The organism is Celeribacter sp. (genome assembly GCF_048266405.1).
In the GTDB taxonomy this organism is placed as follows: Bacteria; Pseudomonadota; Alphaproteobacteria; order Rhodobacterales; family Rhodobacteraceae; genus Celeribacter.
The window spans coordinates 1-57,671 of the sequence record NZ_JBLWZO010000010.1; the positions used below are offsets into that span (position 1 = coordinate 1).

Below are 57,671 nucleotides of genomic sequence, written 5' to 3' on the forward strand. Positions count from 1 at the left end.
AGTCTCAGATCATGAATTGAAAATGATCTGTGACCGCCTCAACGCAACACCCAGAAAATGCCTCGGATGGAAGACACCTGCCGAGGTGTTCCGTGAAAAGATGATGGAAGAGATGGGGCGATCCCCCTACCTTCAAAAAGAATAGGAGTCGCAGTTCGATTATCGCTCACACTGGTGCGCGCGATCTGAAAGTTTGGCTTGAATGTCAGGCTGAGACGGCCCGCTCGAATAAGGATTTGGCCAAACAATTTGTCAAGGAATGCCGTCGTACCCAAACGATCCTGCCGGGTGTGTCTGTCATCGAACGGCTGTGTGCTGATGCGCTTGTTGCTTCCGAACGTCGAATTGAAAGCCGTATCGTAGATCGGCTCAGCAATGAGGTGAGGGAACTACTGGACGGCTTGCTGACAGAAATGGTCGATGGCACTGTCAGCCGGTTTGTTTGGCTTCGACAATACGAGGTGGGCAGTAATTCGGCAGGGGCATCCCGACTTCTGGACAGGTTGGAATGCTTGCAGGCATTGGGATTATCACCCGATATTCTGTACGACATCCCCCCACACCGGGTCACTCGATTGCGCCATCAAGGGGAACGCTATTTTGCTGATGGTCTGCGAGACATCAGCAGCGACCGGCGGCCTGCTATTCTGGCTGTTTGCGTTGTCGAATGGCACGCGGCCATCGCCGATGCGGTGGTTGAAACCCATGACCGGATTGTCGGGAAAACCTGGCGTGATGCCAAGAAAATCTGTGACGCGCGGGTCGCGGATGCGAAATCAGCCCTTCATGACACGCTACGCTCATTCAAATCTCTGGGCGCGGCTCTACTGGAAGCCAAGGGGGATGGCGCATCACTTGATGTCGCGACGGAAACAGCCTGTGGGTGGCATCAACTCGAAGGGCTTGTCGCGACTGCCGCCAAGCTGACTGACACGATGGCCGCTGATCCTCTATGCCATGTTATTCAGGGGTTTCACCGGTTTCGGCGATACGCACCGCGAATGTTGCGCGCGCTTGAGATACACGCGGCCCCGGTGGCTGAACCATTATTGAAGGCAGCAACCATCATTGAGAGCGGCCAGAATGCCCACCTTAAACCTGTTGGGTTCCTACGTCGTGGGTCGAAATGGCACCGTCATCTCAATGCCGGTGAAGAGGACAAGCATCGGCTGTGGGAGGTGGCTGTCCTGTTCCACCTGCGTGATGCCTTCCGATCTGGCGACATCTGGCTGGCCAATTCCCGCCGCTATGCCGATCTGAAGCAAGCCCTGGTTCCAATTGAAGCGGCGAAGGCAACGCCCAGATTGACCGTTCCGTTCGAGCCGGACGCATGGATTGCGGACCGTAAAGCACGGCTCGAAGACGGGCTTGCGCGCTTGGCCAAAGCCGCCAGAAACGGCGCAATCCCAGGCGGCTCCATCGAAAACGGTGTGCTCAAGATTGATCGACTGAGTTCAGCGGTTCCAAAGGAAGCAGATGAATTGGTGCTCGATCTCTATCATCGTCTTCCCTCCGCCCGCATTACCGATCTTTTGCAGGAAGTCGATGATGATATCGGCTTCACCGACGCCTTCACGCATTTGCGCATCGGCTCACCCTGCAAGGATCGCATCGGACTGTTGAACGTATTGCTGGCCGAAGGGTTGAACCTCGGTCTGAGCAAAATGGCCGAGGCGATCGACACACACAGCTTTTTCCAACTCTCACGCCTATCCAGTTGGCACATCGAAAGTGACGCCATCAATCGGGCGCTTGCCACGGTGATTTCCGCACAATCGAATTTGCCGATGTCTGCGCACTGGGGCGGCGGTGTCACGGCTTCAAGCGATGGCCAGTTCTTTCCAGCAGCACGACAAGGTGAAGCGATGAATCTGATCAATGCAAAATATGGCTCTGAGCCGGGGCTGAAAGCCTATACCCATGTGTCTGACCAGTTTGGCCCTTTCGCCACCCAGAATATTCCAGCCACGGTAAACGAGGCACCATACATCCTGGACGGGCTGCTGATGAATGACACGGGCCACAAGATCAAAGAGCAGTATGCTGACACCGGCGGCTTCACCGATCTCGTGTTTGCGGTGACATCTTTGCTATCTTATCGCTTCATTCCGCGTATCCGCGATTTACCATCCAAACGCCTCCATCTCTTCGACCCGGTTGCCGCTCCGAAGGAACTGCGCGGTTTGATCGGCGGTAAGATCAGGGAAGGCCTGATCGTCCAGAACTGGCCGGATGTTCTGCGGGCCGTGGCCACCATGGCGGCAGGCATCATGCCGCCCAGCCAACTCCTGAAGAAATTTGCAGCGTATCCGCGCCAACATGAACTTGCGCTTGCCCTGCGTGAAATCGGGCGGATCGAGCGAACGCTGTTCATCATCGAATGGTTGCTCGACGCCGACATGCAGCGCCGCGCCCAAGTTGGGCTCAACAAAGGCGAAGCACACCACGCCCTCAAAAATGCTCTGCGCATCGGGCGTCAGGGTGAAATCCGCGACCGCACCACCGAAGGGCAGCACTATCGCATGGCCGGGCTGAACCTCCTGGCTGCAATTATCATCTACTGGAATACAAAGCATCTGGGCCAGGCTGTCACCGACCGAAAACGGGCCGATCTCGACTGCTCAACAGAGCTTTTGGCGCACATCTCGCCCCTCGGATGGGCGCATATCCTCCTCACGGGCGAATACAGGTGGAAAAATCGACGATGACACGCCTTAACGTACTATTCTGCACTCAGCCGGAATCTACCCCTTGAACGGCACCCCCAGAAAGTGCCTGGGATGGCGAACGCCAACCGAAGCCTTCAGGGAAGAACTGATAAAACTGAGATAGCGGAAATCGTCGCAACGACCCTTGAGAGTCCACAAGGCATCTGGGAAAAGGTAATTGAAAATCAAAATGCTTTTGGGTTAATAACTTCCAAAAGCCTTTTCAAATTTGGGAATTTTGTTGTGCGTGGCATTTCTTTTGGCGGTTTCTCTAAAGTCCGTAGACTTAAATTTAAGCAGAGTTTCACTTTTCTGAACTGTTTGTTAGTTGCGCTGCAGCCAATGATGGTTGAGCTTGCACACGCTCAAGAGATCGTCATTGATCCAAATGGAAATGTTGGCTTTGCGCCTTCGCTCCAGCGGTCGTCGCGCCCACAAATCGTAGATATTGCGACCCCAAATTCTGGTGGTGTGTCTCTAAACCAATACGAGCGCTTTGACGTCACTTCAAAAGGCGTGGTCCTGAATAACTCACAGGGCACCGTGGCCACCCAAATAGCGGGAACGATTTCTGGTAACGCAAATCTTGTGAACGGCACGGCCGCGACCATCGTAAATGAGGTCACTTCGACAGATAGCTCTGCTCTGAATGGCTCCATCGAAGTAGGTGGTGACCGAGCCGGGGTGATTATTGCGAACCCCAATGGCATCACGTGCGGCGGATGCAATTTCATAAACGCTAGCGATGGCACATTGACCACTGGCGTGCCAATTGTTGATGGTAGCAATGTGCGTTTGGATGTAACGCAAGGCGCCGTCATGATTGGCCGAAACGGTCTTCTGGGGGGCGATAATGGCGTCTCCAATATCAATCTGATCGGACGGACCGTCGTTATCGATGGCAAAGTGACGGCCATTGATGGTATCAATGTGCAGGGCGGCGCCCAAAGCTATGACGTGACCGACCAGCGCAAGCTTTCTGTGCTAGAAGGCGCAGATGTTGACTCTGACTTTGTGGTCGACGGTTCGGAATATGGCGCTATGGAAGCTGGCCGCATTCAGATCATTGGCAATGAACGTGGCATTGGTGTGCGGACACTCGGTGCGCTTCAGTCCACAACAGAAGGTGTTCGGGTTGTTAATGAAGGTGATACAACTGTGCGTTCAGTTTTCGCACAGGGTGAAGCGGAGTTGCGGTCTAACTACGGTGACTTGACTGTAGAACGCGATGTCAGCTCAGCCGGGGCCAACACACTGCTCTACGCACGACATCACGTGAATACTACTGATCTGACAGGCCTTTACGGTCTCACCGGGGTGCAAGTCTCGTCGAAAAAGCAAGCGCTTAGTTTCTCCGGGGGCGTTCAATCCGGTGCGGATGTCTCTGTCGGAAGTGCAAAATTTTTGACTTTTTCTGCGTATGGATCAGCCAGTGGGCAGTTTACCCTTCAGGGCATGACGGGTGTCTCGATCGAAGACGCGACAATTCTTGCCAGTAAAGTGGTTATTGATGAGGGTGGAACATCTTTTACGCTGAGTGACTCAGCGATCCTCAGCTCCGAAGATTTCTCCGTCACGACAGGTGATTTCTATCTTGGTGAAAACGTTGTTGTTGATGGCCTGACGGTGGGGGATGTTTCAAATCTCATCGTCACCGCGAGCGGTGATTTCCACAACAGTGCCGATATGCGCCGCCACGATACGGCCACGATCACGTTTGATGGAAATCTCTACAATGAAATCGGGGGGGTTATCCAGGAAGACAACTTGAGTATCGCGTTCGAAGGAGAATTGCACAACTCCGGTGTATTCTATGGTGTGACGTCGCTGGATATTGATGTTGCGACACTTTTCAACAATGAAACTGGCGTGATCCTCGGAGACCAGGTCGATGTCAGTACGACAGGGCTTTTGAGCAACGCTGGTACCATCTCTTCGGATGGCGATATCCATCTTGTCTCGGATCTTTCGATAGCCAACGATGGCTATATTCAGGGTGTTCGTGCGTACCTGACGTCGCTGGAGATTTCGAATGGAGGTGGTGCCGAACTGCGCGTGCAAAACTATGGTAAGATCACTGCGAGCACGAGGTTCTTCAACCAGGGCGTAGTAGGCTCAACTACTTCTCTGGATGTTGTCACAGGTCAGTTTGACAACACTGGTCTGATGTCCGTTGAAACCGACCTTTCCGTCACTGCAAATACAATTGTGAACAACGATGTTCTGACGGCTGGGAATCTTATTGATCTGGACGCCTACGGTGATCTGACCAACATTGGCACAATTGCGAGCTACTACAACGCCTCGCTGTCTTCGAACAGCCTTGTCAGAAACATAGGCACGATTTTGGTTGACAATGCGCTGAATGTCACCGGGCAGTCGTTCGAAAACAGCGATGTTGGCGCATTGGTGCGGGCCAAGGCTGGCAATATCAATACCGCGCGGGTGAGTAATTCGGGCAGCGTTTTCTTGATCAACGAATATCGACGCCGCAACAACATTGATTACTTCGAAAATTCGGGGGTGTTTGCCTCTCTTGGTAAAATCGAGATCAAAGGTCGCGATTCCGCTTCGGAGATTATACTCACTGAGGGAAGTGCTCTGATTTCTGGATTGCAGCCTGAAGACGCTACGCAGGAATTGCTTCTGGGAGCAGGTGTGACGCTTGCTGCCGACAATTTGACGCTGGATGGGCGTATCGGATCTGGTGGGACACTGTCGATCAATGGCTCGCAAGATCTACTCGTAAGTGGTGTGCTCGAAGCGCGCCAAGCGGTGAGTCTTGTTGCAGATACGGTCACAATTACTAGCGGTGCAACGGTCCAAGCGGATGGAAATGGCAACGTCTTGGCTTCGCAAGCGTTCACGAACAATGGGGTCCTGAGTCTTGGGGGAACGCTCGGGACCGGAATGGGGACTGGCGATTTTGTGAACCACGGTTTGATCTCTGCATCTGGCACCAAGAAATTCAGGGTTTTGGGCAATTTCTTCAATACTGGCGTGTTCCAGACCTCTAGCGGAGCCTCGATTATTGCCGCGAAGATCTCGAACGACGGCTTTATCCAAACTGGAAACGGGTTGAGCCTAAACGCTCTCACTTCGGCACTTGAAGAGTACACCACATCCAAAGGTAAGCTCAAAACGCGTTGGGTGAGCACCGGAACAGGCGATGTCAATGGTATCGGAACCTATTCAGTTGCCGGATCTGCGAGCTTCGCCGGCCAAAACGTCACATTGGGATCCAATAGCTATTTGGCTGCTGAGCAATTGCGGATTTCCGCAGACAATTTCGATATGTATGGGCGCGCGGCACTGTCTGGGACGAACCTCAACGATTTGACGATCACGCAGGAGTATCGTCAATATGGTACACTCTTTTCTGAAGGTGCATTGCAAGTCTACTCCGACACATATCGTAGTTACGGTGGTAGCCTAATGGGCAGTAGCGATGCGGTCACATTGTATGTCACAGGTGCTGCAAACTTGGGTGGAAGCTTGACGGCCAAGCGGGTGACGCTCAATGCCTCTTCTATTTCATTGGGTAGTACTTCATCCGTTTTTGCCTCTGAAACGCTGCGATTGAATGCGTTGGTTGGAACAGTCAGCAACTCAGGAGAACTGGTGGCTGGAGGAGATCTGTACGTTGATTCTAATAAGTTTGATATTTCCGGCAACGTCTTTGCCAAAAATGTACATTTTGACGCCGTCACGCGTGGCTTCACGGGCGGCAATCTTTATGGCGCAGAAACTGCAGAGATTACTGTCTCAGACGGCAGCTATTCCAACTATGGGTTGGTAGAGGCAAGAGACAATCTGTCGGTCACGGCGACAAACATCTCAAACTATGCAGGCGCGAAGCTCGCTTCTACTGAAATTGACGCCCTGTCGTCCTATGGAATATCAAATTTTGGCGAATTGTTTGGTGCATCAAAAATTGCACTGACTGCAGAAACAGGCGTCACAAACCAAACTGACGCGACGATAAAAACCGTTTCGCTTGGCCTGACCGCGCACAATTTTACAAACTACGGTGCTCTGGATCTCTATGGTTTCTTTGGTGACGTCTCGAACAATACCAAGAACTACGGAACGATTTCGGCAGAAACCTATTTTGGTTTGGATACCAAGAGCTTCTATAATCAGTCAGGCGCAAACCTGACATCGGGTGACCACCTCTATATCAAAGCTTCCAATTTGATCTCAAACAGCGAAACCGCACGCTTGCAGAGCGCAGTCATTGATTTGCGCGCTGGATCGGTTTCCAATGGTGGTGAAGTTAAAGCGAGCGACGTCGTCAATGTCGCTGATTTAACCGGGTCATTTAACAACGCTGCGACCGGCACCATCTATGCAAAAACGATCGCTTTGCTCACGGGCACGAGTGTACAGAATGATGGTATCATTGGGCAGACCTACTCTAGTGGCCTGCCAAAGTCCGAGGTCCTCAACATCTCGGCCGGAACCACCATTCGCAACTATGGTGGAATGTATGCGACAGATATTCGCCTCCTGGCGCAAGACAGCATTTTGAGCTCAGGTACAATTGAGGCAAATGGCGGGTATCTGGGACTGAAGTCAAATGCGAGCTATGTCACGAACACTGGCATCTTGCGGGGGGCCAATGCGGTTGTTGAATCTGATGGAGCATTCGACAACCAATCGCTCTTCAAAGCGACCGAGACGATTTATGTCGCCGCTGGCGGAGATATTCGAAACCGCAACGTTGATACGTCTTTCGCGGATATGGGAGCTAAAGAGATTGTCCTGTACGCCGCAGGAGGGATTTCGAACGGTGGCGGTAAGCTCTTCGGCTATCAGTCTCTGGGCCTGCAGGCGGATGGTGGCGATATCAACAATACGGGTGTGATTACCGGCCCCGATATCACACTTATCGCAGAAAATGGTGGTGTGTGGTCGCCGTCGGATATTACTGCAGGCGGCAATCTCTTGGTCCAAGCTAATAGTATAGGGCTGCGCGGTGTTGTCCGTGTCACGGATCAAGTTTCTTTAAATTCCACACTCTATGACATTGAAGTTAACGAACGGATCGAAACTAAGCGTCTCTTGGTGGATGCAGCCCGTCATATCAAATCTTATGGAGCAGCTTTCCGCGGTTCGGAACTGACCCAGCTAATCGCCAGTGACATCCACCGATTCGACGGCAATGTTCTAAGCAGCAACCGAACGAGAAAACTGGATATTATTTCCGGTGCTCAGAAAGATATCTATGTGCAATTGCGTGAGGGTGACATGGGGGCTTTGGGGGCCTCTGTGTACGATCCTTCTGGGCACTCGTTCGATACTGCAAACTGGGATGTCTCAGGATCTGTGTCATTGATCGCTGACGCAGGAGACATAGTGCTGCGCGGCACAATTCGGGCAGATGGTGATGTTTACATCAAGTCTGGCCAGAATACAGTTCTGGGATCTGGAACGCTCTATGCTGGAGATATCCTTCACATTGAGGGGCGGCAGCATCTCAAGAATTACGGTGAAAATGCGACCCTCTCTGAAACGCTCGAATCCCAAATCGGCTCGACGTTATGGACAATACGGAGCGGTCTGAACAATGATCAGCGCATGTCTGTTTCCGCAGGAAATAAGGTTCAACTCATCCAAAATGACGGTTGGTTCAATACTGCGGATTGGTTCTCGGGAGATATGACTCATAGCCTCAGTGTCCAAGCCAAGTCGATTGTGGTGAACAGCAGTCATCGGCTGCTTGGTGAAAATAGCATCTATCTTTTGGCTTCGAACGACATCAAGCAGAAAGACCAAGTGATCGTTGCGAATGAAATTACCTACAGCGCCGGGCGCGATCTCTTTGTTCGTTTCAATCCGTTCTACTGGAGAAACAATAATTCTGACGCGGTAGACACGGGCGTTTGGTGGGATACCGATTCTGCCGGCTTGCGGGGACATACTCTCCTGTCCGGTCAAGGTGGCACAACTCTCTATGCAGGCCGAGATATTACTTTCCAGTCCGGAAAGGTACACACTGGCGGGAGCATGACAATTGCCGCGGGAAGAGCTTTCTTGAGTGAGCCGATCTACCTGGAAACTGGACGAACCGACCGGCCCAGTTATGTTGGTTGGGCTTTCAGTTCAAAATATCAGGGCGTTGAAAGTGGTCATGACGCCAGCAAAGTTGAAATTAGAGAGTTGCGTGCCTATCAAAACGTGATATCGGCGCGAGACGATATCACGATCCTCGCTGGTGGTTCCGCAAACTTTATCGGCACCAAGATTGAAGCTTACGACGGAAGTATCTCAATTGAAGCTCTTCAGGGCGGCGTCAACATGGTCGCAGCGCCAGGCTTCTGGTCGTACAACTACAAAAATACAACCACCAAGAAGAAGTTCTTCGGTTTCTACAAAAAGTCGACAACCTATGAGTATGATGCGGCCGAAGACATCTACAAGCGCGCGTCTCTTAGTGCAGCCAATGGTAACATAACAATTCGTGCGACAGGGGAAAATGGAGACTATGCCTCTATTCTCTCGGCGGGAACTGAATTCACGGCGCAAAACATCAATCTCTCGACGCCGAATGGCAATATCTCTGCGGGAACGTATGCCGAACGCTCGATCACTCGGCAGGAGACTCATAGTAACACGAGTATTTTCTGGGTTGTCCCCTTTGGCTCGAGCGAAAGCGTTGAAGCCAACGATATCCTGATCAATTACGGCAATGATTTCTTGGCAGATGATCTTCTGGAAATTGCTGCCCCGTCTGGCACTCTGAGTATCACCGGCGGGACAATTCATGCGCAGACCGTCAATCTGACTGCCGCCCAACTTGAGATCAATGCAGCGATCAATTCCGCGCGCCAGTCTTTCTACTCAAACCACGACAACATGATCACGATTACTACGATTCAGTCGGGGTTCGAACGTGAGACAGCGGCGCTTCCGGAAATCTATGCTCCGGAAGTCAATTTCAATGTTTCTGGCGAAATAACCATTCAGGGTTACGAAGGCGCCACTCTCAACAACCAGTTGATCAACCTCATCGGCACGAAAACTTTTGATGACGCGACACTTGGCCTGGCCTCTCCGACAGATCAGGCAAATGCTGAGGCTGAAGCGCAGGAAATCAATCAGGACTATTACCGCAGCTATGATCTACCTGGTGCATCCGATGGACAGCAATTCGCCTATCTCGACACGTTGATCCAGGATTATGGCGCGACCTATCACACGATCGAACTGCGTGATCATGAATGGTATGACAAACAGGTCCAGCTCAACCCGGCCTTTAAGGCACTGCTTCAGGCGGTGGCCAGCTATATCACGGGTGGCATCAACTTCGGGATCGAGAACGCCTTCATCAGTGCCGGCGTTGAAGCCGCAACCACCAATCTCATTGTTGGTGTGGTTGAAGGCTCGATCACTGGTGAACTGGATATGGATGATATCCTGAGCGGCGCAATGCTCGCGGGGATTTCGGCGACGATCTCCAGCTATCTGAGTGATCAGATCAATCTGGGTGCCGGACTGAGCGATCAAAGCCCATTTGCGAATGACGTGCGGGGGACGTTTGCACCCTCCGTCATTGTAGACCGCTTTGGTGACAAGGTGATCAACCAAGTCGTGAGCAACTTGGTCTACGGGCAGGATCCGTTCGAAGGCTTAGACGATGTGGGCCGCACCTTCCTGGTATCCGAGACTCTCGCGCTGGCACAGTTCGGCATCGGGGAGCTTGGCAACGGGCAAAGCACTCAGTGGGAAGGCTCCGTTGGCCATCTCATCCTGCATGGCGGCGTCAACTGTCTCGCCCTCGAAGCGATGAATGGCGATTGTGTCGCGGGGTTCTTTGCCGGGGCCAGTTCGTCCCTGCTCGCAGGGTCGAACCTTTCCGACGAGCAAATCCTCGAACTCGCGCCCCTCGTCGGGGCCTTCGCGGGGTATTTCACGTCAGGCGGAAATGCCATCAACGTCAGCTTCGGGGGAACAGTCAGCCAGTCGGCAATCGTCAACAACTACCTGACGCATGAAGATTTGGAAAATTTGCAAGCCGATCTTGAGGCTTGCCGTGCCAGCTCAGATGGTTGTGAAGACGAAGAGCGTTATGCGATTATTGAAAAATTTCGGGAAATTTCACGGCAGCGCGATCTCGAATACTACATGTGCTACACCGAATCTTGTCGGATTGAGCACATTGCTCAAATGGCCTCAGTTGATGATTTGCGGTTGGCTGTCGGTGGAGATTCGATAGTTAGCGTTGAGCTCTACTTGCATGGACAGCATGGATTGGAAGTGCCAAACTGGCTGACGAGCACTGTATCTCTAAATATTCAAAACGAGGCCCGCATCCACGCAGAATGTCCAAGCGGGGATCCTCAGTGTGTGATGCAGGTTATAAGCGACATTCGGGAGGACAAAGCTCTCTACGACCTGATAGCATCGATACCTGGCCCAGATTTAGTCATCGCGGTATATGAATGCGTTACAGGTGGGGATGCATTAGCGTGCGTGACTCTTGCCATTGAGGCAAGAACACGCCTCGATATTCCTCGCGGGCAGTTGTCTGACTATGTTGGTGACGTATTTTCTGGAACTGGAATTGATCCGGACCAGTACTATGACTACGTCAGGCGCAAACTTGATGATGATAAGCTACCGATTACTCCAGAGGACTACCGGGACTTTATTCAATTTCGGAACGGTATTAATCAACAGCATCAAACGGCGGTTAATGGTCTGGATCGGTCGTTGGATGGACAAGGTCTGATAACGCAAACAGAGGTAACACTTGTTGGAGGCAATGGCAGGCGTGCGCGAACTGACATTGTCGTAGGCGGCCAACCAGGGCAAACAGTTGACATTCCGAGTGGATATACACTTGAGGACCTTAATGGGAATCCCGTTTTAGATGGCGCAGGAAACCCAGTATCTCAAGTAACGCTAGATACAAACGGCCTAGCAAACTTTGAAGTCAAAACCGGCAATGCGTGCCTCACTTCCAACCAAAGTTGTGTATACAATATGCAAATTAGTGGGGGCGAGGTCGTAGCAGTCGGTGAAAATGCTGGCAATATCGTACCGAGCGGTACAGCTCCTTCTGCTGTGTATGTGGTAAGGGAAAATTGATGCATGGGCCAATCTGCTGTTAAGACCTCCATTCTCACCTTAACGTCGGAAGCATCGCAACGGGTGGAACTAGAGAGGTGGCGTTACTTGAAGTCGGGTACGCAGTTTGTCTTACAGCCATGCGAAGGCGTTAAAGTGACTCTGAGACCTGGATGGACTTTCAAGGGCTGGTTTGGGATTTCTCAGCCTAGCATCACTTTTGAAAGTAAAATGCTGTCCAAAGCTTATTCTTTGGTTTTAGGGAGAAGTCCAGAATGCGCGCCTATTCGATATAGATATCAGCAACTTTGGCAACGGACTGAACGCTCAGGGTATCGCCCATCGTTTTGGGAAGATTTATCCGGCACGCATGATCGAGACGAACGTGCACTAGGCGAAGTTCCTGACTACATCGTAGAGTTGATTGACGATTTTGAACAACATATTGCTCCAATGCATAGCTTTGAGAACGAGGATGCATTTTTGCATTCTCTTCCCCCAACATACAGGTATCATGGATACCCGTTACAAGATGAACTTATGTACCTCCTAGCGCGGTGTATGCTTAATGATTGCAATGCAATAGAAAGATTTACCTCTGACGATTCAATCCCGCTAGGACTAAAAGAACGTATTGCGGACGATATTTCGCTTATTCAAGCAGCGGCGCCAAAACTCATCATCACATGATCTTCTTTGTCGAACTTGGAAAGTATCCCAGCCTCACCACGTTTTCACATCCATCCTGAGCTGGATGACGGGATCACCGATATCAAAGCGGTTGTCCTGGATAAGCGGCACGCCCACGGTCCCGGAGAGCGTAAACCGCTTGTGATAATACGAAAAGCCCAACCCAAACCCAGCGGCTTTTTCGGTCACGTCACGCGCATGATCGCGGGTAATACCCAGATCCAGGAAGAGATGCGTCTGCGTCTTTTTCGCGACCTTACCTGCGGTTTCTTCCGGCAAGAAGTTCCAGATATTGGGCGTGAGATAGAGATCGTTGCGCAAATAGACCCCCATATCTCCTGTGGCGACCGATGCTTCATAACCCCGCACAGTGGAAAATGATCCCAGCGACAATTGCTCGGTGCCGTAAAGCGTGTGAGGGCTCCACTGGGCGCGCAGATCGGTGACCAGCGTGCCGGTTTGTCCAAGTGCACCCTGGCGCTGCCAGCCCGCGTTGATCTTGAAGAACTGCGCCCGGGGAATATCGGAGCCAATACCCTGCGCATCCTCGTCGGCCCCAAAGAGCGTGGTACCGAAGGTCAGGGTCGCGTCATAGGAGTTTCGCGCAGTCTCGCCAAGGCGGAGATGTTTGACGCCCAGACTGAAGGTGCTGAGATTCTGCGGTGTCAGACGCACATCATTGATGAAGCGATCTCCTTTGCGGGTGCGCAGACCAAAGCTCAGCTCTGTCGTGCGCGTCTGATCTCTAAACGCGACATAGCGGGCCTTAAGACCGGCAGTGCGCGATGTGCCATAAAGTTCTGAGAGGGCGTTCAACGGCGTCAGATATTCAGAGTAAGACAAATCGCCCTCAAAGGTCCAATAGCCATAAGGCACGGAACCGTTGATGCTGAGCGCATTGGTGTTCTCGGAACCGGAATAGCCAAAGGTCCAGGCATCATTGGCCCCGAAGAGATCATCGACTTCGAGGTCAAAGGAGAGTTTGTTGCGCCCGGTGCTTTCTGAGCCTTGGTTATCAAGCCGTGCATAACCCCGCACACGATCTTCCTGCACCCGTTGAACGATTACATATGATCCACCTGCCTCTTCCCCGGGTTGCAATTTCAAAACCGCCTCGACCGAGGCCAAACGGTTCATTTGATCAAGACCTTGTTCAAAATCTCTCAGTTGGAAGAGTTCAGCTTCAGCATTCGGGAAGGCCGTCTTGAGCTGTCGCGCGCCTCGCTTGCTCTCGATCTGTTGCTCGGCATCGATGAGCAAGATATCCTCGACCGTGCCTTCCAGCATGGAAAGGGTAAGGGACCCATCCTGTAGGTTCTGTGGCGGGATGTAAGTCTTGGAAGTGATATAGCCTTGTTCGGCATAGGCCGCGTCCAGCTCACGCATCACCGCCTGGATATCCGCCCCTTGCATACAGCGAGGGACGTATTTGCTGGTGATCGCGGCCAGCTCTTCGGGGGAAAGAAGCGTCACGCCCTCGACGGTCAGCCGGTTGATCTGGAAACAAGGCCCGCCCCGGGCCTGAGCCGGGCCCGGATCGGGCGCGCCGCCACGGCGTTCCAAAGTACCAAGCTCGTTGGTGCGCTCTTCAAGCTGCCTACGGCTCTCTTCTTCAAGGATCGGGTCCGGTACTTGCTGCGCTATGAGAGGGGTGCTGACCCCAAACGTAAGGGCGAGTGCCATACCCGCCTTGGCGATGCAGCCTCGCCCATATGCGCCCAGAACCCTCATGGATCACTGCCGGATCAGCGGCAGGTCCGCAAAGAACCCGATGGTATGGTTTGGCGCATCTGATTGGGCCCCTGGCGTGCGAACGATCTCCTGACCGTTCTCTAAATCGACGCTGCCCCCAGCCGTGAGGGTGCCGCCTGTGATCTTGACGGGTCGTTCACTGGTGACCGTGATATTGCCGGTATCAGCCACGATAGAGCCGAACTGATCTCGCAGGAACACCCAAGCCGCTTTTGAAGCCCAGAAGTTATAAAGACCTTTGGGGCGGGTGACTAATGTGGGTACAAGGGCGGCTTCGAACTCAACATCGCCTGAGATGATGTCTATGTCGCCGATGGCAAAGAAGGAACCTGCCTTGTTGTGGAACCGCTCTGTGGCCTCAATCCTGATATTCTCAGAGGCATTTAGGCGACCACCAAAATAGGCGACAGAGCCATCGCCGTCATAGGAGCAGGTCAGAACGCAGGTTTTGCGCACATAGACCTTACCAGAGCCAAGCCCGATGGTCTCAACGCGCAGGGCTTTGATTTCCAGATCGCCATCATTGGCATTGATATCGCCGCCCTGGTTGATAAGAGAGCCGCTGGCCTCGATGCTCACGCCCCCCGTGGCTGTGATGGCCGCAAGTTGATCGGTGTTCTCCAGTGTGCCGTAATCATAGGAGACGTAGGACTCACGCTTGCGCTTGATCCAAAGCGTCCACCACTGACGTTTGCCCTTGCGGGTATATTGCACCACCTCTGGGTCTACGGCCCCGTTGGGGGCGTCTACCATATTGAGCACATCCCCTTCGGCGATGAGCTTCACATCGCCATTGGCCAGGATGCGGCCACGGTTGTTCTCGATGTTCACGCCGGTGCGGATGGAGACATCACCTCCGGCTCCAAAGATCACGGCCAGGTCGTCTGCGGTGGTGTTGATCACACTACCTTTGACATTGAGCGTGACGGCTCCTGCGCTTTCCGTATCGGCACTGTCCTTGAGACCCTCGGTCATCACGCCGCCCTGGATCAGGCTCCCGGTATTGGTGAGGTGTCCTGCGGAATCTGTGCCTAAGGTCGTCAGGATGAAGCTGCCATTCTCAGCCTTGAGTTCTGTGCGCCGGGTGCCTTTGGAAAGAGCCGCCTCGTCGGCAGTGACCAGCAAATGGCCAAAGGCATTGGCCACTGTGCCTGTGGCACTGAACGCTCCCTTGGTATCAAGCTGGATGGAACCCTCAGTTGTTCCAAGCGTGCTTTCTGAAAAGCTCAGACGCTGATCGGCACTGACCAGGAGATTGCGATGCGCGGCAAAGCTGCTGCCCGCATCGACAAATGCGCCCTTGGCCTGGAGCACGATATCTCCCGTGGTGGAGGTCAGGCTGGTTGTGCCTCCTTCAGTGGTCCCAAAGCTCAAATTGCCTTCCGAGCTCAGAAACAGGTTCTGACCGCTAAACGCAAAATCAAGCCCGGTGAGGCCATCCCCAGCGGCCTCTGTCGCAGCTAAGCTGATGGGACCTGTCGAGGCCGTGAGTGTGCTGTTATCAAGCGTGATCGAACTCGCCGAGGCCGAAATCCCTGCAGGAGCTTCAATCTTGGCCCCACTGAGATCAATCCGCCCATTGGCGCTGAGAGTAAAGCCGCGGGCCGTGGCATAGCCCTCACCGGCAAAACGCACCCCTGCGCCCAGATCACTGACCTCAATGCCCACGCGATTGGCCCGCAACACGCTGGGCCGGGTGATCTCCACCAACACGGCTCCATCAGAGGTGGCTCCCGCGCCGGTGATATTGCCCCAGCTGAGGCCGGTATTGCCAGGCAGAACGGAACTTTCAAACTCTATGCTGGAATTGCCAGCGGCCAGGCGAATGCTGGCTCCTGTATTTGTGCTTTCATTTGTGATCGGGCCATCAACACGGATGGAATGAGCTATGAGATCGATTGCGTCCATCTGACCGGACAGGCCACCGCCTTTGACGGTGATGGTGCCGCCATTCACAGTCGAGAGCACATTATCCTGGAAGATTCCCGGCGCGATCTGGCGCTGTGTCGTGGAGATTTGCCCTGTGGTCAGCGCTACGCGGCCCGTGTTCACAAAGCGCCCCCCATCAATGACGATGCCATTGGGATTGGCCACGATCACATGGGCGCGTTGCCCCAGCACCTCGACAGGGCCTTCAATGCCTGTGCGAGAGGCCCCGGTTACTTCGTTGACAATCGTGCGCGCCGCTTCGGTGCGATTGTCCAGTTGCACACCAGGTTCTGACACGTTGAAGTCGGTATAGCGGTTGAGGCTTACCCCGTCTGATCCGGTCGGAGCGACCCCGACCGTCACAGAGCCATTGGCGTTCACGACGACACTCGTTGATGTCGTTCTGTCAGCAACCACTTGAGCATTCAGGTGTGCAGGAACGCCGGAAACGAGAAAACTGAGAACAAATGTGTTGGTCGCAATGAATGTCCTGAAGCGGGTTGCTTCGGCGCGGTTAGAGCGCATCTTCTCAGTTCTCTGCGGCCTTGGCTTCGGCGGCGCTTATCCAATCACGTGCGGCTTTTTGTGCCTGAGTGATCTCCTCCGGCGACAATTCTGCCTCTATCCGATCACGAAGAGCAGGGGCTTCAGGATGTGCTCGGGCTGCCGCGATATTTGCGTAGGTGTAGGCTTTGATTTTATCTTCAGCTGTGCCAAGTCCGCCCTCAAGAGCTAAGGCGACCTCGAAAAGTCCCATAGGATTACCTTGCTCCGCTGTTTTGGAAAAAAGCTCAAAGGCTTTGGTGACGTCCACATCAATGCCGTTGCCAGTCTTGTAGGTGAGTCCTAGGAAGTTTGTCGCTGCGATATGTCCCTGTGCAGAGGCTTTCTGCCAATACTCTCGCGCTCTTGCGGGGTCTTTAGCGACGCCCTTGCCGTCTCCATAGGCGGCCCCGCAATTGAACTGCGCGTTAGCCTCGCCTTGTTCTGCCGCTTTGCAGATCAGTTCCGCCCCTTGGGCATAGTCACGAAGCACGACTTGACCGTCGAGATACATCAGGCCGAGGCGGTTCTGCCCCAAAGCACTGTCTTGGGCGGCTGCCACTTTGTAGAGTTCTGCTGCCTGAGCAAGATCCGGTTCAGTACCAAGCCCCAATTCGAACATACGGCCAAGGTAGAAGGCACCGTCCGGGTTTCCGGAGTCGAAGCTAGCTTGAAATTCCTTTGCAGCGGTTTCAACATCTCCCTGCTCGAGGGCCTTAACACCATTCGGAATATCCGCTGATGCTAAGCCAGCCCAAAGAACAGATACCCCAACCACCACATACAAACGCGACACAAATTGCATTTAAGAATTCCTCCAAACCACAATGAAAGTACTTTTCCAATCGTTTACCCAAGTTCATTCGCTCTCGCAAGCCGTGTGTCAGTGACTTGCCTCCGAGGTTCCCTCATTCATATTTAGAGTCTGTGGGTTTGGTTTTCATAGCCGTGGTCGCCAAGACCAGACCGCTCAGCGAAAACGGCTCGATCGACATTGCTGGCGACCTAGCGGATTGCATCGAAGAGAAAGGTATGGAGCACGTCAGGGCTCGCCATATCACCCACAGATACAGGGCCAGATCGAGCGCCGGCATCAAACCATGCAAGATGATTGAGCCTGCCAACGCCAACCTGTCCATCAGCAAGCAATGCAAGTTGCTGTCGATCTCGCGATCATCGTTATACTACGAGCCCAAGGGCGAAAGTGAGATGAACCTCGATCTGATGCGCGTGATCGACAAGCAGTTCCTTGAGACACCGTTTTACGGGGTGCGCCAGTTGACATGGCACCTGCGGAATGAAGACCGTCTCGTGAACGAGAAAAGGATCAGACGTCTAATTCGGCTGATGGGCCTCATGCCGATCTACCAAAAGCCCAATACAAGCAAAGCCGCGAAGGGGCACAAGATCTACCCCTACCTGCTGCGCGGTCTGCGTGTGGATCGGCCCAATCAGGTCTGGTGCTCGGATATCACCTACCTGCCCATGCGGCGCGGCTTCTTGTATCTGGTCTCGATCATGGACTGGCACACACGTAAGGTGCTGGCATGGCGGATATCAAACACGCTGGAAGCAGGGTTTTGCGTCGATGCACTGAACGAAGCCATCCATAAGTTCGGCCCGCCAGAGATTATGAACACCGACAGTCATATGATGGTAACCAGTTCACGTCATTCGCCTGGACGGACCGGTTGCGCCGATCCGGCGTGCGTATCTCAATGGATGGCAAGGGGCGGTTCCTCGACAACATCTTCGTGAAACGGCTCTGGCGACCTCTGAAATACGAGTGTGTCTACCTGCATGCCTGGGAGACCGGGTCGGACGCGAAAGCAGGTGTCGGCAAGTGGGTCGAGTTCTACAACCGCAAGCGCCCACATTCCGCACTTGGCGGCCAACCACCCGCTGTGATCTATTGGCAACGAAATGAAACAACCCAACCCGATCAGCAGGTGCATAGAGTAGCTTAAACTACGCCAGATATTGTCCAAGATCTGGGGAGTAGCTCAAACTCAAAAGTACCCATGAGCAAGATTGCTGCTGAGCTTGGTATGAGCCTCCCCCTTTGAAGTGGTCCGCCCCTATAGTTAGGAAAGCTGAGGACCAGAGATGGCCATTAAGAGACCCAAGCCCGAAGAGATCGTCGTGAAGTTACGGCAGGTTGAAGTTCTGATGGGGCAAGGCATGCCTCGGATTGACGCAATCAGACAGATCAGTGTGACTGAACAAACGTATTATCGCTGGAGTGCAGGTGGATAAGAAAAGGCCCCTGTGGGGCGTTTTCCCGCCAAACAAATACGGTGGAATGGGCACGGAGCAACTCAAGGAACTGAAGCGGCTACAGAAAGAGAATGAACGCCTCCGACGTGCAGTTTCTGACCTGACGCTGGATAAGTTGATCTTGAGGGAGGCCAGAACGGGCGGATCCCCTGAGCCCCTCGCGCCGACGTACCTGCATCAATCATGTGCGTAGGAGTTCAAGGTTTCTGAACGTCGTGTGTGCCGCGTTCTGGGTCAACTCCGATCCACGCAGCGGCAGTTGCCACACGGTCGTGCTGACGAAGAACGCTTGGTCGCGGACATGATTGCGCTGACCCGCAAGTACGGTCGATATGGCTACCGTCGGATCGCGGCCTTGTTGAGAGATGCTGGCTGGCAGGTGAAGGACAAGCGTGGCCGGCATGACGGCCTGCAGAGACAGATCGTCCTGGTTCGCAGCCTTGCCGAGGTTGGCGTTGAAGCCGTGGTTGCGGATGGTCAGCGTGTAGTAGTCCGCGCCGGTCTCCTTGTTCTGCTTCTTCCAGACGCCGCCACACTCGACCAGCTTGCCGCGCGGGGAGCGGCCGAGGACGCGGTGCGTAGAGGCCATTGGGTTCGTGCTCGCGACGGGTTCGACAGTGATGTCGAGGTCGAAGGTCAGGGTCGAGATTGAGCCGACGCCCTTGGCGGTTTCGACGTCGGCGCTGGTGAATTTGATGCAGTTCGTGGTCATTGCTCTTCTCCTTGTTTGCGTTGCAATGATGGTCACCTTGCAGCTGGCCAAGGCCCGGCCACACCGAAGGCGAAGCGCAGCGGCCGCGAAGGAAACTGGGTGAACAGCCGATGGAACTGCCGGGGGCCTTGGCTCCCTTCGAAACTCACCGGAGATAAGGCATAGTCCAGACGTCAAAGTCGCATCCGCCACGAAGCCTGCTGAGCTAATGGGATGAACTGCCTTCCGACCAAACCGCAGTTATTTTGGCGGGCAGCCGCCCGCGCAGCTCCGTATCCGGGGCACGCTGCGTTTGGTAGCGAACCATCTTGCGATCCGCGACAACAATCCGACAGGCCCGCCGCTCCGACAGGCCATGCTCGGCCCGAAGATATGCGACGGCTTCACGCTTCACGGCGGGCCCTACCATTTTTTTGCGACCAAATCCCTCATCGCCGACAAGTCCAGCATCTGCTCGGCCAGCAGCTTCTTCAGCTTCGCATTCTCATCCTCAAACGCCTTCAGTCGCTTCGCCTCCAACAATGTCATGCCGCCGAACTTGGCCTTCCAGTTGTAGGAGGCGCCTTCCGACATGCCCTGCTTGCGGCACAGGTCCGCGCACTTCGCTCCTGCCTCGTGCTCGGCGAGGATGCCGATGATCTGCTCGTCCGCTTCATTGTCCATCCTCAGGTTGGGGCGGACTCTAATCGACGGTGGAGAAAAAATCCCGTGGCAGGTCAGTCTGGACGAAGCAGGAGCAGCCGTGTTTCGCAAGCGCCTGCAGCGGCATCGACTGCTAGACTTATACAACAAAGCCACTTCAGCATTACGATCCGAAGAGGCCGCCAGCGGCAAGAGTGATGCCCGAAAGAGTTTCCTTCGAGCATCTACCGTTGCGTGTCGGCGCGCACTTTCTGTCCCTCAGACTGCCTAAACCGCGCTCCTGCAAATACATTTCGAGCCACACTCTGCCCTATTCAGTGGACTGCGCTGCCTGCATGATGGTTTGAACGACAGCGTCAGGGTTCGTCATGGGCACCAGATGTCCGCCTGCGACCTGAACTACGGTTGCGCCTGCCCGTTCCGACATCTGGCGCTGAAGATCAGGGGCAATCGTCCGATCCTCCGTTGCGATAACGGACCAGGTTGGCTTTTCCTTCCATGCGGCAGCGGTCGCCGGATAGGAAAAGGCCGCGCTGTTCCCCGCGATCTGCGACTGAGCCGTAAACCGTGCATCGTCCGGATCTGCGCCGTTGGCCACGTTCTCGATCCATGCGCGTGTATCTATCAGAAAGTGGCCATCTTCGAAAAATTGTAGGGCTTCTGATGTCAGGTGGGACACAGACGCTGCCGTCAGTTCAGCTTGGGTTTCTCCCACTTTCGGCAAGAATCCAGCGACATATACCAAAGCCTCGACATCCGGGTCCATTCCGGCCTCCCCCAGAACGAACCCGCCATAGGAATGACCTACCAGGACGACAGGACCGTCCTGCATCTTTAAAGCCCGTTCCACCGCTGTGAGATCGGCCTCGAAAGACGTCAGCGGCATTTGCACGACAGTGACTTCATAGTCGTTTGCCACCAGCCCGTCATGAACGCCGCGCCATAGTCCGCCCGTCATATTCATACCATGGACCAGCACGATATTCTTGGCCTCGGCCAGAGCGGGAGTGGCTGCAAGAAGCGTAACACCGAATGACGCTGCGGCTAAGATAGTGGCGCTCGATCGATAGAGCATCGTTTGTCTCCTTTTAAAACCTCGACGCCCTCAATCTAGACCGCGCGGAACTGCCCAACTATTGTGACTATTATTCTATAGCCTATCGAGAAAGTTTAGTAATGGACCAACGCGAATTGTCGGGCCTCCTTCTGTTCCAGACCGTGGCCGAAGAGGGCAGCTTCACCGGAGCCGCCCGCAGGCTGGGCCGGTCCCAATCAGGGCTGAGCCAAGCCATCAGTAATCTCGAGACCCAGATGGGGGTGACCTTGCTCTCCCGTAGTACCCGAAGTGTCCGACCCACGGCGGCCGGTTTGGCGCTGCTCGAAACAATCGTTCCGGCATTACGCGAGATCGAGAGCCGTCTCGTGGAAGTAAAACAGACGGAAGGTGCGATTGCGGGGACGCTGCGCCTATCGGTTACGGAGTTCCCAGCTCGAACCATTCTGGTCCCGTCGCTGCCGGGATTTCTTGCCGCGCATCCCAGACTGTCGATTGACCTCGACGTAAGCGACCGGTTTGTCGATATCGTCGCTGACGGGTTCGATGCCGGCATCAGGCTTGGCACACATCTTGAACAGGACATGATCTCCGTTCCGCTTAGCTCAGACGTCCAAGCCGTTGTCGTCGGCTCCCCAAATTATTTTTCCCGGCACGGCGTCCCGGAGAGGCTTGAGGATCTCTCATCTCATATCTGTTTGAACTACCGTCAACCCAGTCACGGTGACATCTACAAGTGGCGGTTTGTCCACGATGGTCGGCAGGTTGAACTCCCACTCAGCGGCAACATCGTTACGAATGACCGGCATGTCATGACCCGTGCTGCGATTGCCGGATTGGGGCTGGCCTACGTGTTCCGACCCTACGTTTCCGAAGAATTAGCCGATGGCCAACTGATAAACTGTCTAAGCAATTTCTGCCCAATTTGGCCCGGATATAGTCTCTATTATCCAGCGCGATCTCAGAAATCTACAGCGCTTGCAGCTCTCATCCAGCATCTTAAGAAGTCCGTGGACAGGGCAGTCGACCTTGAATCAATCAAATGATCGTGGCGTCCGGCGACCTGCCAATCCTAAGAAATTTGTCATGAGCTCTCAACTCGCAAGAAGACATGACTTAGCGACTCATAACTGTACTTTGTTTGCACACGTATCGCCCACAATCAGTAGCTGCCTCTTTCTAGCCCGGGAACGCTACGCTGCTTTGCTCCATCAACCCGCGGGCGATGCGAAGCTGTGTCGCTGGATATTCGTGGCAGACCGCACTCGGGCGGGCGGCAAAGCGATCATACCACCGCGTCAACTGCGGACAGCAGGCTGGTATTGGAACATCGTAAAAACTGGCTGTATAGTGAAGCAATGCCATCGCCACGCAATCCGCTATGGTCACTGTGTCACCGGCAAGGAAATCTGTCTGTTTGATCATGCGCTCGGCAAGCTGAAGCTTCTGGATATAGCCGTCAGATCCGATCTTGATCACCTCGCGATAGGCAGATTTGTCATGCCCACCAAGGTCACTGCCGTATCGGGCCCATAGGGCAAAGGCATCTAGCGCCTCGTCGAATACGGAGACGATTTCACGGGTCCGGGCGCGCGCGGCCGCTGTAGAACCACGCATGTCGGGGACGGGATATCTGTCCTCCAGAAACTCCAAGATCGCCAGCGATTGAGTGATTTTTGTGCCAACCTCGTCCAACAGAATTGGCAACGATCCGGTTTGGGAAATCGCTGCGATTTCGGCAGGTGGCCAATCGGTGTTGCCGGTCGGTGCGTTGAATATCACCCGCTGCACATCAGAAAGCCCCTTTTCCGCAAGGTAGATATTCACGCGCTGCGGATTGGGACCAAAGAAAAAATTGTAGAGCCTCCCCGTCTTAGTCCTTATTCGCCCAGGCGACCCAACCCCGGAAGGAAAAACCGGCATAAAACAAGGCAGGGTCGCGGAATCCGGCCTCAATCAATAGAGCCTCTTCCTCGGTTACGGTCAGCAGAGTCAACTGTTTGGCCATGTTCGCTGCGGAGGCGACCACAGTGTGGGTATCCGATGCTGTGTCAATTGAAAATGCCACCGAGCGAGCCAGCCAATCCTCGGCTGCCCCCGCATCTGACTTGCAATGATGCGCAATGATCAGCGGTGCGCCGGGTTTCAGCCGAGATTTCAGTTCGCGCAGGACATGCAGGCGTTCCGGCACAGACAGAAAGTGCAAGGTCAAGAGGCATGTTGCTCCCTCGAAGGGCCAAGACGGCGCGTCTGTGACAACACCTTTCATCAACTCCACCTGAGAGCGCCGCGGCCCCAGGACATCGGCGGCCAGATCGAGCATGGGTTGCGACGGGTCCACCCCGACAAAGGACCAATTCGGGCGCGCTTCGGCAAAGGCTAGCAACTCCAGCCCGCCGCCTGCGCCCAGCACAAGGACACAGGCATTATCAGGTACTTTTTCGGACAGCAGGACCAGCGCCATGCGGTGTAGGTCGGCGTAGCCCGGAACCCGCTGCGGTGTAGCTGTGATATAGCGCTCCACGGCTGCAGGATCAGAGAAGTGATCCATGGCCATCACCCAAAGACCAACGCGCGGTGTGCAGCTGTTCCGGCAGTGACGCCATCGCCCACGGCCCAACTAACGCTATGCGGTGCGCGGGCTATATCACCTGCGGCAAAGAGACCAGACACCGAGGTCATCTTGCTATCGTCCGTGACGATCATCGGGCCCATTACCGTCTCGGTGATATTGGCGCCCAGCTGGTTTGCCAATGGGCTGGACAGAGACGATTGTGGCGCGATGTACAGCGCTTCGATCGCAACGTCCCGTCCGCCGTCCAGAGTGAGTGAGGACAGGTCGGTGCCGGATCCGTTAAGGGCGGTCACTGTCTCGGTTTCGATCCGCACATGGCGTTGTTCCAAAACGTCGAGATGCTCTTTGGCCACGGTATGCCCGTTCAGAAACAACGTGGTTGGTCCCCACTCGGTGATCAATTGCGCCTGATGGATTGACATCTCGTTTCGGTAAAGCACGCCAAGGTGCCGGTCGCTGAATTCAAACCCATGGCAATAGGGGCAGTGAAGCACGGAGTTGCCCCATCGGTCCGAAAGGCCCGGGATCTCTGGCAGCGTGTCGTGCAGCCCATGGGCTAGGATAAGCGTTGGCGAAGAGATGCGATTACCGTCGGCGAGATCAACTTCAAAGCCAGCGTCCAGTTTTCTCGCCGCCACGGCTTCGTCATTTGCAATGTCGACGGTAGGATAGGTAGCAAGCTGATTGCGGGCATCACTGAGGATATCCATCGGCGCACGCCCATCCTGGCCCAGAAACCCGTGTGAAGCTGCGGAGAACCGGTTACGCGGGCAGCCGGTATCTAGCACCAGAACGCGGCGACGAGCGCGCCCGAGATAGGTGGCAGCGGCCAGCCCTGCAAAGCCGCCGCCGACGATAATGGTGTCATATTTCATTTGGTGTGTCCTTGGTCAAAGTTGTGGTTTTCGGGCCGCGGATGGCAACGAAAGCGAAAAGAAGGCCCATGACGACGACGCCAGCCCACATTGCCTGAACCCATCCAGCAACAAACGCATCTTTGGCGGTCTGACGGAGTGTTTCGGCGTGAATGCCGCCTTCATCGGCCAGCGCCAGCGCGGTTGCGATGCCGCGGGCGGCCTGCGCTGCCAGCTCGTGCGGAACCCCGGCCAGTTGCGGCATAATCGCGGCGCTGTAGCCAGTGCTGAACACTGCCCCAAAAGTGCAACGCCAAGTGCTGTTCCGAACTCGCGCGTGACATCGTTCAACGCCGAAGCCACGCCCTGTTTGTTTGCGGGCAGAGACGATGTGATGGCCTCTGTCGCGGGGGCCATGGACAGGCCCATGCCAACGCCCATTACCACCATGCCCGGCAGAACAGACAGGTAGCCGCCGGACGCGGACACCAGCATTGCAATCAGCGCCAACCCTACACCGCCCAGTAAGACGCCAGTCGCAAGTGTAACGCGTGGCCCGACACGTTTGGCCACGAGCGGGGCCAGACCGGAAAACCCCATCATCAGAATGGCCATCGGCATCAATCCTAGGGTCGCAAGCAACCCCGACCAGCCAAGCACGGCTTGAAAGAAGGGATAGAGCACGATGAACACGCCGGTCTGCACGCCAAACCAGGTGAGCAGAGCCACTGAGCCGCTCGACAGGCTCCGCTGCCGAAAAAGACGGATGTCCAGCAGCGGCGCGGTTTGGCGCGATTCCCAAGCGACGAAGGCGATGAACGCTCCGACGCCGAGAAGCAGGCCCGCGATGGTGGTGTGTGTGGTCCAGCCATGGGTCGGGCCTTCGTGCAGGAAATAGATCAGGCCGATGACGGCGATGATAGAGATCAGCGCGCCGCCAAAATCAAAGCGGTGTTCCGATGCCTCTCGCGAGTTCGGGACGTTCCGCGATGACATCACATAAGCCACGACGACAAGCAGGACCGGCAGAGCAAAGAGCCAGCGCCACGACAGGAAATCGACCAAGAGAGCAGATAGAAACATACCAAGAATTCCACCGCCGCCGGCCACTCCGGTCCAGATGCCAATCGCCTTGGAACGTTGATCATCCGGAAAGGCGGAAGTGATGACCGACAGGGTCACTGGCATAATCATGGCCGCACCGACCCCGCTGAAAAAACGCGCACCGATCATGAACGCGGTGGTCGGTGCCAGGCCAGAGGCGATATTGGCGGCTCCAAAGATCACCAGCCCGGCCAGCAGAACCGGTTTGCGCCCCCAACGGTCACCAACCGCGCCGAGCGGCAGAAGCAGTGCCGCAAGGGTGATCGCATAGATGTTGATCATCCAGAGGACTTGCGCCTGCGACGCATCCAGATCGAGCGCGAGGGGTGGTTGCGCGACGTTAAGGCCCGTGACGGCAGCAATAACCGCCATCAAGGCGAGGCAGACCGCCATGAGAATACGGCGGCGGTGTGCCGGGTCGTGAATGGTTGCGTTGCCAGCGGTGTGTGTGTCGAGAGTGTACATTGGGCCTCGGGTGACGTATCTTTAACTGATACAAATAAGAAAGTGATTCATGTATCAATTGAAGATACAATATGTTCTGACGCTGTCAATCGATCAATTTTGCCATCCTTTTCCGGGACAGAACGGTGCGGATGGGCGGCAACCATGAACAAAGACACCCGCCTGTCAGACGTGTTGCACGTACTCTTGCACTTGAACCAAGTTGATGAGCCTGTGACCTCGGAACGCTTGGCGAAGAGCATGGGGACCAATCCGGCGGTGTTTCGGCGCACCATGGCAGGATTGCGGAATGCCGGATACGTTCAGTCGGGTCGGGGACATGGGGGGGGATGGTCATTGGCCCGCCCTTTGTCTGAAATCACCCTTCTGGACATCTACATAGCACTTGGCAAACCATCTTTGTTTGCCATTGGCATGCGGTCCCAAAACGCAGAGTGCCTTGTTGAACGCGGCGTCAACGCGGCGTTGAAGGAAACGATGGCACAGTCCGAAGCGCTGTTCCTCGAGCGCTTCGGCGCAATCACGTTGGAAAGCCTGCTGCCCGCCGGATCGGTATCGCAGGCGGTCTCTTGCCCGAAAATCACGCCTGATTGATGGGCAGCAGGCACTGGTCAAAGCCCCACCCACCCAAGTTATGCGATTACCACGGTGTGAGGCCGTCAGGCTCGACAAAGGTTCCGGTTTCATCGCCGCCAAGCGCATAGCGCACCGGCAACACGGCCCCTTCCTGCGGGGTCATGCTGCCCATGCTCGTCAGGTCAGTCTTGACGAAACCGGGGCTGACCGAGTTGACCTTGATCCCGCTGTCGCGCAATTCTTCGGCCAATTGGACAGTCAGCATGTTCAGCGCCGCTTTAGACGCGTTATAACCAATGTAGCGGGCGGCATAATAGGGTGAGGTTGGATCGCCATTCACGGCCAAAGACCCGAGCGAACTTGACAGATTAACGATGCGGCCTGCCGGGGCCTTTTTCAGCAGCGGCACCATCGCTTGGGTCACCGCCAGCGTCATAACGAAATTGGTCTCCATCACCTTTCGCACGCTGTCGATGACGGCGGTTCCCGGCGCGCCATCCGCGAAATCGAAGATCCCCGCGTTGTTCACCAATATGTCGAGACGGCCATGCCGGGTGTCGATTTTCGCAGCTGCCGCGATGATGCTGTCATGCTCGTCGAGGTCGAGGTGAAGCGTCTCCGCCTCCAGCCCGTCAGCTGCAAGATCATCGAGCGCGGCTTGTGCGCGCCCCGCGTCGCGCGCGCCCAGTATGACCCGTAGACCAGCTTGCGCAAGTTGCCGGGCGATCTCAAGTCCGATGCCCTTGTTTGCGCCTGTCACCAAGGCAATACGATCCTGTTCCATTTTAATATCCTTTCGTTTCAGTGTATTTCTGCAATATATGAAGATTTATTCAGATTTAGGATTCGCATATGAAAGCCTTGGCACCCGCAGCTATGAGGCCCAGAAAAACACCGCATCAAAGCCGCGCAAAGGTGACGGTGGACGCGATTTTCGAGGCGACCCTTCAGGTTTTGATCAGGGATGGTACGGCCCGCCTGACAACCACGCGTGTTGCCGAACGCGCGGGTGTTTCGGTGGGCACGATGTACCAGTATTTCCCCAATAAGCAGGCGCTGATCTATGCCTTGAACGCGCGCTATCTGGATGTGTTGGCCGAGCGGATAGAAGCGACCTGCCGCGATCAGCACGGCGCAGCAATCGAACGAATGATCGAGGCGTTGGTCGACACCTATTGGTGCGCCAAGACCGAGCGGGCCGACGTCACCCGAGCGCTGTACAATTCTGTGGCAGAGATGGATAACGATGCCCTGATCCAGCACTTCGCGGAACGCACCAATACCGCAACGCAAAGAATGCTGGACAGCGCGGCTGACGCGCGGTTTCAGGACCCCGAGATGACAAATCTTATGCTTGTAACGGTTATCTTCGGGACAATTCGCAACGCCTTTGAACGCAACCTTGATGCCCAAGCGGCAGCGGGTTTGCGCGATGAGCTGGTGGCGATGTGCTGTGCCTATGCCGGGCATGCGCGTATCGAACCGTAAGACGCAATGACCGCGGCGCGGTCAGCCCACCGGGCCGAAGGTTTCGTAGTGGATCTGCGCAGTTGGAACGCCCAGCCCTTCAAGGCCATCGCTGAGATCAGCGATAAACTGGGTGGGCCCGCAGATCATGTAATGTGCCTTTGATCCTGCGCCAAGCGCAAGCAAAGCTTCCGCCGTGACGCGCCCCTGTGCATCGTGGGTATTTTGCGTTTGGTCGTCTGGGTTGGGCGTAGAATAGTAGAGGCGCTGCGCTACGTTTTCCGCGCGGCGCACCAAATCCGCAACCTCTTGTCGAAAGGCATGGGTATCGCTGTTGCGCGTGCCGTGCACAAACCAGACGGGACGGGCTGCCGCCGCATCGACAACCCCGTGCAAGATGGACAGCATCGGCGTCACACCGACGCCCGCGCTGACCAGAACCAGCGGATCGCCTCCTTCAGGTGGGACAAAATCGCCTGAAGGGGCATTGGCGTCGATCATATCGCCGGGTTTCAGCACGTCGTGCAGGACCCGTGTGGCAATGCCGTGCGCCTCGCGCTTGACGCTGATCCGGTAGGTCTCCGCATCTCCTGGTCCCGAAAGCGAATAGCTCCGGCGCGTTGGCCCAGGCTGGCCAGGGACATTCAGAGCAATGGGCAGATGTTGGCCCGGCTTGAAGTCGACCAGTGGCAGCCCATCCGCCCGTGCGAGATAGACCGACGTGATTTCTTGGCTTTCCACAACTTTATCTGTTACCCGTAACCGCATTGCACCCGTATCCGGCGCATGCCATCGAAGAGCTAAAGCCTGCTGCCGCTCCACCACGCTGTCCACCGTCACAACAATCATTCGGCGCGCTTGTGGGTCCCGGCTTTGGCTGCCATCCCAGATAATCTGCGCCTGACCGCTCAGTTGCAGCAGGCCGCCGGTTGCGAAATCTACAAACAACAGGCCAACTTTTGGATCACGCACCAGATTTCCGATGGTGTTGAAAAAGTTGTTTCCCGTGTAGTCGGGTATATGCAGCTTGCCGTCGCGATCAATGTCGACAAAGCCCGGTTCGCCCCCTCGGTGCGAGGCATCAAATCCGTCGGTGTTGTGGCCCGCACCCGAAGAAAAGCCGGAACCGATGAACAATGTATCAGCGGCTGCAATCCATCGCTTTTGATCCGTGTTGAGCGAGGTTGTTACCAAGGGCGGTTCGGGGGTGTGCCGGGCCCCGTCAACGCGGTGCAACGCCCGTTCATGAATATATTGCGCGCAGTTGCCAAAGCTTTGCTGCACATCCAGAACCAGCTCGCTGGCGGTGCCGGATCGCAAACGACCATTTACCCTGTTGCGCCGCTTTGTCGCCAATTCGATCCCCAGAATGCCGACAGAAGCCCCCTGCACGACGCCCTGCACCAGCGGATCATCGGCGGCCAGCTGGCCCACCAAAGTCAGACTGCGCTCAGTATGAGCCGCGACAGGGCCGTCTTTCCCTTCAAGGATCGACACCCAAGGCTTTCCTGACGTATCGGCCCCCGCCACCACAAGAAACGGTTGGGTGGCGAAGAAATCACGGTGTTGAAGGGGCATATGATCGCGAATGAAACGGCCACCCTGTGATGCGCGCGCTGCCACCCCAGCATGGCGCTGCGCTTCGATCTCACCGGCGTGAAAGGGGCTGATCTTCTGGGCCATAGTGATGTCCGGGTTAGATAGAATCGACGCAATCAGGCGAGCGCGGGAGACCCTGCCATGCCGACGAAACTTGGTAGTGCTTCGATCCGGGAAAGCCAGGCTTGTATGTTTGGATAGGGAGAGAGGGCCACACCACCCTCCGGTGCGTGCGCGATATAACTATAGCCCGCAATGTCGGCGAGGGTGACGCGCCCCGCGGCGAGCCAGTTGCGGCTTTCAAGGTGCGCTTCCATCACCCCAAAGAGTTCATGCGCTTTGGCTTTTGCTGTTGCATGATCAATGGGCGCACCAAACAATGTGACAAGACGGGCCGAGCACGGCCCCTGATAAATCTCACCAGCCGCGACCGAGAGCCAGCGTTGAACCTCTGCCCGCTCCAGCGGGGTGCGCCCCGCCCAGTTTCCGAAATCGCCATAGCGGGACGCGAGATAGGTTAGGATGGCGTTTGAATCGCTCAGGGTCAGGTCATTGTCGTCGATTCCGGGCACCTGCCCGAAGGGGCTGATTTTCAGATATTCCAGCGCCTTATGCGCAGCATTCGCCATATCGAGTTCAACGGTCTCATACGGGACATCAAGCAGTGCCATCATCAGTTCAACCCGGTGGCAATGCCCGGATTTCGGGTTTCGATAGAGAGTGATGGGAGCGCCATTGCGGGCGTCTGCGTCGGTCATTGTGTGGTCCTCTCGTCAGTCATATGGCACGGCAATTGCCATTCAGGCAGACGTTAATAGATATCAATGAGAACAATAATGCCCTAAAACTGAAGTTCATTATTACTGAATGCGAAGCAATAAGGAGAGGCACATGGATCATCTACAGGCGCTCAGAGTCTTTGTCGCTGTGGCAAAAACCCAGAGTTTCACAGGAGGCGCACAGGCGCTTGGGCTAAGCGCCCCCTCTGCGACGCGGGCAATCAATACGCTGGAAGATGCTCTCGGGGCCCGCTTGTTTGCCAGAACCACACGGCGCGTCCGGCTGACGGAGGTTGGCCGTAGCTTTGCCGAGGAGGTGTGCGACATTCTCGCACAGCTTCAATCCGCAGAAGACGCGGTGTCCGGCGCATCGGCAACGCCCGTGGGCCGCCTTCGTATCACCTGTCCGCAAGAATTTGGGCGGATGTATGTCGCCCCCCTTGTCGCTGAATTTCTCGATGCGTATCCGGAAATCACTGCCGAGGTGCTGATGGTGGACCGGAACGTCAATCTTGTGGAGGAAGGATATGACGTGGCTCTACGGATTGGCGAGTTACCTGCATCGGGCCTCTCGGCAACTCGGGTCGGTGCGGTGCGCCGGGTTGTGTGCGGCGCGCCTGCCTACCTTGAGGCCTTTGGTCATCCGTCTGTTCCCGCGGATTTGGGGACACATCACCGTGTCGTGGGCACTGGTCCCGCCTTGCAGGAATGGCATTTTGGGCCCGATCAAAAGACGATCGTCCGCATTCATCCGCGATTGACGGTAAATAGCGTTGCCGCCGCGATTGCGATCGCGCGACAAGGATGGGGCCTGGCCCGCGTGCTGTCGTACCAGATTGCAGATGATCTGCGCAAAGGCAGCCTTGTGGCTGTATTGACAGACGACGAACCGGGCCCGATCCCGGTTCACCTGGTCCATCCTCTGGGCCGCAAGGCACCGGCCAAGCTGCGTGCGTTTCTGGAATTTTCTACAGATCGACTGCGCCAGACCGATGCATTGCGGAATGAGCAGGGGCCGTCGGTAAAAAATTGAAACCAATAGAGATAGTGACGAAGATTAAACCGGAGGAAGGGGCAGCGCATGGGCCTGCTCCATTTGATTTCGAGTTGGGTAAGACCTCGCTCTCGCATGCCACCTTACAGGTCTACTGTTTCGTCAAGTTCGCGCGCATCGGCCGTTGCGCCCACTGGATCCACAAATGCGCGGGGATGTCGGAGAGATTGTCATAAAAGCCATCACTCGCGCGCCGAACCCGCGCGGGTCCGGCCCCTGGGTGTCAATCAAAACCGGGACGGGCGTCAGCGGGCAGAAGGCTAGTATAACCGGTCCCAGCACGTTGCTCCAGCTCGGCCTTGGCCTCGCGCACCAGATCGGGATCGCAAAAGGCCTCTTTGGCGGTCATGGCCATGACTTTGGCGGCGTGGAACATACCGCGATAGGCCGAACGGCTCTTACCCTGGGCGACCATCTGCCATGTGTGAAAGGACGTGCCGATTGCATAGTTCGCACCCCAGATTTGCACCGTTGGAACGCACCAACTGACGTCGCCAACATCGGTCGATGCTGCCAGGGATTTGGGTGAATGGTCTTCGGGTAACAGAACGTCATACAGGGCTTTGTCTTCGCTCTTGGTGCAGCCGACGAATTCATAGGCGGCTTTGATACTGCCTGCATCCAGGGTAGCCTGAAACTTCGCGGCATAGGCTTTATCATCATCGTCGAACGCGGGCGGGCCGACCTGGCGCAAGACCTGTTCCATGGTCGCGGCCAGCCTGTCGTTCGGCACGATCTCGGCAACGGCGGTTAGAATGCGGGTCTGTACATGCGTTTCGGTCATCAGCGCCGCCCCCTGCGCCACCTTTTCAAGCCGGGCGATGAGATCACCAAGTCCCTGCGTCCGGGGGCTGCGTGCAACATAGCGTACCCGCGCCCTGGAGGGGACGACATTGGGCGAACAGCCACCCACATCGAGATAGGTGTAGTGCAGTCGGTCCTCGTCCGGCATGTGTTCCCGCAAGTAGTTGGCCCCGATGTTCATCAGTTCCGCCGCATCCAGGGCCGACCGGCCAAGATGTGGGCTGGCGGCGGCGTGGGACGAGCGACCATGAAAGGTGAAATCAATCCGCGAAGAGGCCAAAGAACTGCCGCGAATGATCTGGGTGATACAGCTTGGGTGCCAGGTGATCGCGATATCGACATCGCGGAAAAGCCCCGCAGCAACCATAAAGGTCTTGCCCGCGCCCCCTTCTTCGGCGGGGCATCCGTAATACCGTACACGCCCGGGCAGCTTGTGTTTGCGTAGCCAGTTGCGGATCGCGACCGCCGCCATCATGGCCCCCGCACCCAGCATATTGTGCCCGCAGCCATGACCATTTGCGTCAGGTTCGACCGGGTCTGGATGCGCGACATCGGCCTTTTGACTAAGGGACGAAAGGGCGTCGTATTCTCCCAAAAAGGCGATGATGGGGCCGCCGGTTCCGGATTCGGCAAGAATGGCGTTCGGCACCTCTCCCGCGTTCGGCTTGACCTGAAACCCGTGATGGTCCAGCTCTGCGATATGCGCGGCGGATGACTGAGTTTCTTCATAGCATGTTTCAGGCGTCGCCCAGACCCGGTCAGCCAGCGCGGCAAACCGTGTTTCAAGCGCCCCTAGCTCTGCCTCCAGCGCATGTTCGTTGATTGGCATTCTGTTCCTTTCCGGCGATCTGGGATCCGCAATTGCCAAAGCCAGGCAGCGATTGGCGGGTGGCCTTAGGCGTTGTGGCAGGCCACCGTACTTTCGTCGCCCTTATCGATAAGGCGCGGAAGCTCGGCCTTGCAGATGTCTGTCGCCATGGGACAGCGGGTGTGAAACGGACAGCCAGAGGGTGGGTTCAGCGGTGAGGGGATTTCGCCCGTCAACAGGTCATGCGAGCGCCGCGCACGCGGATGCGCCGCCGGAGCAGAGTTGATCAAAGCCTGCGTATAGGGATGCATCGGCGCCGCAAAAAGGCGTCGTTTGGGCGCGATCTCTACGATCCGGCCGAGGTACATCACCGCGACACGGTCCGCGATATGTTCAACGATCCCAAGGTCATGGGAAATGAACAGATAGGCGACCTGCATCTCCTGTTGAATGTCCTTCATTAGGTTGATCACCTGCGCCTGCACACTGACATCCAGCGCCGACACAGGTTCGTCCGCGATGATCACCGAAGGAGAAACGGCAAGCGCACGGGCGATCCCCAGCCGTTGCTTTTGACCGCCTGAAAATTCGAACGCATATTTTCCGATGGCATCGGGCCGCAACCCAACCTTGTCAAAGAGGTCTAGCACGGTCTCCCGCCGTTCAGCCCTGCTAAAGCGTCGGAAATTCTCTATCGGTTCCATCACGACGTCCGCAGCGGTCAATTTGGGATTGAGTGAGGCGCTTGGGTCTTGAAACACCATTTGCATGCGCTGCCGGGTTTGACGCAAGGCACGGCCCCGCTGTGCCGTCAGGTCGATGTCATCCAACAGAACCTGCCCCGAGGTCGGCGTCAGAAGGCGCATCAACACGCGGGCCAAGGTGGATTTGCCACAGCCTGATTCACCCACCAGGGCAAGCGTTTCCCCCCGCGCGAGATCAAAGGAGATATCATCAACGGCCTTCACCGTGCCCCTGTCCCGGCCAAACGTACCAGCACCAAGGCGGAAATGCCGCGTCAGCCCACGCGCTTCGAGAACGTTCGTCATTGTGCTTTCCCCTCTAGTGGCGGCAGGTTTTCAGCCTCGAAACAGGCGATTTGATGGGCGTCGCCCAGGGGCCGTAAATCGGGCGTTGCGGCGTGGCACCGCGACGTCGCAAAGGGACAGCGCGGCGCAAAGGAACAGCCGACAATGGGTTTGTTCAGGGCCGGCACGACCCCCTTGATTTCCGTCAACCGGTCACCAGACTGCGCACCAAGACGCGGTTTTGCGGTCATCAGGCCGCGCGTATAAGGATGCAGCGGTGTGTCAAAAAGCGTCTCTACCGGGGCCTGTTCAACAATCCGACCCGCATACATGACAGCTACGCGATCACAGGTTTCCGCCACCACACCCAGATCATGGGTTATCATGATGACCGAGGTGCCCGTTTCCTTTTGAAGGTCCGACATCAGCCGCAAAATCTGGGCCTGAATCGTGACGTCCAGCGCCGTTGTCGGTTCGTCCGCAATCAACAATCGTGGCCGACACGCGAGAGATATCGCAATCATGGCCCGTTGCCGCATACCCCCGGAAAATTGGTGCGGGTATTCGTTGAACCGACGTTCCGCATCCGGGATCCGGACAAAGTTCATCACATCAAGCGCACGTTTTCGCGCCTCGCGTTTGCTGATCCCTTCGTGCAGGATCACGGTTTCCGCGATCTGATGGCCGACCTTGTGAACAGGGTTCAGCGAGGTCATCGGCTCTTGAAAGATCATCGCGATCTTGTCGCCACGGATATCACGCAGGTCCTTGTCAGATTTGCTGAGCAGGCTTTCGCCCTGAAACACGATATCCCCCCCCACAACACGGCCAATCCGGTCCGGCAGCAGGCCCATGATGGACAAGGAGGTAACACTCTTTCCACAGCCGGACTCTCCGACAATGCCAAGTGTTTCCCCCTCAAGGACGTCAAAGCTCACGCCATCGACGGCACGGGTGACCCCGTCTTCGTTTAAGAAATGCGTTTGCAGGTTTTCAACGGAAAGCAGTTTTTCCATGATCACATCCTCCGGACCAGTTTGGGATCAAGACGGTCGCGCAGCCCGTCACCGATCAGGTTGATGGCAAGAACCGTCAACGCCAAAGCCAACCCTGGTGCAAAAATCGTCATCGGGGCCCGCGACAAATACAGGCGGCTTTCAGAGATCATATTGCCCCAGCTTGGGATCTCTGGCGGGGTGCCCGCGCCAACAAAGGACAGCGCACTTTCGATCAGAATCGCAGACGCGGCGACATAGGTGGCCTGCACGATCAGCGGCGGCACCGTCGCTGGTAGAATATGCCGCCATAGGATTTTGAACGTCCGAGCGCCCCCGGCGACCGCCGCCTCAACATAGGGTTGCCGCCGCACCGAAAGCACGACCGAGCGAACCAACCGCACCACGCGCGGGATTTCAGGGATCGTGATCGCCACGATGACCGTGCCGACACTGGCAGAGGTCAGTGACACCAACGAGATCGCCAGCAGAACCGCCGGGATCGACATCAGTGCATCCATGACGGTCATGATCGGCGTTTCCAGCCACTGAATATACCCGGCAAGCAGCCCAAGGATGACCCCAAAGGTGATGGCCAATACGGCCACCGCACAACCAACCAATAGGGACACGCGTGCGCCATAAATCGTGCGCCCTAAAATGTCGCGGCCCTGGGCATCGGTGCCAAGCCAATGCGCGGTCGAAATGGGTTTCAGCCGCTCCATCGGGTTCAGGCTTGATACGTCACCGACCAAAAGCGGAGAGGTCAGCGCAAGCACTAGGAAAATCGTTAGGATTGTCGCCCCGAATGTCAGGGTCGGATTGCGCCGAAGAAACCGTGTCAGACGCGCCGTAGCAATCGGCGCGGGCGTCGATTTATGGGTGGATACATAGGTCATGATTTACGGGTCCTCGGGTCAATCAGCCCATAGCTCAGGTCGACCATAAGATTGACGAGCACATAAACTGCGGACAGCATCAGTGTGATGCCCTGGATGATGGGGTAATCGCGCTTGGTGATGGCATCGATGACAAGCCGCCCGATGCCGGGAATGTTGAACACGGTCTCCGTGATCACCACACCGCCGATGAGCATGGAAAAACCCAGCCCAATGATCGTAACGATTGGCACCCCGGCATTCTGAAGGGCGTGGCCGTAAAGAACGGTGTTCGGCGCGACGCCCTTTGCGCGGGCCGTGCGAATGTAATCCTCGGACAGCACCTCTAGCATCGTCGCGCGGGTGATTCGGGCAATCAGCGCGATATACGTCAGGCTAAGCACAAGCGCGGGCAGGATCAGGGCGTGCAACCAGGGACCGATACCCTCTGACAGGGGGGTGTAGCCCTGTACCGGGAACCACCCCAGGCGAACCGACAGCACATAGATCAACAGATAGGCGGTAACGAACCCCGGCACAGAAAAGCCGACCACCGAAAAGATCATGACCAGGCGATCCGTGGGCCGCCCCGCCCGTGCGGCGGCAATAACGCCCAGGATGACCGCCACGACGATGGCAAACCCCATGGTCAGCAATGTCAAAGAGAGGGTCGGCCCCACCCGTTTCAAGATCATATCCAAAACCGGTTCGCCCGAGAAAATCGAAGTCCCGAAATCCCCCGACACCACCCGGCTGAACCAGTGACCAAACTGAAGCGGCAATGGGTCGTCCAGGCGCAGGGACTCGCGGATGGACTGAATTTGTTGTGCGGTCGCGTTGTCACCGGCAAGGATCGCGGCGGGATCTCCGGGGGAAAAGCGGATCATCACGAACACGAGGAAGGCAACGATCAACAAGACCGCGCCCATCGACAGCAACTTGCTAAGAATAAATTTCATGGCTGCGCTTTCGTGGCTGGGGACACCCCGGCGGGTGCCGCCAGGGTGTCGTGTGAAGGAATGGGTCGTCTTCAGGCTTTGCGAAGGTTCCAGAACGGAATGAGGTCCGGAATCTCTACCAACCCGCTGACATTGCTGCGCAGCGCGGCGGGCTGCTGCCATTGCCCGTAATTGACCTGCGGCACGAAATCCCATGCATTGGCTTGCATTTTCCGCGCGATTTGGGCCCGCTCTTCTTGCGATCCGGCCAGGGTCCATTGCGTCCGAAGGTCTTCTTGCTTTGGATCGTCAGGCCAGCCAAACCAGGCGTCGTCACCACCAGCGGCATGACCTGGGAACAGGATCGGGCTGCCGATGGTTGCGGTGTAGGTCGGGAAAATGTTCCACCCGCCCTCTTCTGGCGGCTTTTTCACCGCACGACGCGACACGATCGCGCCCCAATCGGACACGGCCAGTTCCGCATTGATCCCAGCTTTGCGCAGCCATTGGGCGGCGAACTGTGCGGCGGTGCCAATCACAGGGATATCGGTCGGTTGCATGATGATGACCGGGCGCCCGTCATACCCCGCGTCTTTGAACAGCTGCGCGGCTTTGTCGAAATCCTGCCCGTGTTCGAACCAGCCGATATTTTCATTGTTCGACATCGGGGTGTTGTTCCCGAACATGGAAGGCGTTTCGCTGGTGTACTCAGACAGGCCAAACGCCCCGGCCATGACCTCGGCCTGTTTGACAAGATACAGCATGGCTTGCCGCGCCCGGACATCGTTGAACGGCGGATGCAGGTGGTTCAGGCGATACACCCCGCAGGTGCCCGCCTCGTTCGGGACAGCCAGGTTGATATCCGCATTGGCGGCTAGATCACCGACAAAATCCAATGGGGGGTTTTCGTAAAAATCAATTTCCCCGGCGATAAGAGCATTCATCGCGGTCTGCGGGTCGCCGATGTTTTCCCAGATCACACGATCAAGGAACACCTGCTTTCCGCCCGCTGTGCCCGATGCGGCACCGGACCGCGGAACATATGTCGCGCTACGGTCATAGATATAGCGTGCGCCCATCTGGGTTTCGTCCCGGTTGAAAACAAATGGGCCGGACCCCACGATGTCCGTGATCTGTTCGTTCGGATCAACAGAGGCGTCTTGCTCCCGCATGATGAACGCACAGGAGCTGGTCTTGGCCAGCGTTTCCAGCGTCAGGCCAAAGAAATCGCTTAGGACCAATTCAAAGGTCTTGTCGTCTAGGGGCCGTAGCGTTTTGACCCGTGGCCACAGCAATTGACCGGCCACGTCCCGCGCACAGAACCGGGTTAGAGAGGCAACGCAATCCGCCGCCCGAACCGGTGTTCCATCCGAGAACATCAAACCGTCACGCAGTTTGAAAGTATAGCTTAGCTTGTCGTCGGACACCGTGAACGTATCGACCATCTGCGGCTGGACGTTGCCGTTTGCATCGGTGCCGAACAACGTGTCGTACACCATAGAGCCGTGGTAGGACGTGATATAGGCCGTAGTCCAAAAGGGATCGAAAGAGCGCAGGTCGGCATGCATGACCGCCCGCAGCGTCTTGTCCGCCGAGGGCGATGTTTGGGCCCGCAACAGGGCCGGCGTCGCGAGGGCCATGGCGGCGCTCGACATGAAAATACGTCTGTTCAGGTTCATTTGTCTCTCCGTTGGAATTTGGGTTTATGACGCGCGATGTTCCGCTTGCGTTTCTTGGTGAGAGGGCGACCAAAGTTCGCCCGTCTGTTCGTCAATTAGGTCCGTCTTGCTGCCCTCCTGTTGTCAGAGCACACCGGCCATACCGTCGCGGCGCGGATCGGCGGCGGCGGTCATTACGCCGGTGTCTGGGTTGATCTGAATGGCCTGCATTCCGCCCACGGCCATGGACCAGGCGTCACCAAAGGGCGTGGCGTCATGCCCTTTGGCCCGTAGCCCGGAAATAACCGCGTCCTGGCCACGTGTTTCGACCTGCACAGCCCGCCCATCCCAGGCGCGGACGCGAGGAAGCGAAATGGCGGTCTGAAGCGGAAAGCCAAAGTCAAAGAGATTGGCATAGACCTGCGGCTGAGTCTGAAGGATGCCGTAGCCCCCCGGCGTGCCAAGCGCGAGCACCGGACGACCATCGCGCAGCGCGATCGAAGGCGACATGCACATCGGCAGGCTGGCCCCCGGCGCGGCCCGGTTGGGCGACCCCGGCGCGGCATCCGCCCAGAACAGGAAATTGTTCAGGGTGACCCCCGTGCCCGGCACGATAACGCCACTGCCAAAGGCGCTGCCCAGGCTTTGGGTGATGCAGACAAGGTTGCCTTCGCGGTCAGCGACGGAAAAGGAGGTGGTATGCGCCGGGCTTGGGTCCGCGAAACTTGTCGCATCCCAATGCTCTGTCGCCCCGGTTAACCCAGCCCCCGCCGCAAGTTGGGCTGACAGTTCGTCAATCGCCCGTGAGTGGAACATTCGCACCAGGCCGTCGGCATTCGGTCGATTGGCATCGATCCTTTGGCCCGCCGCCAACCGGATCGCCCGCAGCACAGGGTCGAAATGCCCTGCGCTTCCGTAGGGGTGGTCGGACAGTCCGACTCGCTCTAGCATCTTCAGCGTCAGCAGGAATTGGAACCCCTCGCAGGGCGGCGGAGGGACGTTCACCGACAGACCCAGGTAATCCGCGCTCAGTGGCTTGCGCCAACAAGTTTCTACCTCCGCGATATCCGTCGCGGTCAAGGTGCCGCCCAATCCCTGTACGGTCGCGGCGATCTGATCACCAAGCGGGCCGTGATACAGATGATCTGGTCCCTCCTCACCGATCCGGCGCAGGGTCTGCGCAAGTTCCGGCAACCGCAAAACATCCCCGACGCGCGGCTCTCCTGCATGACCAAAGACCTGGGCAAAACCGGACCCAATCGCGGACCAGCCCGACACCTCATGCCGTGCATGTCGGATTTCGGCGGCGGCGAATTCGGTGAGGGCCACGCCTCTTTCTGCCAGGGTGATTGCTGGCGCAAAGAGGTCCCGCAAGGGTCGCGTGCCCAATTCGTCGTTCAGCATCGCCCAGCCCATCAAGGTTCCGGGCAAACCGACGGACATCGCGCCCCGCGCCGCATCGGTACGTTCGCTATACTGATCGGGATCGTAGGACATCGGCAGCCGCGGCACAAAGTCGAGCACCCGTACCTCACCGCGTCGGGCATCCCACATCACGGCATTTCCCATGCCTGCAAGGCCCGACATAAACGGTTCTGCGACCGTCAGCGTCGCCGCCGTCGCAATCGCGGCATCAAAGGCGTTCCCGCCATTCTGCAAGACCGACAGACCCGCCTGCGTCGCCAAAGGGTTGGCAGAGGCCACGGCACCAAATACCGACATCCGACTGCGTTGAGGGAGCATTGCTTGCATCATGCCACCCCTCTCCCCGCCTGCCAGTCACAAGCGATGGACAGCAGCGTGGCCTCCCTGTCCGGCAGTCCCAGAAATTCCAGACCGACCGGAAGCCGGGTTTCCCCCGGCAGGGCGGGAATGGTCAGGGCCGGGAACCCGCTACAGGCGCTTAGGCATACGTTCTCAGACCCCTCCTGGGTCGTGCCCAACCGGGCGGGCAGCCTGCGCATGGTCGGATAAACAATCGCGGTCAGGTCATGCATGCGAAATTGGCTGTGCAACCAGTGCCGCAGCTCATTGCGCAGACCAATCGCCGTGCGGTGCCCCTCGGCATTGGTGGCGGCCAACAGCCTGCGCCGCAGCACCTTGGCAAGGTCAGAACCCGGCGGCATCTGAGCAAGAATGTCATCCAACCTCCGGATCGACACGCCATCCCGGCGCCCCAGATAATCAGCAATCGCGGCGGCAAACTCGAAATCCGCAGTGCTGGCCGCATTGGTCAGCGCGGATCGCCCAGTGCCATCCAGATCAACAAGCTCTGCGCCTTGACGGCGCATCTGTTCCAGCGCCGCATAACAGGTGGCAGACACCTGGGCCGTTCCAGCCTCATTCCCAAAGAACGTGCGCAGAACGCCAAACCGCGCCCGCCTTAGAACCCCCTGCTCGATCTTGCCGGAACAGGTGTCGCCGGACCGTCCGCGCAGCGCGTCCATCACCAGGGCAATATCCATCGGATCCCGTGCGATTGGCCCCGCGACATCTTGGGTTGGACACAGGGGAACAATCCCCGTCATATCGATCGTGCCCTGCGTAGGCCGCAGCCCATATAGACCGTGAAAGGCGGCGGGGATCCGGATTGACCCAGCGGTATCGGTCCCGATCGCGGCGGCAACATACCCCGCGGCGACGGCGCTGGCCGATCCGCCACTGGATCCTCCGGCGACATACCTGGGGTCCCGCGCATTGCGAACGGCCCCATGCAATGCGGACACCGAGGTGATACCAGTTGCCCATTCGTGCATGGTTGCTTTGCCCAAGATGACCGCCCCAGCATCCCGCAGATGCTGAACGCACAGGGCATCGCGCAACGCAACGTTCCCCTGCATCAGCGGGGATCCGGCGGTCGTCGCCATGCCCGCAACGTCGATATTGTCCTTTATCAGAACCGGCACGCCGGTCAGCAAACCCGCGCCCTTCGACGCATCCGCAGCGTGCGCCTCGGCCAGGGCCAGTGGGTTCAGGGCAGCAACCGCATTCGGACCATCGTGCAACCGATCCTGCGCCTCGATCCGGGCGATGGCCTTGGTCACCAGGGAGGTCGCCGTTTCGACACCGTCCACGAGGTCCCGTCGCAGACTGCGAACCGTATCATCGCCATTGGCAAGACCGGTCGTGGTTGGGTGATCAGCGTATTTCGGGATCATCTGCACGACCTCACAGGACATGGCCGGGGCGCGTCCCGGTGTGACAACCATCCGCCCAGACCCGCCGCCCATTGACATAGACAGACCGGATTCCCGACGCGGATTGCACCGGGTTCTCATAGGTCGCCGTGTCGCAAACCGTGGTTTCGTCAAACAGCACGAGGTCCGCGAAATTGCCGACGGCGATTTCACCGCGTCGATCCAAACCGAACCGCCGAGCCGGGAGCGCGGTCATTTTCCGCACGGCGGTTTCAAGCGAGAAAAGCCCCGCGTCGCGGGCATAGCGCCCCAGGACACGCGGGAAGGTGCCCCAAACACGGGGATGTGGATGTTTGCCAAAGGCCACACCGTCGGAACACACCATCGTCAATTCGTGCGACAGGATGCGGCGGACCTCTGCCTCATCCATCAAAAAGAACACCCCAAGCGCCGGAACCAACCGATCAACGGCCCCATCCCGATCCGTGCCCCATTCTTTTGCGATGTCGTCCAGATCACGCCCGGACATCTCTGGATGTGGCGTAGATTCGGTGACGATCACCTTGCTCGCCTGGCGGTGACGACCAGAATTCAGCATCGTGGCGCTGGCGACATAGGGCGTGGTGTCCAACCCGACATCCTGTTGCGCCCGCGCCGCATCGATCATTGGCAGGGTGATTTCGGATTTCCCATGATTGGCAAGCCCCGCGCATTTGTGGTGGGAAACATGGACGCCGCATCCACAGGTGGACCCGATGGTCAGGGTTTCTTTCAACGCTTCGACAACCCGGTCGCCTTCGTCCCGCATGTGGGTCACGTACAGCTTGCCGTGCTGTGGCAGGACAGAGGCCACACCGATCAATTCCTCGGTCGTGGAATGGCGGGCGCTTGGGTAAAACGGCCCGGTGGACAGGCCAAGCCCGCCTTCGGACAATGCCTGATCCAACTGTGCGCACATCGCGTGGATTTCGTCGCGGGTCGCCGCCCGGTCCAGGTCAGACATGGCATTCAACCGAAGACTGCTGTGCCCGATTAGGCTGGCGGTGTTGACCGAAGGCGGTTCCGCCATCAGCCGATCACGATAGGCGGCATAGGTGGCGAACCGGGGCAACGCATCGCTGACAATCGCCCCAAGCGGCATGGGCAAAGGACCCGAAACACAAAGCGGCGCAATCGAAAACCCGCAGTTGCCGTTAATCACCGTGGTGCAGCCCTGACTCACCGCGTGATCCAGCGTCGGATCGGTTAGGACGGCTTCGTCATAATGCACATGCGGATCGATGAAACCGGGGGCAAGGATCATCCCCTCGCAGTCCACGTCGACACCGCCCCGCCAATCAGAAAGGTCGCCAATGGCCACTATCTGATCATCCGTCACGGCAACGGCGCCCAGCCGACGTGGATCGCCTGTTCCGTCCACGATCATAGCGTCCCGAAAGAGAATGTCCGCCTTCATCATATCGTCCTTTAATTCAATGCATCGGAGTATTGGCGCTCAAGCCCTCAAGAGAAACACTAATCATTTGCTACTATCATCGTATTTATCTATAGGTTGGACATGCGCCCGATCACCCTTCAACGACTTGATGTCTTCCGTGCCGTGTACGAACAGGGCAGCATCAGCGCCGCCGCGCGGGAGCTGAAGCTGACGCAGCCTACGGTCAGCAAGCACCTCAGAGATTTCGAATCCGCCATCGGGATCACGCTCTTTGCACTCGACAAGGGGCGGTTGCATCCGACCGTGGATGGCGATGCGCTTTTTGTTGAATGCCGCCACATCAAAGACAGCCTTATCCGCCTTGAGGGTCGAATCGATTCCCTGCGCCACGGGTCCCTGCGCACGCTTGAGGTTCAGGTCATCGCGCCCCTGATGCACGATTGCCTGCCTCGGGCGATCAAGGTGGCCCGCGACGAAGTTCCCGGTCTGAAGCTCGCCATCGACGTGGCCAACGCAGAGGAACAATTCCGGGCCATGCGGGCCGGGCGCATCGACCTTGGCCTTGTCGCCGGGCCGCTTCCGCCCCTTGATTTCCACGTAGAGCGGCTTGGAACCGGGCGGCTGTTGCTGTTGATGCCCGAAAACCATCCGCTGACCCAAAACAAAGAGATCACGCGCACGCAGGCCCAGGCCGCCTGTGGCAGTATCCGCCTTAGCACAGCGGGCACCATCGGTGGCCTTGTGATGGAAAATATCGGCTATTCGACGCCCCCGGATGCCGCCTCGATGACGATCCGCAGCCTCAATCTGGCTGCGGGCCTGAGCAGCTACCTGAATTCCGCTGTGGTGGTGGACAATTTCACGGCGGACCTGGCCCGGTTGCGTGGCCTGGCGACCCGTCCGATTGTGCCCGAAATCACCTTTGGCATCTACGCGGTCTCTAACCCGCAAACGGTGCGCAGCAAGGCCAGCGAAGTTCTGTTGCGGGCCATCAAACAGAGCCTGTCCAAGGGCTAGGACGCCAAAGTCGGGGGGAATGTGCCCCGACACCGTCATGCCTGTTGCAGGACTTTTTCGACCATCTGCGCCGTCTGCAAAAGCGTCTCATCCTGGCCATGCGCCCCCGTCAACATCAACCCGATGCCCGCCTGACCGGCAATCGGCAGCGTTATCGAACACCCGTCGATGACATTCGCGAAACTGGTATTGCGCAGCGCCAAGGCGTTGAAGTGGTCAAAGGCTGCATCGCTTTGGCAATCCGCGATCTGTGGCGGCAAAATCGCTACGGTCGGCAGGATGATCAGATCATCACCCAGAACGGCGGCGATCTGGGTCTTGTACCGCTCGCGGGCCAGCACGGTGGCGGCATAGTCTGGGGCGCTGACCTCATCCGCCCGCGCCATGCGCCGTGCGACATGCGGATCAATCCGGTCCGCCTCTGCCCAGGCATCGGGATGACAGGCGCGGCTTTCGACCGCCGCGAATTGCCATGCGGGGATCGCGCGATAGGGGCGCGTATAGCTTTGACCCAGATGCGCAACGGGCCACCCGGCCTTTTCTATGCGGCGCAGCGCGATTTCAAAGGCCGCCGCAACCGCCGGATCAAGCAGATCAAGCCCGAAATCGTCCGGAACCAACAGCCGCGGTTTGCGCCGGACCCTCTCAGGCGCGGGGGACAAACAATGAAACGCCGCTGCCACATCGACGGTGGACCGCCCAATCAACCCCACACTGTCGAGCGAAAATGACAAAGGCACCGCCCCGCTGCGCGACAATCTAGAGGCCGTGGGCTTCCACCCGACCAGATCACAAAAGGCCGCCGGGATACGCGCCGACCCGCCTGTGTCGCTGACCAGCGCGATATCGGCCAGACCACGCGCGACCGATGCGGCACCGCCGCTTGATGATCCGCCTGCGGTGGCACCTGAGACCAGAGGCGTTTCCGGTGTCCCAAAATGTGGATTCAATCCCAGCCCGGAATAGGCCAATTCGGTCATATTTGTATGACCGATAAGCGTGGCACCGGCGGCTTTGACATCCGCGACAACCACCGCGTCCTCCTGCGCGGGCGGCATGTTCAACCGCCGCGCACTCCCTGCATGGGTGACCTGCCCGACCACGTCGAACAGGGCTTTGACCGACACCATGCACCCGGCCAGGGGGCCCTGCGCCGGGGTGTGTCCCGGCGCAAACAGGCGGGTATAGATCGCCGCGTGATCGCCATTCTGGCAGGCCGCGCGGACCTCTGCTGCGCGGGTTTCGGGATTGATGTCATGCCAGGACGGCAAGGGTTGGGATTGTGTCATGGTGCCAAGAGCCTTAGGAATTCGGGGTTTTCACGAACGGAATCCGGGGCACCGGACAGGGCGATTTTGCCGCGATCCATCACATCGACGCGGTCCGCCAGCCTGAGCGCAAGATCGAGGTGCTGTTCGACGATCACAATCGCCATACGGTCCTGCAATTGGCTTAACCGGTCTGCGATTTCCTCGATCACGCCAATCCAAACGCCCTCTGTCGGTTCGTCGAGCATGAGCAAAGCGGGGCGTCCCAAAAGAGCGCGGCAGATCCCCAGCATCTTGCGCTCTCCGCCCGAAAGCGTGCCCGCCGCCTGGCGCATCCTGTCCGCCAACTTAGGAAACAGGGAAATGACCTGATCCAAGTCACCAGTCGTCTTATGGTTGACCGCCCCGGCCAACAGGTTGTCCCGCACCGATAGGTTTCTGAACACCGGAGTATCCTGCGGAACATAGCCCAGCCCGCGCATCGCCCGTGCCGAAGGCGCAAGAGCATCCACCGATGCCCCCCGAAACGCGATACCGCCCGACATCGGCGCGACCTCACCCATAAGGGTTTGCAAGAACGTGGTTTTTCCTGCCCCATTGCGCCCGATCAGGGCCACGGTTTGACCTACGGCAACGTTGAAATCAATGCCGAACAACACTTGGCTTCGCCCGTATCCGGCGGACAGGTCGGCGGTTCGCAAGATTGGGGATTCAGTGCCGTTTGAGATAGACATCCTGCACCTTTTGGTTGTTCTGAATTTCGTCGACCGTTCCGGCGGCGATAATCTGCCCCTGTTCGAGCACGGTCATGCGGTCCACGAGGTTTCGGATAAAATCCAGATCATGTTCGACGATCACGATGGCACAGCTGCCCCGCAGCGGACGCAGCAGATCCCCGGTTAATCGTCTTTCTTCGATACTCATGCCTGCAGTCGGTTCATCCAGCAGCAGCAGCTTGGGATCCAGCGCCATGGCCATCGCGATTTCCAACCACTGCTGTTCACCATGCGACAGCTGGCCCGCGCGATCATCGCACCGATCCATCAGGCAAAAGTCGCGCAGCGTGGCGGCAATCCGGTCATGGTGGGCGTTGCGGCTGCGCGAGGCGACCAGAGCCCCCACAGGTTCGCGGGATTGGCAGGCCAAAAGCATATGATCATAGACCGTCAGATCTGGGATGATCGACGTCATCTGGAACTTGATGCTCATCCCGGCCTTGATGCGCGTTCGGACCGGGGCATTGGCGATGTTTTGTCCGGCCAAGACGATCGACCCGCCTGATGGCAGATGCGCCCCCGCGATACATTTCAGGAATGTGCTTTTGCCCGACCCATTGGGACCGATCAGCCCATGGAACTCTCCTTGCGCGACGCTCAGCGCGGCTTTGTCCAAGGCGACGAACCCGCCATACCGTTTAGTTAGGTCAAATATCTCTAGCAGCGCCATAATGCCCTACCTCCCACGTCCGGACCGTATGCCGAACCGGCCCGCCCGTTCTGCATCAGACGAGATCAGGCCGATCAAACCCGATGGCTTGATCAGGATCACCGCCAGCAAAATACAGCCCAGCAGGATGGGCCAGGCAGAGGCAAACCGATCCGCAAGCAGATAGCCCGTCACCTCAATCGCCAACACGCCCAACACAGCCCCGATCAAGGTTCCGGTGCCCCCCAACAGGACATAAATCACCGCCTTGGTTGACAGGGCGACGCCCAGCAGGACCGGACCAACAAACCCCTCGTGAAAGGCATACAACCCGCCGCCAAGCCCGGCGACACCACCGGCGAAGACAAAAACGATCAGCTTCATCACCTGAACCGGCGCCCCCAGGAACACGGTCCGCTCCTCGTTCTGTCGGGCGGCGGCCAGGGTCAGGCCGAACTGGGACCGCACCAATGCCCTGGACGCCGCATAGACGACGATGACACAGGCAAAGGCGAGGTAGTAAAACGGCACGCCTTCGGCGATCTCCCGGCCCAAAACGTCCAGATAGGGCAGGCCCGCGACACCGTTTTGCCCCCCGGCCCAATACCAGCCCCGAAACAATCGTTCCGCGATAAACGCCCCCGATAGGGTCCCTAGCGCGACAACGATCATCGCCGGGCGCTGTTTCGCCAATAGGATCAACGCACCAACAGCCGCCGCCAATCCCATGCCGACGAGCACCGCCAAGGGCATGACCGCAAAGACCGAGGTCACCCCCAGTTCCCGCGTCAGCAGCCCCCCCGCATATCCGGCAGCGCCGAAAAACAGCGCCTGGCCAAAGCTCATCACGCCGCCATAGCCCCAGGCCAAATCAAAGCTAAGCGCGAGAAGGCACAGCAGCAGCACACGGGTCAAAAAGACGGTCATGTGATCCGCCAGCACAACCGGCAAGGCCGCCAGAACGCAAAGCGTGACCAGTTCGGCCGCGACCAATCGGTTCACCTGCCAAAACCGTCGGTTGGGAATGGTATCTGTGTCAGTCATGCCAAAAGATCCCAAAGGGTGGCGGGGCCAAAGGCCCCAGCCGTGTCATCCACATTCACCGGGGGCCACTGCCCCGTCGCTGCCAGCGCGGATCTGATAGGATCCTGCAGTGGCCTCGGCGATATACATCGGCAGGGCGCAATGGCGTGTTCCGGGCACCATGGCCGCCGCGCCGCCAGGGGAGGATTCGATCCGCGCGGAATCGAGCGCGACCGCAACCGCGTCGCGTTCTGTCGTACCCGCCGATTTGACCGCCTCTGCCCAAAGCATCACCCCGCGATACACGCCTGTTGCTGCGCTGCCCGCGGACATCAAGGCGCTGTCAGGGAACGCCGCATCATAGGCGGACTGGATTTCAGCGCTCACCGGATCCGTGTCAGAAACCGCCCGGAAATAGTCCAAACAGGTCGCCAGGCCTTCGATCTCTTCTGGCTGATTCAGGCCAAGGGTGTTTTCGTCGTAATAGGCACAACACAGCCGCCCGCCATTGGTGTTGAATCCGGCCTGGTGCAATTGCTTGAAAAAGGTGCTGACGCCTGGCGGGCTGATGGTGTTGAACACGACATCCGCCTTCTCGGCCATGATCCGCGACACGGTTGCCCCGAATTCGATTTGATCCGGCGTGTGGTATTCTTCGAACACAACTTCGCCGCCATGTTCTTCGATCTTTTTGCGGGCATATTCGTTCAGCTTTCTCGGCCACAAAAAGTTCGCCGCCGGAAGGGCAAATCGTTTGCCACCGTTCTCGATCAACCAGGGAATAAGCGGGTCGCATTGCTGCGCTGGCGTCGGACCTGTGCAATAGACATAGGGCGTACATTCCCCGCCTTCATAAAGCTGCGGATAGATATATAGGCTTTTGCCGCGTCCAACGATGATGTCTTTCATCGCGTTGCGGGTGGAACTGAGGATGCCGCCAATCACGACGTCGACCTTGTCCTGTTGGATCAGTTTCCTCGCGGCTGCAACAGCGGCGGATTCATCCGATGCCGTATCTTCAATATAAAGCTCTACGGGGCGCCCATCCAGGCCCCCGGCCGCATTCAAACGATCCACGGCAAGGCGTGCGACATTAGCATCCGCCAAACCGGCAAACCCCAAAAACCCGGTGATATCCGTCGCGATGCCGATCTTAACGGGATCGCCTGCGGCCATCGCCGGGCGGACGACCCAGCTTCCGACCCCTGTTGCGACCGCGCCAATGGTTGCCGTCAGTTGCGTGATGAAACCACGGCGGGAAATCCCGGTCTTGTTCGTACCGTTCATGTTAGCTTCCTCCTCTGTTAAGAAGCCCCCCGGGCTTCATGCGAATGGTGGTCAGAGCAATGACAACCAATAGAATTTCAGAAAACGCGGGTGACACGATCCAGGGCATGACCGTGGCCAGCGACCCGATAGCGGCGGCCCCGGCCATCGCCCCGGCGATCAGATCCGCGCCCCCCAGCAGCACGGCCAGAAAGCTTTGGATCAGGAACCGCAGCCCAAGATCACCGGACAGGGAATAAATCGGAACGATCAGCGCCCCCGCCAGCCCCGCCAGTGCGGCGCTTAACCCGAAGGTTGCGGTATAAATCCGGCTGGTCGACATGCCAGACGCGCGGGCAAGCTGAGGATTCTCAAGCGCGGCGCGGGCACGCAGGCCAAGATGGGTGCGGTTCAGGATCAAGACGCTGGCCACGACCATCGCAACCGCACAACCAATGATCACAAGCCGCCAGGCCGGCATCACCGCCCCCAGGAATTGTACCGTCCCGGTCAGCGGTTCAGGGACAGCGTGATACACGCCGCCGGTGGCCCAACGAATGGCCTCGCGCAGGATCTGACCAAGCGCATAGGTGCCGAACATCGCCGCCACCGGAATGGTATAGAACCGCCGCACCACTGTCATTTCCAGGGCCGCGCCCATCAGGCCAACCGCAAGCGGCGCGGCCAGGATTGCCAGCACCGGCGACACGCCCAATGTCACCAAAGACCAGTGGACATAGGCACCGGTGAGGACGAATTCACCATGGGCAAAGTTGAAAATGCCCATCATGTTCACGACAATCGCCAGGCCGACCACGATCAACAGCATGACCGCGCTATAGCTGACGATCTCAAATACAATCTGAGAAACAATCACGACGCACCGCCCACAGCGGTACGGGTCAAACCTATGGAATCGGATCTATGTCCTGGCATGTGGCATCCTCCCCCGGTGGTCCATGCATCAGATGCATTGGCTCCAGATATTCATTGATAGGGAGAGGATGTGTCGCCAGTCACATTCTGTCAAATCGATACAAATGATCATCAAAATTGATTGAATCAATTTAGGTGAACTTATTCCGCCACTAGCTCCGCCGACTGGATAGATTGGACAAAGCTGGCGTTTCGAATTCTTGATCTTAGCCAAATACTTCCGGGTTCTTGATCTGCCCGCATGGGCCAGGACATCGAAATCGGATTTGGGCTAAACGGAAGCGGAACGCGGCTTGTCGCTAGGCCGAATAGAGGGGCATAGGCTTCGGCAATCCGGGTTGGAAGCGTGGTTAACGTCGGGCTATCCCGCGCGATCATCAGGACCGACAGGAAATTCGGACCCGAGGCGACGATGTTCAACTTTGCCTCGATTTCCTCGAGTCCGGGCCGCAAACATCCCCAAAGATCGCCGTTCAACGACACGACCGCATGCGGCGTTTCCACATAGGTCTGCAGCCCGATCGGATTGGCACAGCGCAGCAATTCGGGATTGTAACAACACGTCACCCCCTCTTCGAACAACAGTTCACCACGCTGCCATGAATTGGGTCGATTGTAACACCCCACAACCAAGTCCAATTCCCCGGCATCCAACAGATCAGCGGCGTCGCCCGGATCCACGGACCGCGCCGACAGCGACACGTTTGGTGCGACTTGGCGCAATTCGGTCGACAATTCGGGCAGCAGCAGAACCTCGATCCCGTTGGTCATTCCGATGCGAAATTGACGGTCACTGCGCAACGGGTCAAAGGGCTGTCCGGCCCGCAACACGTCCTGGGCCTGTGCTAGCACCTTTCGGATCGGATCATGCAGCTCTAGCGCCCGGTGCGTCGGCTCCATGGTCTGTTTAACCCGCACAAACAATTCATCATCAAAAAGTGTGCGCAGGGTCGAAAGCGTATGGCTCATCGCGGGTTGCTGAACCTTAAGGCGCCGCGCCGCGAGGGTCACGCTCCTCTCCTGCATAAGAGCATCAAAAGCGATCATTAGGTTCAGGTCGAAAGACCGGAGATTAAAGTGGTCGATACCCTGCATCAGTTACCTCGATTTGAATTAACAGTTTCATTCATACTACTCATGGGCAACGAATTCAACAACTCCACGACCTGTGACGTCGTAAACCGTGAGGAGGCAGCCATGCTCTGCAACACCCGCAAGGTCAGCAATTGGACGATTTCCCGGATTGACGAGGTCGCCTTGGCCCTGCCGACGACGGTGCTTTTTCCGGATTGGGACGATGCCATCCTGTCTCCCGAAACTCGGACCTGCATGCAGGCGGGACTTGCCGCGAATGGCGCTGATCTGGTGGTGCCTGTCCATTCTTGGCTAATCCGCAACGACTCGCTGACCATCCTTGTCGACACGGGTGTCGGCAATGGACGGACGCGGGCCCTTGACGGGTTCAACAACCTCAACACCGACTACCTGTCCCGCCTTTCCGCAGCCGGGGTAGACCCGGACGACGTCGATTTCGTGCTTTGCACCCATATTCACACGGACCACGTTGGTTGGAACACCATATGGGACGGAAACCAATGGATCCCGACCTTTCCTAACGCCCGCTATGTTTGGGGTCAGGTCGAAGGCGCAGTCGCACGTCGCCCGTTCTTTCACGAGGGGCCAGCAGCCGGACTTTACGAAGACAGCATTTTGCCAATCATCACCGCCGGGCAGGCCGAAGAAATCGCCCCCGGCGCATATGATCCAATCGACGGGCTGACGTTCCATTCGACGCCAGGCCACAGCCCCGGACACATGTCGATATCGATCAAGACAGGCACCGATATGCTGATGTTTGGCGGGGACGTGCTGCACAATCAGGCGCAGGTCTTTCACCCTGAATGGAATTCCGTCTTTTGCGAAGACCCCGAAACCGCGCTGCGATCTCGTCTGTGGGCACTGGAATTCTGTGCCGACACCAATGCGCTGTTTTTTGGCACACACCTCGGCGGCTCTGCCGTTGGACGTATCAAACGCGTCAACGACCGCTTTACCTGGACCCATGAATAAGGAACCCGACCATGGCCAAAGTTCACTTAGCCCCCTATGTACGCAACGGCGATACCGTCATCACCTCCGGTCAACTTGGCTTTGACGAAAACGGTGTGATTTCGGGTGATATCACCGAACAAACGAACCGCATTCTCAAGCGGATTGAAACGCTTCTTTCTGAACAAGGCATGACCTTGCAGGATGTCGGAAAAACCTCTGTTTGGTTGGTGAATGCGGATGATTTCGCCGCGTTCAACGACGCCTATGCGGCGGCATTTGGCGATCACATGCCCGCACGTTCAACGGTGGTCTCTGCGTTGACGGCCCCCGGTGCTTTGATCGAAATCGAGGCGATGGCATGGACATCCCGGTAACACCGCTCGTCGGTCCGCTTGATCCGGGGGCGCAACGGCTTGTCGATGCGGCCCTGGCCGCCGCTGCGCCTGGCCTGGAAAAGGGCACGCCGGAAACCGCCCGCGCGTCCTTCCGTGAAAGCAGAAAGGCGCTTGCCCCACTGCGCCAAGAGGTCGCCGTGGTTCGCACCATCGACCGCAACGGCCCCCGCCCAGCGCTTCGGATTTATCGTGCCTGGGGCACCCGCGCCGAGGACCGTTTGCCCGCGCTGCTGTTCTTTCATTCAGGTGGCTGGGTGTCGGGCGACCTCGACACGCATGATAACGCCTGCCGGGCCATCGCGAATGCAGCAGGCTGTGCCGTGATCGCGGTGGATTACGCGCTTGCGCCGGAACACCCTTTCCCGGCGGCGACCGAGGACGCGGTGGCGGCCTATTCCTACCTGATCCAAGAGGCGGACGCGATTGGCCTGGACCGCGATCAAATCGCCGTCGGAGGGGACAGCGCCGGGGCCAATATCGCCGCGGTGTTGACCCTTTTGCTACGCGACACCCAGCACCCCGCGCCCTGTGGTCAAGTCCTGCTATATCCGGCGACGTCATTTGTGACGGAAACCCCGTCCCGTCAGGAATTCAGGAACGGCCCGACCTTGAACGGTGCAGCGTTGGATTGGTTCGCGGCGCAGTACCTGCCCGATGTAGCCACCCGCGCGGATTGGCGTGCATCGCCGCTTGTGGCGAAATCATTGGCCGGGCTGCCTCGCGCCTATGTCGCAACCTGCGGCCACGACCCGCTCAGGGACGAGGGCATCGCCTATGCCGACAAACTTAAGCGAGAAAGCATCACGGTCGAACACAGGCATTTTCCTGGTCAAATCCACGGCTTCCTGACCATGGGAGGCGTGATGCCGGAAACGACTGTGCTGATCGGGGAAACCGCTGCAGCCCTCAAAAAGATGTTTATGGGTCCTACGCGATAGCAACATCGAGATACACCCCATCCTCTACAACCTCCCTGTGGACGACCGACTGGCGGCACCGGTATTGCCGGTGCCGCCCTTTTCCGAAAGAGCAACTGAGCGGCAGATAATGTTTGCGAGACGGATAATCCCGTGACCTGCGTATCGGCAGGCATCCCATTCCGGCGATCTCGCGCCGTTCCAAGAATTCTTCTCTACACCTCCGAGTGTAACATATATCGCGTGGCGATATTTCGCGCGCCATGTCCGTTTCGCGGGCATGAACTTGCGGGACCGTGTAGCACTGAACATCCAGGAATTGAGACGCGCCCGCGGCCTCAGCCAAGAGGAGCTTGCTCATCGGGCCGAAGTGAGCCGCGGCCATATGGGCAAGGTCGAGAACGCCAAATTCGCTGCCTCCCTCGACCTCCTCGAACATATCGCCAAAGCACTGAACGTAAATCCAGAAGAGCTCTTCACAAAACGCTAGCCAGTTTTTGCCAGCCCCTGATGCGTCCTGGAGCGGAACGTTTCAAGAGGTAGTCAAATGGAGAGCTGTGAGTTCAATGGGTAAGAAGAAGACAGGCTGGCCCTTCCAAGACGGGTTTCTGAACGACGGTGCGCGGGAGATTCACCTGTTCACCGATTACCGTTGGAATGATGGCTCGGTGAGCCGCCGCTGGCATGTCGATCCAGAACGCTTTGATGCCAGCTTTGCCGAGCTTCGCCCGGTTTCCCTGAACACATCGGACCGTTCGGGTCAGTAAGAGAACCACTCCGAGTGGCCCATGTTGCCCTCGTAGTCGCCATATTCGACCATGATGCTGCGGGAATGGAAGTGCCAGAGGCCTCCGCTGGTCGGATAGGCGATCTCCTGTCCGCTTTCCGAGACGAATGTCGCGGGCCACGGCGTGTGCGATCCGTAGACCCGCTTGATATATCGACAGGTCCGGTTCTCGCGATCGCAGGAGCGGATCGACCAATCCCACTGACGCGGCGCGTCACGCGGCTCGTAGGATCGTCCGGTGAACCATATCACATGGGTTCGGTTCAACCATTCGTATTCCGGCAGGTTGGTGTCGAGCTCGCCCTCCCCGCCGGGGCCACCCAGCTCGACCGGGACATGGGCAAAGGTGCAGACCCCGAAGGGCGGCAGGCTTGGCCAAGGTGTGATCCGACGAATCATCGTGCGATAGGCGCGTGCGCAGACAGCGCTCGGGGGGAAACCTCCGGCCATGCAGAGCATGATGGCGCAGTCGATGTCATAGGCCTGCGCCTTCTCCGGCGCCCCTAGGATCGACATCACCCCCATCACCGCTGCCATCGCCTGTCGTTTCATCTCGCCCTCCCGCAAAAGTTGCGGCAACTATCGTGCAATATGTATTTATCTGCAATATGTCGTATTGACTCCATATGACTTTATGGCCTTAGTGTCGTGAAGTAGAAGGGCTCTCGTGGGGAGAGTCCGAACATGCCGATAGCGCGCAACCAGATCCTGATCACCATCGATGGTGTCAAAGACCTGTCCGAGAAGGGCATCGCGTTCCGCTGCCGGTATGAACTCGTGGGGTTCACGGACGATGGCAAGCCGCGCTACCAGTGCATCTACCTGCGCGAGGGTGAGCCGGAAGCCATTCTGGTCTCGACCCGGATTACCCCACACGGTCCCGAGCCGCGGTATTTCAACATATGGCCGGGGCTTTTCAAACATCATCTCGAGTTCGGTGACGGGCGCGATCTGCGCTTTGGTCCTGACTACAGCATCACCCTCGAGGAGCGCGGCTGACGTCATCGCCTTTGGCCGCGACGGAACCGCCCGGACCTCGGGCTGGACATTTCACGGTGAGCGGCCCGCCTGGGCGGGGCTGGGTGATGGCGCTGAGGCCGAAGTCGTTCTTGCCTTACTGGACGCCACACCGCCTACTAGTCGCGACGACATCCTCCCGCTGATCCATGCCACCGCAGGTCGTCACGCGGGCAATCGCGCCCTGCGTCAAGTTGGGCTGGGTGCGGACGACTGGCAGATCCTGTTCCGCGCCCTGGTCGAGGCGGAAAGCAGCTACAATCCGACCGCCGTCAGCCCAAAGGGCGCATATGGTCTCGGCCAGTTGATGCCGGACACGGCCCGCGCGCTCGGGATCGATCCGCGCGACCCGTCCCAGAACCTCGATGGCGCAGCGCGCTATCTGCTCGCGCAGCTTGCGACCTTCAAGGACATCGACCTCGCGCTCGCGGCTTACAATGCCGGGCCACATCGGGTCGTCGAATATTCCGGCATTCCACCCTTCGCCGAGACCCGCGACTACATCGCGCGCATCCACCGGATTCGGTCCCGGCTGGCAGGCACACCCGTTTCCGCGCCGGAGACCCGCGTCGCAGACCGGGGTCCTGCCCGCGCGCCCGTTCTTATCGATCTTCAGTAAAACAAGGGAACACCGCATGCTTCGACATCGCCTCAGCCGCCTCTTGCCTGCCGCCACAACCCTGGCAATTTTCGCAACGCCCGCCCTCGCGCAGGACTTGTCGCCGATCCAGACCATGCTGGAAACCGTCGAGGCCGCGCTGACCGGTCCGATCGGGATCGCGGTCGCCACGCTCGCCGTCATCGGCACCGGTTTTATGTGCATGATGGGACGGCTCAACTGGGGCTGGTTCGCCTCGGTCATCATCGGGATCGTGCTGATCTTCTCGGCCGGCACCATCGTCGACGGCTTCTCGTGACATTCCGGCAAAATAGCGTCCTACGAGCGACCCGAACGCGTTGTGCTGCGCAAAACGCTGCCTCGGGTCCCTCTCCGGACACACATTTTCTTCTAAGCCGGAATATCACCCAATGGCAGAACGATCCCCCCTCTTTCTGGGCCTCGCCCGTCCGCCCAAGTATCTGGGCCTCCCTGTCGGATACCTCGTGGTGCTGGCGACCGGGGTCGTTCTGCCGTTCATCTGGACGAAATCCATGGTTTTCTTCCTGATCGGCCTTGTCGCCTATCCGATCCTCTGGTTCGCAGCCGACCGCGAGCCGCATTTCTTCGAAGTACTGCGTGTCTCCTACGGCGCGGTGCGCCCGACGAAAAACCGGGCCCTGCATGGAGGCGACAGCTTTGGCGCTTGATGCAGGCACACTTTCCACTCACGGAACAGCCCTGCTTCAGGCTGGCGGCGGGGAATTCGCGCGGGAGAGCTATCTCGCGGAGCACCTGCCATATTTCGCGCTCGCGGATGATGACGTCATGGTCCTGCGCGAGGGCGACCTCTTGGCCACCCTGCGCCTCGATGGTCTGAACCCGATGACCACTGAGGACGCCCGGCTCGACGCGCTCAAACGCGCGGTTGCCGCCATCGTCGCCCAGATCGGCAACGCCTTCGGCTTCTACATCCACCGTATCTCCGTGCCGCAGGATTTGGGCATGCGCCCTATCGAGGGAGACAGCTTCGCCGCCGCGATTGATGCGCGCTGGCAGGCCCATGTCAAAGACCTGCGACCGGCCAAGCGCCAGCTCTATCTCAGCGTCATCCGGCGACCCGACATTTCGGCGCGCATCCCGCTCTTGCGCGCGCTGGCCCGCAAGGCCTGGGTCAAGGATCGCGCGACACGGATGCAAGAGCTGAACGAGGTCATGGGATTCTTCGAGGTTGCGCTTGCGTCGGCCAATCCCGTCAGGCTCACGAAGTTGGGCGGTGAGTGGCTGGGCTATCTCAACACGCTGAACGCGGGCACCTTCTCCCCCATCGCCTTCGGGCAAAGCGCATTGCCCCTCTCGCACACCCTGAGCAACTGCCGCGCGACCTTCGATGGCGACGTCGTCACCCTGACCGACGCCGTGACCGGTCAGGTC

Annotated in this window: 47 protein-coding genes and 5 pseudogenes (1 of these 52 running past the window's edge); 22 read left to right on the forward strand and 30 right to left on the reverse strand. The window is 57.7% G+C overall.

Going from position 1 to position 57,671, the window contains the following annotated elements; translation table 11 throughout:
- Positions 1-173: 173 nt before the first annotated feature.
- The 4 genes and pseudogenes from ACN0TS_RS14945 to ACN0TS_RS14960 all read left to right on the forward strand — a co-directional run.
- A pseudogene (locus ACN0TS_RS14945) lies at positions 174-2,708 on the forward strand (Tn3 family transposase); the annotation flags it as partial.
- Positions 2,709-2,751: 43 nt separating this feature from the next.
- Positions 2,752-2,832, forward strand: a pseudogene (locus ACN0TS_RS14950) (integrase); the annotation flags it as partial.
- Positions 2,833-3,053: 221 nt separating this feature from the next.
- Positions 3,054-11,801, forward strand: coding sequence for a filamentous hemagglutinin N-terminal domain-containing protein (locus ACN0TS_RS14955; RefSeq protein ID WP_417260244.1), 8,748 nt, complete (start codon positions 3,054-3,056; stop codon positions 11,799-11,801).
- Between the two features lie 3 nt (positions 11,802-11,804).
- Complete coding sequence (locus ACN0TS_RS14960) at positions 11,805-12,470, forward strand: hypothetical protein (RefSeq protein ID WP_417260171.1); 666 nt, start codon at positions 11,805-11,807, stop codon at positions 12,468-12,470.
- Positions 12,471-12,503: 33 nt separating this feature from the next.
- Here ACN0TS_RS14960 and ACN0TS_RS14965 read toward each other — a convergent pair whose 3' ends face one another.
- Genes ACN0TS_RS14965 through ACN0TS_RS14975 form a run of 3 tightly spaced genes read right to left on the reverse strand, consistent with a single transcriptional unit; the run spans position 12,504 to position 17,499 of the window.
- Positions 12,504-14,153 carry a ShlB/FhaC/HecB family hemolysin secretion/activation protein gene (locus ACN0TS_RS14965; RefSeq protein WP_417260172.1) on the reverse strand — a complete coding sequence of 550 codons (1,650 nt, stop codon included), beginning with the start codon at positions 14,151-14,153 and terminating at the stop codon, positions 12,504-12,506.
- A gap of 51 nt (positions 14,154-14,204) precedes the next feature.
- A complete protein-coding gene (locus tag ACN0TS_RS14970; RefSeq protein ID WP_417260173.1) occupies positions 14,205-16,676 on the reverse strand; it encodes a filamentous hemagglutinin N-terminal domain-containing protein in 2,472 nt (823 codons plus the stop codon).
- A gap of 4 nt (positions 16,677-16,680) precedes the next feature.
- The gene (locus tag ACN0TS_RS14975) at positions 16,681-17,499 is read right to left on the reverse strand and encodes a tetratricopeptide repeat protein (protein ID WP_417260174.1); all 819 of its coding nucleotides are present in this window, start codon (positions 17,497-17,499) and stop codon (positions 16,681-16,683) included.
- A 128-nt stretch (positions 17,500-17,627) separates the two neighbouring features.
- Here ACN0TS_RS14975 and ACN0TS_RS14980 point away from each other — a divergent pair, with 128 nt between their 5' ends.
- The 3 genes and pseudogenes from ACN0TS_RS14980 to ACN0TS_RS14990 form a co-directional block, all read left to right on the forward strand.
- Positions 17,628-18,452, forward strand: coding sequence for a DDE-type integrase/transposase/recombinase (locus ACN0TS_RS14980; RefSeq protein ID WP_417260175.1), 825 nt, complete (start codon positions 17,628-17,630; stop codon positions 18,450-18,452).
- Entirely contained in the window at positions 18,413-18,661 is a 249-nt protein-coding gene (locus tag ACN0TS_RS14985) for an integrase core domain-containing protein (protein ID WP_417260245.1), read from the forward strand. The genes ACN0TS_RS14980 and ACN0TS_RS14985 overlap by 40 nt, the downstream gene beginning before the upstream one ends.
- A gap of 139 nt (positions 18,662-18,800) precedes the next feature.
- Positions 18,801-19,386 (forward strand): annotated as a pseudogene (locus ACN0TS_RS14990) (IS3 family transposase); the annotation flags it as partial.
- On the opposite strand, the pseudogene ACN0TS_RS14995 reads toward ACN0TS_RS14990, so the two are convergent.
- From ACN0TS_RS14995 to ACN0TS_RS15005, 3 genes and pseudogenes are all read right to left on the reverse strand, one after another.
- Positions 19,369-19,683: pseudogene (locus tag ACN0TS_RS14995) on the reverse strand (DUF736 family protein); the annotation flags it as partial. The pseudogenes ACN0TS_RS14990 and ACN0TS_RS14995 overlap by 18 nt on opposite strands.
- A gap of 253 nt (positions 19,684-19,936) precedes the next feature.
- Positions 19,937-20,346: pseudogene (locus tag ACN0TS_RS15000) on the reverse strand (transposase); the annotation flags it as partial.
- A gap of 289 nt (positions 20,347-20,635) precedes the next feature.
- Positions 20,636-21,400, reverse strand: a complete 765-nt coding sequence (locus ACN0TS_RS15005; RefSeq protein WP_417260176.1) for an alpha/beta hydrolase — start codon at positions 21,398-21,400, stop codon at positions 20,636-20,638.
- A gap of 101 nt (positions 21,401-21,501) precedes the next feature.
- Here ACN0TS_RS15005 and ACN0TS_RS15010 point away from each other — a divergent pair, with 101 nt between their 5' ends.
- Positions 21,502-22,425 (forward strand): LysR family transcriptional regulator, encoded by a 924-nt coding sequence (locus ACN0TS_RS15010; protein ID WP_417260177.1) that lies wholly within the window; start codon positions 21,502-21,504, stop codon positions 22,423-22,425.
- A 133-nt stretch (positions 22,426-22,558) separates the two neighbouring features.
- Here the strand turns inward: ACN0TS_RS15010 and ACN0TS_RS15015 are convergent, their stop codons facing one another.
- Genes ACN0TS_RS15015 through ACN0TS_RS15030 form a run of 4 tightly spaced genes read right to left on the reverse strand, consistent with a single transcriptional unit; the run spans position 22,559 to position 26,377 of the window.
- Positions 22,559-23,302, reverse strand: a complete 744-nt coding sequence (locus tag ACN0TS_RS15015) for a glutathione S-transferase family protein (protein ID WP_417260246.1) — start codon at positions 23,300-23,302, stop codon at positions 22,559-22,561.
- Positions 23,253-23,930, reverse strand: a complete 678-nt coding sequence (locus ACN0TS_RS15020; protein WP_417260178.1) for a class I SAM-dependent methyltransferase — start codon at positions 23,928-23,930, stop codon at positions 23,253-23,255. Before ACN0TS_RS15020 ends, ACN0TS_RS15015 begins: the two co-directional genes overlap by 50 nt.
- A 5-nt stretch (positions 23,931-23,935) precedes the next feature.
- The gene (locus ACN0TS_RS15025; RefSeq protein WP_417260179.1) at positions 23,936-24,829 is read right to left on the reverse strand and encodes an NAD(P)/FAD-dependent oxidoreductase; all 894 of its coding nucleotides are present in this window, start codon (positions 24,827-24,829) and stop codon (positions 23,936-23,938) included.
- A gap of 15 nt (positions 24,830-24,844) precedes the next feature.
- The gene (locus tag ACN0TS_RS15030; RefSeq protein WP_417260180.1) at positions 24,845-26,377 is read right to left on the reverse strand and encodes an MFS transporter; all 1,533 of its coding nucleotides are present in this window, start codon (positions 26,375-26,377) and stop codon (positions 24,845-24,847) included.
- Between the two features lie 144 nt (positions 26,378-26,521).
- Between ACN0TS_RS15030 and ACN0TS_RS15035 the strand changes: the two genes are divergently transcribed.
- Positions 26,522-26,971 carry an Rrf2 family transcriptional regulator gene (locus ACN0TS_RS15035; protein ID WP_417260181.1) on the forward strand — a complete coding sequence of 150 codons (450 nt, stop codon included), beginning with the start codon at positions 26,522-26,524 and terminating at the stop codon, positions 26,969-26,971.
- A 46-nt stretch (positions 26,972-27,017) separates the two neighbouring features.
- Here the strand turns inward: ACN0TS_RS15035 and ACN0TS_RS15040 are convergent, their stop codons facing one another.
- Positions 27,018-27,737 (reverse strand): SDR family NAD(P)-dependent oxidoreductase, encoded by a 720-nt coding sequence (locus tag ACN0TS_RS15040; protein ID WP_417260182.1) that lies wholly within the window; start codon positions 27,735-27,737, stop codon positions 27,018-27,020.
- 68 nt (positions 27,738-27,805) lie between these two features.
- Between ACN0TS_RS15040 and ACN0TS_RS15045 the strand changes: the two genes are divergently transcribed.
- Positions 27,806-28,441, forward strand: coding sequence for a TetR/AcrR family transcriptional regulator (locus ACN0TS_RS15045; protein WP_417260183.1), 636 nt, complete (start codon positions 27,806-27,808; stop codon positions 28,439-28,441).
- A gap of 21 nt (positions 28,442-28,462) precedes the next feature.
- On the opposite strand, the gene ACN0TS_RS15050 is transcribed toward ACN0TS_RS15045, so the two are convergent.
- Entirely contained in the window at positions 28,463-30,103 is a 1,641-nt protein-coding gene (locus tag ACN0TS_RS15050; RefSeq protein WP_417260184.1) for a pyridoxamine 5'-phosphate oxidase family protein, read from the reverse strand.
- A gap of 32 nt (positions 30,104-30,135) precedes the next feature.
- Entirely contained in the window at positions 30,136-30,777 is a 642-nt protein-coding gene (locus ACN0TS_RS15055) for a glutathione S-transferase (RefSeq protein WP_417260185.1), read from the reverse strand.
- Between the two features lie 133 nt (positions 30,778-30,910).
- Here ACN0TS_RS15055 and ACN0TS_RS15060 point away from each other — a divergent pair, with 133 nt between their 5' ends.
- The gene (locus ACN0TS_RS15060) at positions 30,911-31,831 is read left to right on the forward strand and encodes a LysR family transcriptional regulator (RefSeq protein ID WP_417260186.1); all 921 of its coding nucleotides are present in this window, start codon (positions 30,911-30,913) and stop codon (positions 31,829-31,831) included.
- A 244-nt stretch (positions 31,832-32,075) separates the two neighbouring features.
- Here ACN0TS_RS15060 and ACN0TS_RS15065 read toward each other — a convergent pair whose 3' ends face one another.
- The 9 genes from ACN0TS_RS15065 to ACN0TS_RS15105 form a co-directional block, all read right to left on the reverse strand.
- Positions 32,076-33,485 (reverse strand): amidohydrolase, encoded by a 1,410-nt coding sequence (locus ACN0TS_RS15065; RefSeq protein WP_417260187.1) that lies wholly within the window; start codon positions 33,483-33,485, stop codon positions 32,076-32,078.
- 65 nt (positions 33,486-33,550) lie between these two features.
- The gene (locus ACN0TS_RS15070) at positions 33,551-34,513 is read right to left on the reverse strand and encodes an ABC transporter ATP-binding protein (protein WP_417260188.1); all 963 of its coding nucleotides are present in this window, start codon (positions 34,511-34,513) and stop codon (positions 33,551-33,553) included.
- Positions 34,510-35,511, reverse strand: coding sequence for an ABC transporter ATP-binding protein (locus tag ACN0TS_RS15075; RefSeq protein WP_417260247.1), 1,002 nt, complete (start codon positions 35,509-35,511; stop codon positions 34,510-34,512). Before ACN0TS_RS15075 ends, ACN0TS_RS15070 begins: the two co-directional genes overlap by 4 nt.
- The gene (locus tag ACN0TS_RS15080; RefSeq protein ID WP_417260189.1) at positions 35,511-36,386 is read right to left on the reverse strand and encodes an ABC transporter permease; all 876 of its coding nucleotides are present in this window, start codon (positions 36,384-36,386) and stop codon (positions 35,511-35,513) included. The genes ACN0TS_RS15075 and ACN0TS_RS15080 overlap by 1 nt, the downstream gene beginning before the upstream one ends.
- The gene (locus ACN0TS_RS15085) at positions 36,383-37,324 is read right to left on the reverse strand and encodes an ABC transporter permease (protein WP_417260190.1); all 942 of its coding nucleotides are present in this window, start codon (positions 37,322-37,324) and stop codon (positions 36,383-36,385) included. Before ACN0TS_RS15085 ends, ACN0TS_RS15080 begins: the two co-directional genes overlap by 4 nt.
- A gap of 71 nt (positions 37,325-37,395) precedes the next feature.
- Positions 37,396-38,982 (reverse strand): ABC transporter substrate-binding protein, encoded by a 1,587-nt coding sequence (locus tag ACN0TS_RS15090; RefSeq protein WP_417260191.1) that lies wholly within the window; start codon positions 38,980-38,982, stop codon positions 37,396-37,398.
- A gap of 123 nt (positions 38,983-39,105) precedes the next feature.
- On the reverse strand, positions 39,106-40,716 hold the full coding sequence (locus ACN0TS_RS15095; protein ID WP_417260192.1) for a gamma-glutamyltransferase family protein: 1,611 nt from the start codon (positions 40,714-40,716) through the stop codon (positions 39,106-39,108).
- Positions 40,713-42,119 (reverse strand): amidase, encoded by a 1,407-nt coding sequence (locus ACN0TS_RS15100; protein WP_417260193.1) that lies wholly within the window; start codon positions 42,117-42,119, stop codon positions 40,713-40,715. Before ACN0TS_RS15100 ends, ACN0TS_RS15095 begins: the two co-directional genes overlap by 4 nt.
- A gap of 10 nt (positions 42,120-42,129) precedes the next feature.
- Positions 42,130-43,554: an N-acyl-D-amino-acid deacylase family protein gene (locus ACN0TS_RS15105; RefSeq protein WP_417260194.1), complete on the reverse strand. Its 1,425-nt coding sequence runs from the start codon at positions 43,552-43,554 to the stop codon at positions 42,130-42,132.
- Between the two features lie 102 nt (positions 43,555-43,656).
- On the opposite strand from ACN0TS_RS15105, the gene ACN0TS_RS15110 reads away from it, so the two are divergent.
- Positions 43,657-44,553, forward strand: a complete 897-nt coding sequence (locus ACN0TS_RS15110; protein ID WP_417260195.1) for a LysR family transcriptional regulator — start codon at positions 43,657-43,659, stop codon at positions 44,551-44,553.
- A gap of 35 nt (positions 44,554-44,588) precedes the next feature.
- Here the strand turns inward: ACN0TS_RS15110 and ACN0TS_RS15115 are convergent, their stop codons facing one another.
- The 7 genes from ACN0TS_RS15115 to ACN0TS_RS15145 form a co-directional block, all read right to left on the reverse strand.
- The gene (locus ACN0TS_RS15115) at positions 44,589-45,842 is read right to left on the reverse strand and encodes an amidase family protein (protein ID WP_417260196.1); all 1,254 of its coding nucleotides are present in this window, start codon (positions 45,840-45,842) and stop codon (positions 44,589-44,591) included.
- Entirely contained in the window at positions 45,839-46,555 is a 717-nt protein-coding gene (locus ACN0TS_RS15120; protein ID WP_417260197.1) for an ABC transporter ATP-binding protein, read from the reverse strand. Before ACN0TS_RS15120 ends, ACN0TS_RS15115 begins: the two co-directional genes overlap by 4 nt.
- Positions 46,533-47,267 (reverse strand): ABC transporter ATP-binding protein, encoded by a 735-nt coding sequence (locus tag ACN0TS_RS15125; RefSeq protein WP_417260198.1) that lies wholly within the window; start codon positions 47,265-47,267, stop codon positions 46,533-46,535. Before ACN0TS_RS15125 ends, ACN0TS_RS15120 begins: the two co-directional genes overlap by 23 nt.
- Before the next feature lie 6 nt (positions 47,268-47,273).
- Positions 47,274-48,290, reverse strand: a complete 1,017-nt coding sequence (locus tag ACN0TS_RS15130) for a branched-chain amino acid ABC transporter permease (protein WP_417260199.1) — start codon at positions 48,288-48,290, stop codon at positions 47,274-47,276.
- A 45-nt stretch (positions 48,291-48,335) separates the two neighbouring features.
- Entirely contained in the window at positions 48,336-49,556 is a 1,221-nt protein-coding gene (locus ACN0TS_RS15135) for a substrate-binding protein (protein ID WP_417260200.1), read from the reverse strand.
- 1 nt (position 49,557) lies between these two features.
- Positions 49,558-50,412 carry a branched-chain amino acid ABC transporter permease gene (locus ACN0TS_RS15140; protein ID WP_417260201.1) on the reverse strand — a complete coding sequence of 285 codons (855 nt, stop codon included), beginning with the start codon at positions 50,410-50,412 and terminating at the stop codon, positions 49,558-49,560.
- A 200-nt stretch (positions 50,413-50,612) separates the two neighbouring features.
- Positions 50,613-51,566, reverse strand: coding sequence for a LysR family transcriptional regulator (locus ACN0TS_RS15145; RefSeq protein WP_417260202.1), 954 nt, complete (start codon positions 51,564-51,566; stop codon positions 50,613-50,615).
- Positions 51,567-51,668: 102 nt separating this feature from the next.
- Here ACN0TS_RS15145 and ACN0TS_RS15150 point away from each other — a divergent pair, with 102 nt between their 5' ends.
- From ACN0TS_RS15150 to ACN0TS_RS15170, 5 genes are all read left to right on the forward strand, one after another.
- Entirely contained in the window at positions 51,669-52,541 is an 873-nt protein-coding gene (locus ACN0TS_RS15150) for an MBL fold metallo-hydrolase (RefSeq protein WP_417260203.1), read from the forward strand.
- A gap of 11 nt (positions 52,542-52,552) precedes the next feature.
- The gene (locus tag ACN0TS_RS15155) at positions 52,553-52,897 is read left to right on the forward strand and encodes a RidA family protein (RefSeq protein WP_417260204.1); all 345 of its coding nucleotides are present in this window, start codon (positions 52,553-52,555) and stop codon (positions 52,895-52,897) included.
- The gene (locus ACN0TS_RS15160) at positions 52,882-53,856 is read left to right on the forward strand and encodes an alpha/beta hydrolase (RefSeq protein WP_417260205.1); all 975 of its coding nucleotides are present in this window, start codon (positions 52,882-52,884) and stop codon (positions 53,854-53,856) included. Before ACN0TS_RS15155 ends, ACN0TS_RS15160 begins: the two co-directional genes overlap by 16 nt.
- A gap of 259 nt (positions 53,857-54,115) precedes the next feature.
- The gene (locus ACN0TS_RS15165) at positions 54,116-54,325 is read left to right on the forward strand and encodes a helix-turn-helix domain-containing protein (RefSeq protein ID WP_417260206.1); all 210 of its coding nucleotides are present in this window, start codon (positions 54,116-54,118) and stop codon (positions 54,323-54,325) included.
- A 76-nt stretch (positions 54,326-54,401) separates the two neighbouring features.
- Entirely contained in the window at positions 54,402-54,602 is a 201-nt protein-coding gene (locus ACN0TS_RS15170; RefSeq protein ID WP_417260207.1) for a hypothetical protein, read from the forward strand.
- On the opposite strand, the gene ACN0TS_RS15175 is transcribed toward ACN0TS_RS15170, so the two are convergent.
- Complete coding sequence (locus ACN0TS_RS15175; RefSeq protein WP_417260248.1) at positions 54,596-55,174, reverse strand: hypothetical protein; 579 nt, start codon at positions 55,172-55,174, stop codon at positions 54,596-54,598. The genes ACN0TS_RS15170 and ACN0TS_RS15175 overlap by 7 nt on opposite strands.
- Positions 55,175-55,306: 132 nt before the next feature.
- Here ACN0TS_RS15175 and ACN0TS_RS15180 point away from each other — a divergent pair, with 132 nt between their 5' ends.
- The 5 genes from ACN0TS_RS15180 to ACN0TS_RS15200 form a co-directional block, all read left to right on the forward strand.
- Positions 55,307-55,621 (forward strand): hypothetical protein, encoded by a 315-nt coding sequence (locus ACN0TS_RS15180; RefSeq protein ID WP_008335576.1) that lies wholly within the window; start codon positions 55,307-55,309, stop codon positions 55,619-55,621.
- A complete protein-coding gene (locus ACN0TS_RS15185; RefSeq protein WP_417260208.1) occupies positions 55,581-56,258 on the forward strand; it encodes a lytic transglycosylase domain-containing protein in 678 nt (225 codons plus the stop codon). The genes ACN0TS_RS15180 and ACN0TS_RS15185 overlap by 41 nt, the downstream gene beginning before the upstream one ends.
- A 16-nt stretch (positions 56,259-56,274) precedes the next feature.
- Positions 56,275-56,556, forward strand: coding sequence for a TrbC/VirB2 family protein (locus ACN0TS_RS15190; RefSeq protein ID WP_417260209.1), 282 nt, complete (start codon positions 56,275-56,277; stop codon positions 56,554-56,556).
- A 112-nt stretch (positions 56,557-56,668) separates the two neighbouring features.
- Positions 56,669-56,947 carry a type IV secretion system protein VirB3 gene (locus ACN0TS_RS15195; protein WP_417260210.1) on the forward strand — a complete coding sequence of 93 codons (279 nt, stop codon included), beginning with the start codon at positions 56,669-56,671 and terminating at the stop codon, positions 56,945-56,947.
- Positions 56,922-57,671, forward strand: the start of a protein-coding gene (locus tag ACN0TS_RS15200) for a type IV secretion system protein B4 (RefSeq protein ID WP_417260211.1). It continues 1,644 nt past the right edge of the window; the window shows 750 of its 2,394 coding nt (coding positions 1-750); its start codon is at positions 56,922-56,924; its stop codon lies beyond the right edge, outside the window. The genes ACN0TS_RS15195 and ACN0TS_RS15200 overlap by 26 nt, the downstream gene beginning before the upstream one ends.

What these genes read in the sequence shown, in the direction of transcription:
- ACN0TS_RS15190 (WP_417260209.1), top strand. Translation starts at nt 56,275, where the DNA reads ATGCTTCGACATCGCCTCAGCCGCCTCTTGCCTGCCGCCACAACCCTG.
- ACN0TS_RS15105 (WP_417260194.1), bottom strand. Translation starts at nt 43,554, where the DNA reads ATGAAGGCGGACATTCTCTTTCGGGACGCTATGATCGTGGACGGAACA.
- ACN0TS_RS15060 (WP_417260186.1), top strand. Translation starts at nt 30,911, where the DNA reads ATGGATCATCTACAGGCGCTCAGAGTCTTTGTCGCTGTGGCAAAAACC.
- ACN0TS_RS14955 (WP_417260244.1), top strand. Translation starts at nt 3,054, where the DNA reads ATGGTTGAGCTTGCACACGCTCAAGAGATCGTCATTGATCCAAATGGA.
- ACN0TS_RS14975 (WP_417260174.1), bottom strand. Translation starts at nt 17,499, where the DNA reads ATGCAATTTGTGTCGCGTTTGTATGTGGTGGTTGGGGTATCTGTTCTT.
- ACN0TS_RS15035 (WP_417260181.1), top strand. Translation starts at nt 26,522, where the DNA reads ATGAACAAAGACACCCGCCTGTCAGACGTGTTGCACGTACTCTTGCAC.
- ACN0TS_RS15150 (WP_417260203.1), top strand. Translation starts at nt 51,669, where the DNA reads ATGCTCTGCAACACCCGCAAGGTCAGCAATTGGACGATTTCCCGGATT.
- ACN0TS_RS15130 (WP_417260199.1), bottom strand. Translation starts at nt 48,290, where the DNA reads ATGACTGACACAGATACCATTCCCAACCGACGGTTTTGGCAGGTGAAC.
- ACN0TS_RS15165 (WP_417260206.1), top strand. Translation starts at nt 54,116, where the DNA reads ATGAACTTGCGGGACCGTGTAGCACTGAACATCCAGGAATTGAGACGC.
- ACN0TS_RS15055 (WP_417260185.1), bottom strand. Translation starts at nt 30,777, where the DNA reads ATGACCGACGCAGACGCCCGCAATGGCGCTCCCATCACTCTCTATCGA.
- ACN0TS_RS15020 (WP_417260178.1), bottom strand. Translation starts at nt 23,930, where the DNA reads ATGGATCACTTCTCTGATCCTGCAGCCGTGGAGCGCTATATCACAGCT.
- ACN0TS_RS15045 (WP_417260183.1), top strand. Translation starts at nt 27,806, where the DNA reads ATGAAAGCCTTGGCACCCGCAGCTATGAGGCCCAGAAAAACACCGCAT.
- ACN0TS_RS14970 (WP_417260173.1), bottom strand. Translation starts at nt 16,676, where the DNA reads ATGCGCTCTAACCGCGCCGAAGCAACCCGCTTCAGGACATTCATTGCG.
- ACN0TS_RS15135 (WP_417260200.1), bottom strand. Translation starts at nt 49,556, where the DNA reads ATGAACGGTACGAACAAGACCGGGATTTCCCGCCGTGGTTTCATCACG.
- ACN0TS_RS15085 (WP_417260190.1), bottom strand. Translation starts at nt 37,324, where the DNA reads ATGAAATTTATTCTTAGCAAGTTGCTGTCGATGGGCGCGGTCTTGTTG.
- ACN0TS_RS15005 (WP_417260176.1), bottom strand. Translation starts at nt 21,400, where the DNA reads ATGCTCTATCGATCGAGCGCCACTATCTTAGCCGCAGCGTCATTCGGT.
- ACN0TS_RS15040 (WP_417260182.1), bottom strand. Translation starts at nt 27,737, where the DNA reads ATGGAACAGGATCGTATTGCCTTGGTGACAGGCGCAAACAAGGGCATC.
- ACN0TS_RS14960 (WP_417260171.1), top strand. Translation starts at nt 11,805, where the DNA reads ATGGGCCAATCTGCTGTTAAGACCTCCATTCTCACCTTAACGTCGGAA.
- ACN0TS_RS15160 (WP_417260205.1), top strand. Translation starts at nt 52,882, where the DNA reads ATGGACATCCCGGTAACACCGCTCGTCGGTCCGCTTGATCCGGGGGCG.
- ACN0TS_RS15100 (WP_417260193.1), bottom strand. Translation starts at nt 42,119, where the DNA reads ATGATCCCGAAATACGCTGATCACCCAACCACGACCGGTCTTGCCAAT.
- ACN0TS_RS15120 (WP_417260197.1), bottom strand. Translation starts at nt 46,555, where the DNA reads ATGTCTATCTCAAACGGCACTGAATCCCCAATCTTGCGAACCGCCGAC.
- ACN0TS_RS15195 (WP_417260210.1), top strand. Translation starts at nt 56,669, where the DNA reads ATGGCAGAACGATCCCCCCTCTTTCTGGGCCTCGCCCGTCCGCCCAAG.
- ACN0TS_RS15095 (WP_417260192.1), bottom strand. Translation starts at nt 40,716, where the DNA reads ATGATGCAAGCAATGCTCCCTCAACGCAGTCGGATGTCGGTATTTGGT.
- ACN0TS_RS15050 (WP_417260184.1), bottom strand. Translation starts at nt 30,103, where the DNA reads ATGGCCCAGAAGATCAGCCCCTTTCACGCCGGTGAGATCGAAGCGCAG.
- ACN0TS_RS15180 (WP_008335576.1), top strand. Translation starts at nt 55,307, where the DNA reads ATGCCGATAGCGCGCAACCAGATCCTGATCACCATCGATGGTGTCAAA.
- ACN0TS_RS15110 (WP_417260195.1), top strand. Translation starts at nt 43,657, where the DNA reads ATGCGCCCGATCACCCTTCAACGACTTGATGTCTTCCGTGCCGTGTAC.
- ACN0TS_RS15010 (WP_417260177.1), top strand. Translation starts at nt 21,502, where the DNA reads ATGGACCAACGCGAATTGTCGGGCCTCCTTCTGTTCCAGACCGTGGCC.
- ACN0TS_RS14965 (WP_417260172.1), bottom strand. Translation starts at nt 14,153, where the DNA reads ATGGCACTCGCCCTTACGTTTGGGGTCAGCACCCCTCTCATAGCGCAG.
- ACN0TS_RS15025 (WP_417260179.1), bottom strand. Translation starts at nt 24,829, where the DNA reads ATGAAATATGACACCATTATCGTCGGCGGCGGCTTTGCAGGGCTGGCC.
- ACN0TS_RS15090 (WP_417260191.1), bottom strand. Translation starts at nt 38,982, where the DNA reads ATGAACCTGAACAGACGTATTTTCATGTCGAGCGCCGCCATGGCCCTC.
- ACN0TS_RS15170 (WP_417260207.1), top strand. Translation starts at nt 54,402, where the DNA reads ATGGGTAAGAAGAAGACAGGCTGGCCCTTCCAAGACGGGTTTCTGAAC.
- ACN0TS_RS15125 (WP_417260198.1), bottom strand. Translation starts at nt 47,267, where the DNA reads ATGGCGCTGCTAGAGATATTTGACCTAACTAAACGGTATGGCGGGTTC.
- ACN0TS_RS15015 (WP_417260246.1), bottom strand. Translation starts at nt 23,302, where the DNA reads ATGCCGGTTTTTCCTTCCGGGGTTGGGTCGCCTGGGCGAATAAGGACT.
- ACN0TS_RS15145 (WP_417260202.1), bottom strand. Translation starts at nt 51,566, where the DNA reads ATGCAGGGTATCGACCACTTTAATCTCCGGTCTTTCGACCTGAACCTA.
- ACN0TS_RS15065 (WP_417260187.1), bottom strand. Translation starts at nt 33,485, where the DNA reads ATGCCAATCAACGAACATGCGCTGGAGGCAGAGCTAGGGGCGCTTGAA.
- ACN0TS_RS15030 (WP_417260180.1), bottom strand. Translation starts at nt 26,377, where the DNA reads ATGTACACTCTCGACACACACACCGCTGGCAACGCAACCATTCACGAC.
- ACN0TS_RS15115 (WP_417260196.1), bottom strand. Translation starts at nt 45,842, where the DNA reads ATGACACAATCCCAACCCTTGCCGTCCTGGCATGACATCAATCCCGAA.
- ACN0TS_RS15080 (WP_417260189.1), bottom strand. Translation starts at nt 36,386, where the DNA reads ATGACCTATGTATCCACCCATAAATCGACGCCCGCGCCGATTGCTACG.
- ACN0TS_RS15070 (WP_417260188.1), bottom strand. Translation starts at nt 34,513, where the DNA reads ATGACGAACGTTCTCGAAGCGCGTGGGCTGACGCGGCATTTCCGCCTT.
- ACN0TS_RS14985 (WP_417260245.1), top strand. Translation starts at nt 18,413, where the DNA reads ATGGATGGCAAGGGGCGGTTCCTCGACAACATCTTCGTGAAACGGCTC.
- ACN0TS_RS15175 (WP_417260248.1), bottom strand. Translation starts at nt 55,174, where the DNA reads ATGAAACGACAGGCGATGGCAGCGGTGATGGGGGTGATGTCGATCCTA.
- ACN0TS_RS15155 (WP_417260204.1), top strand. Translation starts at nt 52,553, where the DNA reads ATGGCCAAAGTTCACTTAGCCCCCTATGTACGCAACGGCGATACCGTC.